Annotated in this window: 53 protein-coding genes, 3 tRNA genes and 1 pseudogene (1 of these 57 running past the window's edge); 30 read left to right on the top strand and 27 right to left on the bottom strand. The window is 31.8% G+C overall.

The window, feature by feature from the left end; translation table 11 throughout:
• The 3 genes from B3M86_RS00555 to B3M86_RS00545 all read left to right on the top strand — a co-directional run.
• Nucleotides 1-1017, top strand: the 3' portion of a protein-coding gene (locus B3M86_RS00555; RefSeq protein WP_291047076.1) for a glycoside hydrolase family 2 TIM barrel-domain containing protein. It extends 3051 nt beyond the left edge of the window; 1017 of the gene's 4068 nt are visible here — the last part of the coding sequence; the start codon falls outside the window, past its left edge; it ends in the stop codon at nucleotides 1015-1017.
• 98 nt (nucleotides 1018-1115) lie between these two features.
• Complete coding sequence (locus B3M86_RS00550) at nucleotides 1116-1907, top strand: cobalamin-binding protein (RefSeq protein WP_286495573.1); 792 nt, start codon at nucleotides 1116-1118, stop codon at nucleotides 1905-1907.
• A 4-nt stretch (nucleotides 1908-1911) separates the two neighbouring features.
• Nucleotides 1912-2223 (top strand): hypothetical protein, encoded by a 312-nt coding sequence (locus B3M86_RS00545; RefSeq protein WP_219034206.1) that lies wholly within the window; start codon nucleotides 1912-1914, stop codon nucleotides 2221-2223.
• 26 nt (nucleotides 2224-2249) lie between these two features.
• Here B3M86_RS00545 and murB read toward each other — a convergent pair whose 3' ends face one another.
• Together murB and B3M86_RS00535 are read right to left on the bottom strand one after the other, a co-directional pair.
• Nucleotides 2250-3269, bottom strand: coding sequence for a UDP-N-acetylmuramate dehydrogenase (gene murB, locus B3M86_RS00540; RefSeq protein WP_219034205.1), 1020 nt, complete (start codon nucleotides 3267-3269; stop codon nucleotides 2250-2252).
• 13 nt (nucleotides 3270-3282) lie between these two features.
• Nucleotides 3283-4485, bottom strand: a complete 1203-nt coding sequence (locus B3M86_RS00535) for a pyridoxal phosphate-dependent aminotransferase (RefSeq protein WP_221854791.1) — start codon at nucleotides 4483-4485, stop codon at nucleotides 3283-3285.
• A gap of 100 nt (nucleotides 4486-4585) precedes the next feature.
• On the opposite strand from B3M86_RS00535, the gene B3M86_RS00530 reads away from it, so the two are divergent.
• From B3M86_RS00530 to B3M86_RS00520, 3 genes are all read left to right on the top strand, one after another.
• Nucleotides 4586-4945, top strand: coding sequence for a YtxH domain-containing protein (locus B3M86_RS00530; protein ID WP_125350224.1), 360 nt, complete (start codon nucleotides 4586-4588; stop codon nucleotides 4943-4945).
• 63 nt (nucleotides 4946-5008) lie between these two features.
• Entirely contained in the window at nucleotides 5009-5353 is a 345-nt protein-coding gene (locus B3M86_RS00525; RefSeq protein ID WP_115000006.1) for a phage holin family protein, read from the top strand.
• On the top strand, nucleotides 5343-5669 hold the full coding sequence (locus B3M86_RS00520) for a hypothetical protein (protein ID WP_115000004.1): 327 nt from the start codon (nucleotides 5343-5345) through the stop codon (nucleotides 5667-5669). Before B3M86_RS00525 ends, B3M86_RS00520 begins: the two co-directional genes overlap by 11 nt.
• A gap of 66 nt (nucleotides 5670-5735) precedes the next feature.
• On the opposite strand, the gene B3M86_RS00515 is transcribed toward B3M86_RS00520, so the two are convergent.
• From B3M86_RS00515 to B3M86_RS00485, 7 genes are all read right to left on the bottom strand, one after another.
• Nucleotides 5736-7433, bottom strand: a complete 1698-nt coding sequence (locus B3M86_RS00515; protein WP_219034202.1) for an AMP-binding protein — start codon at nucleotides 7431-7433, stop codon at nucleotides 5736-5738.
• 115 nt (nucleotides 7434-7548) lie between these two features.
• Nucleotides 7549-9426, bottom strand: a complete 1878-nt coding sequence (locus B3M86_RS00510; RefSeq protein ID WP_125350223.1) for a DEAD/DEAH box helicase — start codon at nucleotides 9424-9426, stop codon at nucleotides 7549-7551.
• Nucleotides 9427-9689: 263 nt separating this feature from the next.
• Complete coding sequence (locus B3M86_RS00505; protein ID WP_291075686.1) at nucleotides 9690-11105, bottom strand: L-serine ammonia-lyase; 1416 nt, start codon at nucleotides 11103-11105, stop codon at nucleotides 9690-9692.
• Between the two features lie 207 nt (nucleotides 11106-11312).
• Entirely contained in the window at nucleotides 11313-11795 is a 483-nt protein-coding gene (locus tag B3M86_RS00500; RefSeq protein ID WP_219034200.1) for a hypothetical protein, read from the bottom strand.
• Nucleotides 11796-11804: 9 nt separating this feature from the next.
• A complete protein-coding gene (locus B3M86_RS00495; protein WP_038336322.1) occupies nucleotides 11805-12506 on the bottom strand; it encodes an NUDIX hydrolase in 702 nt (233 codons plus the stop codon).
• 33 nt (nucleotides 12507-12539) lie between these two features.
• Entirely contained in the window at nucleotides 12540-13010 is a 471-nt protein-coding gene (locus B3M86_RS00490; RefSeq protein WP_038336320.1) for an Lrp/AsnC family transcriptional regulator, read from the bottom strand.
• Nucleotides 13011-13222: 212 nt separating this feature from the next.
• The gene (locus tag B3M86_RS00485) at nucleotides 13223-17818 is read right to left on the bottom strand and encodes a translocation/assembly module TamB domain-containing protein (protein ID WP_291075684.1); all 4596 of its coding nucleotides are present in this window, start codon (nucleotides 17816-17818) and stop codon (nucleotides 13223-13225) included.
• 63 nt (nucleotides 17819-17881) lie between these two features.
• On the opposite strand from B3M86_RS00485, the gene tsaD reads away from it, so the two are divergent.
• The 3 genes from tsaD to B3M86_RS00470 all read left to right on the top strand — a co-directional run bounded on the left by tsaD (nucleotide 17882) and on the right by B3M86_RS00470 (nucleotide 20059).
• Nucleotides 17882-18901 (top strand): tRNA (adenosine(37)-N6)-threonylcarbamoyltransferase complex transferase subunit TsaD, encoded by a 1020-nt coding sequence (gene tsaD / locus B3M86_RS00480; RefSeq protein ID WP_291075682.1) that lies wholly within the window; start codon nucleotides 17882-17884, stop codon nucleotides 18899-18901.
• Nucleotides 18901-19608 (top strand): RsmE family RNA methyltransferase, encoded by a 708-nt coding sequence (locus B3M86_RS00475; RefSeq protein WP_221854794.1) that lies wholly within the window; start codon nucleotides 18901-18903, stop codon nucleotides 19606-19608. Before tsaD ends, B3M86_RS00475 begins: the two co-directional genes overlap by 1 nt.
• Before the next feature lie 97 nt (nucleotides 19609-19705).
• Nucleotides 19706-20059 carry a hypothetical protein gene (locus tag B3M86_RS00470; protein WP_291053520.1) on the top strand — a complete coding sequence of 118 codons (354 nt, stop codon included), beginning with the start codon at nucleotides 19706-19708 and terminating at the stop codon, nucleotides 20057-20059.
• Between the two features lie 359 nt (nucleotides 20060-20418).
• On the opposite strand, the gene B3M86_RS00465 is transcribed toward B3M86_RS00470, so the two are convergent.
• On the bottom strand, nucleotides 20419-22038 hold the full coding sequence (locus B3M86_RS00465) for a glycoside hydrolase family 10 protein (RefSeq protein WP_125350215.1): 1620 nt from the start codon (nucleotides 22036-22038) through the stop codon (nucleotides 20419-20421).
• A gap of 185 nt (nucleotides 22039-22223) precedes the next feature.
• Between B3M86_RS00465 and B3M86_RS00460 the strand changes: the two genes are divergently transcribed.
• Nucleotides 22224-22658 carry a potassium channel family protein gene (locus tag B3M86_RS00460; RefSeq protein ID WP_280049537.1) on the top strand — a complete coding sequence of 145 codons (435 nt, stop codon included), beginning with the start codon at nucleotides 22224-22226 and terminating at the stop codon, nucleotides 22656-22658.
• A gap of 36 nt (nucleotides 22659-22694) precedes the next feature.
• On the opposite strand, the gene B3M86_RS00455 is transcribed toward B3M86_RS00460, so the two are convergent.
• The gene (locus B3M86_RS00455) at nucleotides 22695-23426 is read right to left on the bottom strand and encodes a DUF2911 domain-containing protein (RefSeq protein ID WP_084106931.1); all 732 of its coding nucleotides are present in this window, start codon (nucleotides 23424-23426) and stop codon (nucleotides 22695-22697) included.
• Nucleotides 23427-23430: 4 nt separating this feature from the next.
• Nucleotides 23431-23592 (bottom strand): DUF5522 domain-containing protein, encoded by a 162-nt coding sequence (locus B3M86_RS00450; protein ID WP_160279602.1) that lies wholly within the window; start codon nucleotides 23590-23592, stop codon nucleotides 23431-23433.
• A 161-nt stretch (nucleotides 23593-23753) separates the two neighbouring features.
• Between B3M86_RS00450 and B3M86_RS00445 the strand changes: the two genes are divergently transcribed.
• The 3 genes from B3M86_RS00445 to B3M86_RS00435 are packed head-to-tail and all read left to right on the top strand — an operon-like array spanning nucleotide 23754 to nucleotide 26077.
• Nucleotides 23754-24059: a hypothetical protein gene (locus tag B3M86_RS00445; RefSeq protein WP_291075681.1), complete on the top strand. Its 306-nt coding sequence runs from the start codon at nucleotides 23754-23756 to the stop codon at nucleotides 24057-24059.
• A 21-nt stretch (nucleotides 24060-24080) separates the two neighbouring features.
• The gene (locus tag B3M86_RS00440; protein WP_291075679.1) at nucleotides 24081-24998 is read left to right on the top strand and encodes a 1-aminocyclopropane-1-carboxylate deaminase/D-cysteine desulfhydrase; all 918 of its coding nucleotides are present in this window, start codon (nucleotides 24081-24083) and stop codon (nucleotides 24996-24998) included.
• Complete coding sequence (locus B3M86_RS00435; RefSeq protein ID WP_291067382.1) at nucleotides 24995-26077, top strand: glucosaminidase domain-containing protein; 1083 nt, start codon at nucleotides 24995-24997, stop codon at nucleotides 26075-26077. The genes B3M86_RS00440 and B3M86_RS00435 overlap by 4 nt, the downstream gene beginning before the upstream one ends.
• Before the next feature lie 42 nt (nucleotides 26078-26119).
• On the opposite strand, the gene B3M86_RS00430 is transcribed toward B3M86_RS00435, so the two are convergent.
• A complete protein-coding gene (locus B3M86_RS00430; RefSeq protein WP_291067380.1) occupies nucleotides 26120-26704 on the bottom strand; it encodes a TlpA family protein disulfide reductase in 585 nt (194 codons plus the stop codon).
• A 158-nt stretch (nucleotides 26705-26862) separates the two neighbouring features.
• Here B3M86_RS00430 and queA point away from each other — a divergent pair, with 158 nt between their 5' ends.
• Genes queA through B3M86_RS00410 form a run of 4 tightly spaced genes read left to right on the top strand, consistent with a single transcriptional unit; the run spans nucleotide 26863 to nucleotide 30923 of the window.
• The gene (gene queA, locus B3M86_RS00425; RefSeq protein ID WP_038336356.1) at nucleotides 26863-27912 is read left to right on the top strand and encodes a tRNA preQ1(34) S-adenosylmethionine ribosyltransferase-isomerase QueA; all 1050 of its coding nucleotides are present in this window, start codon (nucleotides 26863-26865) and stop codon (nucleotides 27910-27912) included.
• Nucleotides 27913-27919: 7 nt separating this feature from the next.
• Entirely contained in the window at nucleotides 27920-28969 is a 1050-nt protein-coding gene (gene rlmN, locus B3M86_RS00420; protein WP_038336309.1) for a 23S rRNA (adenine(2503)-C(2))-methyltransferase RlmN, read from the top strand.
• An 11-nt stretch (nucleotides 28970-28980) separates the two neighbouring features.
• Nucleotides 28981-29934 carry a hypothetical protein gene (locus B3M86_RS00415; protein WP_286495588.1) on the top strand — a complete coding sequence of 318 codons (954 nt, stop codon included), beginning with the start codon at nucleotides 28981-28983 and terminating at the stop codon, nucleotides 29932-29934.
• A gap of 56 nt (nucleotides 29935-29990) precedes the next feature.
• Nucleotides 29991-30923 (top strand): polyprenyl synthetase family protein, encoded by a 933-nt coding sequence (locus B3M86_RS00410; RefSeq protein WP_180906365.1) that lies wholly within the window; start codon nucleotides 29991-29993, stop codon nucleotides 30921-30923.
• A gap of 295 nt (nucleotides 30924-31218) precedes the next feature.
• Here the strand turns inward: B3M86_RS00410 and B3M86_RS00405 are convergent, their stop codons facing one another.
• Nucleotides 31219-32130: a GNAT family N-acetyltransferase gene (locus tag B3M86_RS00405; protein ID WP_286495590.1), complete on the bottom strand. Its 912-nt coding sequence runs from the start codon at nucleotides 32128-32130 to the stop codon at nucleotides 31219-31221.
• Between the two features lie 95 nt (nucleotides 32131-32225).
• Between B3M86_RS00405 and kbl the strand changes: the two genes are divergently transcribed.
• From kbl to B3M86_RS00385, 4 genes are all read left to right on the top strand, one after another.
• Nucleotides 32226-33425: a glycine C-acetyltransferase gene (kbl, locus tag B3M86_RS00400; RefSeq protein ID WP_114999975.1), complete on the top strand. Its 1200-nt coding sequence runs from the start codon at nucleotides 32226-32228 to the stop codon at nucleotides 33423-33425.
• 68 nt (nucleotides 33426-33493) lie between these two features.
• A complete protein-coding gene (locus tag B3M86_RS00395; RefSeq protein ID WP_221855776.1) occupies nucleotides 33494-33982 on the top strand; it encodes a hypothetical protein in 489 nt (162 codons plus the stop codon).
• A gap of 67 nt (nucleotides 33983-34049) precedes the next feature.
• Nucleotides 34050-36737: a PD-(D/E)XK nuclease family protein gene (locus B3M86_RS00390; protein WP_291047085.1), complete on the top strand. Its 2688-nt coding sequence runs from the start codon at nucleotides 34050-34052 to the stop codon at nucleotides 36735-36737.
• Between the two features lie 138 nt (nucleotides 36738-36875).
• Nucleotides 36876-38144, top strand: coding sequence for a dicarboxylate/amino acid:cation symporter (locus B3M86_RS00385; protein WP_280037926.1), 1269 nt, complete (start codon nucleotides 36876-36878; stop codon nucleotides 38142-38144).
• A gap of 82 nt (nucleotides 38145-38226) precedes the next feature.
• On the opposite strand, the pseudogene B3M86_RS00380 reads toward B3M86_RS00385, so the two are convergent.
• A pseudogene (locus tag B3M86_RS00380) lies at nucleotides 38227-38543 on the bottom strand (GNAT family N-acetyltransferase).
• 102 nt (nucleotides 38544-38645) lie between these two features.
• On the bottom strand, nucleotides 38646-39767 hold the full coding sequence (locus B3M86_RS00375) for a metallophosphoesterase (protein ID WP_312066987.1): 1122 nt from the start codon (nucleotides 39765-39767) through the stop codon (nucleotides 38646-38648).
• Nucleotides 39768-40033: 266 nt separating this feature from the next.
• Between B3M86_RS00375 and B3M86_RS00370 the strand changes: the two genes are divergently transcribed.
• Complete coding sequence (locus B3M86_RS00370; protein WP_284583857.1) at nucleotides 40034-41281, top strand: GTP-binding protein; 1248 nt, start codon at nucleotides 40034-40036, stop codon at nucleotides 41279-41281.
• A 245-nt stretch (nucleotides 41282-41526) separates the two neighbouring features.
• Here B3M86_RS00370 and B3M86_RS00365 read toward each other — a convergent pair whose 3' ends face one another.
• The 6 genes from B3M86_RS00365 to B3M86_RS00340 all read right to left on the bottom strand — a co-directional run bounded on the left by B3M86_RS00365 (nucleotide 41527) and on the right by B3M86_RS00340 (nucleotide 46568).
• Entirely contained in the window at nucleotides 41527-42534 is a 1008-nt protein-coding gene (locus tag B3M86_RS00365; RefSeq protein WP_284583858.1) for a cytochrome d ubiquinol oxidase subunit II, read from the bottom strand.
• Nucleotides 42535-42536: 2 nt separating this feature from the next.
• Nucleotides 42537-43874, bottom strand: a complete 1338-nt coding sequence (locus B3M86_RS00360; protein ID WP_114999963.1) for a cytochrome ubiquinol oxidase subunit I — start codon at nucleotides 43872-43874, stop codon at nucleotides 42537-42539.
• A 104-nt stretch (nucleotides 43875-43978) separates the two neighbouring features.
• Complete coding sequence (locus tag B3M86_RS00355) at nucleotides 43979-44338, bottom strand: hypothetical protein (protein ID WP_125350396.1); 360 nt, start codon at nucleotides 44336-44338, stop codon at nucleotides 43979-43981.
• Between the two features lie 18 nt (nucleotides 44339-44356).
• Nucleotides 44357-45358 carry an acyl-ACP desaturase gene (locus B3M86_RS00350; RefSeq protein ID WP_291075677.1) on the bottom strand — a complete coding sequence of 334 codons (1002 nt, stop codon included), beginning with the start codon at nucleotides 45356-45358 and terminating at the stop codon, nucleotides 44357-44359.
• A 9-nt stretch (nucleotides 45359-45367) separates the two neighbouring features.
• Nucleotides 45368-46102 carry a lysophospholipid acyltransferase family protein gene (locus B3M86_RS00345; RefSeq protein WP_221855787.1) on the bottom strand — a complete coding sequence of 245 codons (735 nt, stop codon included), beginning with the start codon at nucleotides 46100-46102 and terminating at the stop codon, nucleotides 45368-45370.
• 64 nt (nucleotides 46103-46166) lie between these two features.
• Nucleotides 46167-46568: a hypothetical protein gene (locus B3M86_RS00340; protein ID WP_291075675.1), complete on the bottom strand. Its 402-nt coding sequence runs from the start codon at nucleotides 46566-46568 to the stop codon at nucleotides 46167-46169.
• Nucleotides 46569-46669: 101 nt separating this feature from the next.
• On the opposite strand from B3M86_RS00340, the gene B3M86_RS00335 reads away from it, so the two are divergent.
• The gene (locus tag B3M86_RS00335; RefSeq protein WP_291067372.1) at nucleotides 46670-46921 is read left to right on the top strand and encodes a hypothetical protein; all 252 of its coding nucleotides are present in this window, start codon (nucleotides 46670-46672) and stop codon (nucleotides 46919-46921) included.
• Between the two features lie 976 nt (nucleotides 46922-47897).
• On the opposite strand, the gene B3M86_RS00330 is transcribed toward B3M86_RS00335, so the two are convergent.
• The 3 genes from B3M86_RS00330 to B3M86_RS00320 form a co-directional block, all read right to left on the bottom strand.
• Nucleotides 47898-47971 (bottom strand) — tRNA-Arg (locus tag B3M86_RS00330).
• 27 nt (nucleotides 47972-47998) lie between these two features.
• Nucleotides 47999-48073: transfer RNA gene (locus tag B3M86_RS00325), tRNA-Pro, on the bottom strand.
• A 30-nt stretch (nucleotides 48074-48103) separates the two neighbouring features.
• Nucleotides 48104-48187 (bottom strand) — tRNA-Ser (locus B3M86_RS00320).
• 145 nt (nucleotides 48188-48332) lie between these two features.
• Between B3M86_RS00320 and B3M86_RS00315 the strand changes: the two genes are divergently transcribed.
• The 7 genes from B3M86_RS00315 (at nucleotide 48333) to B3M86_RS00285 (ending at nucleotide 54071) form a co-directional block, all read left to right on the top strand.
• A complete protein-coding gene (locus B3M86_RS00315; RefSeq protein WP_291075674.1) occupies nucleotides 48333-49247 on the top strand; it encodes an N-acetylmuramoyl-L-alanine amidase in 915 nt (304 codons plus the stop codon).
• Nucleotides 49248-49403: 156 nt separating this feature from the next.
• Nucleotides 49404-49778 carry a VOC family protein gene (locus B3M86_RS00310; protein WP_291074561.1) on the top strand — a complete coding sequence of 125 codons (375 nt, stop codon included), beginning with the start codon at nucleotides 49404-49406 and terminating at the stop codon, nucleotides 49776-49778.
• Nucleotides 49779-49780: 2 nt separating this feature from the next.
• On the top strand, nucleotides 49781-50029 hold the full coding sequence (locus B3M86_RS00305) for a hypothetical protein (RefSeq protein ID WP_291075672.1): 249 nt from the start codon (nucleotides 49781-49783) through the stop codon (nucleotides 50027-50029).
• A gap of 3 nt (nucleotides 50030-50032) precedes the next feature.
• The gene (locus B3M86_RS00300; protein ID WP_291075670.1) at nucleotides 50033-50599 is read left to right on the top strand and encodes a pentapeptide repeat-containing protein; all 567 of its coding nucleotides are present in this window, start codon (nucleotides 50033-50035) and stop codon (nucleotides 50597-50599) included.
• Between the two features lie 429 nt (nucleotides 50600-51028).
• A complete protein-coding gene (locus tag B3M86_RS00295) occupies nucleotides 51029-52261 on the top strand; it encodes a hypothetical protein (RefSeq protein ID WP_291075668.1) in 1233 nt (410 codons plus the stop codon).
• A 35-nt stretch (nucleotides 52262-52296) separates the two neighbouring features.
• Entirely contained in the window at nucleotides 52297-53829 is a 1533-nt protein-coding gene (locus B3M86_RS00290; protein ID WP_291075666.1) for an MFS transporter, read from the top strand.
• Nucleotides 53830-53843: 14 nt separating this feature from the next.
• Nucleotides 53844-54071, top strand: coding sequence for a DUF6814 family protein (locus tag B3M86_RS00285; protein ID WP_291075664.1), 228 nt, complete (start codon nucleotides 53844-53846; stop codon nucleotides 54069-54071).
• Between the two features lie 242 nt (nucleotides 54072-54313).
• On the opposite strand, the gene B3M86_RS00280 is transcribed toward B3M86_RS00285, so the two are convergent.
• Nucleotides 54314-55045: an MBL fold metallo-hydrolase gene (locus tag B3M86_RS00280; protein WP_221855799.1), complete on the bottom strand. Its 732-nt coding sequence runs from the start codon at nucleotides 55043-55045 to the stop codon at nucleotides 54314-54316.
• A 96-nt stretch (nucleotides 55046-55141) separates the two neighbouring features.
• Nucleotides 55142-57304, bottom strand: coding sequence for a S46 family peptidase (locus B3M86_RS00275; protein WP_291075661.1), 2163 nt, complete (start codon nucleotides 57302-57304; stop codon nucleotides 55142-55144).
• Nucleotides 57305-57671 lie beyond the last annotated feature (367 nt).

Genomic DNA, 57671 nt, shown 5'->3' with positions numbered 1-57671 from the left:
GAATTTCATAAAAGTACAGTGAAAGATCAGTTTGTACCGTGGCCAAATCCGCAAAGTATGAGTAATAATGAGGAAGTTAGATGGAGTTCTTTAACTGATACTTCTGGAAATGGGGTTGTTTTTGTAAGCAAAGATTTGATGTCAACTTCTGTTTTGCCTTGGAGCGAATTAGAATTAACGCAAACGCCTCATTTCTATCAATTACCAAAAAGTAATGGAACGTATATGCATTTAGATGCTGGTGTTACAGGGCTTGGAGGAAATAGTTGTGGGCAAGGACCACCATTAGAACAAGATCGTGTAAAACCAAACGCAACAACTTTTGGATTTATTATTCGTCCTGTTCAAAGCAATAATTATTCAACGCAAGCAAAAGTAAAAGGAGCAGGAGATTCTCCACTTCTTATTACACGAAACAAAATTGGGGAAGTTACAATTTTGAGCCAAAATCAACATGCAGATTTGTATTACAAAATCGGGAATGGAAAAGAAACGAAGTATACAGAACCTTTCAAATTGAGAGATGCGAATACAATTGTTACTTGGGATAAAAATAATCCGAACATTAAAGTTTCTTCAAAATTTACTAAAATAGAAACGATTCCGTTACAAGTTGTTTTTGCTTCGAGTCAAGAAACTGGAGAAGGAGATGCTGCAAATCTTGTAGATCGTAATCCAAGCTCTATTTGGCATACGATGTATTCTGTCACTGTTGCGCAATATCCTCATTGGGTTGATTTTGATGCAGGAGAATTCAAGATGATTAAAGGATTTACATATTTACCTCGTCAAGATGGAGCTAATGGAAATATAAAAGATTATAGAATTCAGATTAGTTTAGACGGAAAAAATTGGAGTAACCCTATCAAAGAAGGTTCTTTCGAGAAAAACACTAAACTGCAAACAATTTTGTTCGACAAACCAATTCGCGGAAGATATATCCGTTTCACAGCTTTAAGTTCTCAGAATGGACAAGATTACGCTGCTGGATCCGAATTTGGAGTTTTAGTTAACTAACATTTTTACTCATAGTTTTTTCAAAAGGAATTCATATCATACAAAATGGTATGAATTTCTTATTTTTATACCTCACATCAATTTAACATCAAACCAAAATGTCATCAAATCGATATCCTCAACGCATTGTTTGCTTAACCGAAGAAGGAACTGAAATTATGTATAACATTAACGAACAACATCGTTTAGTAGGAATTAGTGGTTTTACCTATCGTCCGCCACAAGCAAGAAAAGAAAAACCTAAAGTTTCAACTTTTTTAGATGCTAAATTTGAAGATATCATCAATTTGAAGCCAGATTTTGTTGTAGGATATTCTGATTTACAAGCTGATATTGCAGCAGAATTAATTAGAAGAGGAATTAATGTTTTTATTTTTAATCACCGAACAGTTGATGAAATTTTAAATATGATTGTGCAATTTACTTCATTGATTGGTTGTCAAGATAAAGGATTAAAATTAGTCGAATTTTACGAAAAGAAACTCGAAGAAGTAAAACAACAAGCAACTCTTCTTCCCTATCGCCCAACAGTATTTTTTGAAGAATGGGACGAACCAATTATTTCGGGAAGCGCTTGGGTTAATGATTTGATAGAAATTGCTGGTGGAAAATTAGCTTTTCCAGAACTCAAAAATAAAGCTTTAGCTAAAGATCGTATTTTGTTGGATGAACAAGTGATTGAACGAAATCCTGATATTATTATCGGTTCGTGGTGTGGTAAAATGTTCAAACCCGAAAAAGTAAAACAACGAATTGGTTTCGAAAACGTAAAAGCTATTCAACAAAATCATTTATACGAAATAAAATCTGAATTGATTTTACAACCTGGTCCTGCTGCTTTAACCGATGGTTTGGATAAAATTGTGGAGATTATTACAAATTATAAATAAATATATGGATCCGGATTTTTTAATTTTGTATACTAAAGTAATTTTAGTCCTTCACTTCGTATTCGATATTTTATTATTAATTATTTCTATTGTTGCTCACGGAAAAAAAATAAGTTTTAGTAATTATCTAATTTTCATAACAATTTCTATATTACTATTATCAATAATAAGATTATCTATAAAAGAATATCTTGGTGTTTCAATTTATGAACTAAATATAGTAACAAATATTCTCGAAAAACTTTTATACATAGCATTCGGAATTATATTAATAATTGGAATTTCTAAATTAAAAATCAATAAAGAAGAAGAATAAAAATCCCGCTGAAAGCGGGATTTAATTTATTGTATAATATTGACTTCTCTAACCAATGTTACGCCATATTTGGCTTTCACATCTTCTATAATTCGTTCAGACAAATCATATATTTCGCGTCCTGTTGCATTTCCATAATTCACCAAGACCAAAGCTTGTTTGTCGTGAACTCCCGCATCTCCAAAACGTTTTCCTTTCCAACCTGCGTGTTCTATTAACCAACCAGCAGCTAATTTTACACCTAAATCAGTTTTGAAATGAGAAATTTCTGGATGAAGTTTTTCAATCTCAGCAAATTCTTCATTCGAAATCACAGGGTTTTTAAAGAAACTTCCCGAATTCCCTATTTGCGAAGGATCTGGTAATTTACTTTGACGAATTTTGATCACAGCTGCACTAATTTCTTGAATCGTTGGATCAAAAATTTGCTCCTTTTCCAATTCAGATTTTATTGCACCATAATCAACATGAAGTTTATGATTTTTCTTTGTCAGTTTAAACGTAACTGCCACCAAGACATATTGACCTCTCAATTCATTTTTAAAAACAGATTCGCGATAACCAAACTGACATTCTTCATTTGTAAAAGTACGTTCATCACCCGTTTCCAGAACTAATGTCTGAACTTCTTCGATATAATCTTTTACCTCTACGCCATACGCACCAATATTTTGCATCGGTGCAGTACCAACATTTCCAGGAATCAACGAAAGATTTTCTAATCCTCCGAAATCATTTTGCAACGTCCATTCAACAAAATTATGCCAATTCTCGCTTCCTTGCGCTTTTACATACACAAAATCATCATCTTCATTGATAATTTCGATTCCTTTCAAATTCAGTTTTAACACAATTCCAGGGAAATCGTCTACAAAAAGCATATTACTTCCTCCTCCTATAAATAAAATAGGTAAATCTTTTTGACGACGAAAAACCAAAACTTTTCGCAAATCTTGAATAGTTGCAACATCAGCAAAATATTTTGCTTTCGCTTCTATTCCAAATGTGTTATATAATTTTAATGAATAATTTTCGATGATTTCCATCTTCGTATTTTTCTTATGATCTAATTGTTCCTGGATATTGTTCTAAAGCTTCTTTCAAGATTTCGACAGAACGAACCAAATCTTCTTCTTTCAAAACATAAGCCAAACGAACTTCTTGAATTCCTGAATTTGGAGTTGAATAAAATCCTGCTCCTGGTGCCAACATTACTGTTTCTCCATTTGATGAGAAAGATTCTAATAACCAGATTGCAAATTTTTCTGCACTATCTACAGGTAATTGAATCATACAATAAAATGCTCCTTTTGGATTTGGACAAACAACACCTGGAATTTGTTGTAAACCTTCTACCAAAGTGTTGCGACGTTTTAAATATTCTGTACGACAATCTTCAAAATAAGTTCCTACGTTTCTGTGTGCTAATGTTGCAATGTACTGAGAAATTTCAACTGGACTTAAACGCGCTTGAGCATATAACATTGCTGCTTTTAAGAATTTCTCGTTACGTGTAATTAAAGCTCCAGAACGAGCTCCACATAAAGAAAAACGTTTCGATTCAGAATCAATTACAATTGCATTATCTTTCAATTCTGGGAAACTTAAAACAGATGTAAATTCTTCTTCTGTATATAAATATTCTGCATAAACTTCGTCCGCAATTAAATATATATCATGCTCTAAAACCAAATCTTTCAATTGATTTAATTCTTCTTTCGAATATACATAACCTGTTGGATTCCCTGGATTACAAATTAATATAGCACGTGTTTTATCTGTAATTTTTTTTGCAAACTCTTCTACTGCAGGTAATGCAAAATTATTTTCAATTGTAGATGGAACTGGAACAATATTTACATCGTTTTCACATGTAAATCCATTATAATTTGCATAAAAAGGTTCTGGAATAATAATTTCATCTCCTGGATTTGCAATAATTCCGAAAATAAATAATAAAGCTTCCGAACCTCCTAATGTTGCAATAAAATTTTCTGGCGTTAATTCAATTCCGCGATTTGTAAAATAATCTGCCAAAGCCTGACGATATTCCAACGTTCCTTCTGAGTGCGTATAAGAAATAATGTTTGAAGGAAAATTTTTCAATCCTTCTAAAACAGCTTTTGGCGACTCAATATCGGGCTGTCCAATATTTAAGTGATAAACTTTCGTTCCTCTTTTTTTCGCTGCATCTGCGTATGGCACCAACTTTCTGATTGGAGAAGCTGGCATATTTTGTGATTTTTCAGATAATATTAACATTTATTGTAATTTTTAAAATTTGATTTGAATTCTTTGGTATTGTTTTTGTAATTTTAAAGTGTAAATATAAAAAACGTTTAATCTCAAAAAAAACTTTATTATGAGTAAATTAAATAATGCAACTAAATTATTAGCAGGTTTAGCAATTGGAACAGCAATCGGAGCAGTAGTAGGTTTATTATATGCGCCAGAATCAGGGAAAGACACTCGCAAAAAATTAAAAAAAGAAGCTGACAAATACAAAAAAGAGTTAGACAAATACGCGAATGATTTTTCTGATAAAGCGAAAAAAACAAAAAAAGAATTAGAAGCTAAATTAGACGAAGTAAAATCAAAATTAGCAGAACAAAAAGACGAGTTTGTAGCAAAAGCGAAAGAAGCTGGAAAAGATTTAAAATCTAAAGCAAACCAAACAAAAGAAGATTTAAAAGACGAATTTCAAGAAAACGTAGGAGTTTAATTTCTTCGAAATACAACATTCCTTAAAATTTATAATTAACTTTGTCTGAAATAAATCAATTTTATGTTTAATGAACTAAAAGTTTATATTAATAATAGAATAACTTTAGCTAAATACGATCTCGTAGATTCGCTGAGTAATATGTTGGCGAGCGGTATTTATGTATTAATTATTGCCGTATTTTCTTTGTTTCTATTATTATTAGGAAGTTTAGCATTAGGATTTATTTTGGGAGGTTATTTTAATGATACAGGATTAGGTTTTCTTGCTGTAACTGGAATTTATTTCTTAATGATGGTTTTTTCTATTCTATTTAGAAAGAAATTAAAACTTTTCTTGACAAATATTGCCGTAGAAAACGCGATGGAAGCTATGTCTAACCAGGAAGATGACGACGATGAAGAATAAAGAACAAATGTCTGCGATAAAAAATTTAGACGATTTGCGAATGGCAAAACGTAAACTAAAATTACAAATGAAAGTTGCTGAAAATAAACATGAAAATTCATTTGTAAATAAAGCAGTTAATCTTGTAACAAACTTAAAATCCGATACAAGTTTTACTTCTTCTAAAGTTGAAAGTGCATTAAATTGGGCTGGAGATAAAGCTTCAAAAAAATATCCAATGAAGGGAATTACAAAAATTTTAATTTCTGGATTGATTATGATAGCGGTTCCAATTATTACGAATAAAATTCAGGAATATATAGAAGAAAAATTATAAAATTATTTGATATTAAAAAACCACTTCGTTTGAAGTGGTTTTTTTGTGTGTTAATTTTAAGCTCGACTAATATTTTTCGTGAAAATATTCGTTTGGTATAATCGTTTTATTCTTTTTATCAACAGCTTCTTGGTTACGCAATTCCACTCGACGTATTTTTCCTGAAATTGTTTTTGGTAAACTCTCCACAAACTGCACAATACGTGGAATTTTGTAACGTGCTAAATGCTCTTCTGTATATCTAAAAATATCTTTTGCTAATTCTTCCGAAGCTTCATTTCCAGGTGCTAAAATAACAAAAGCTTTTACAGCATTACTTCTCAAATCATGCGGACTTGCCACAACAGCAGCTTCCATAATGGCATCATGCTCTAACAAAGCACTTTCTACTTCAAATGGTCCTACACGGAAATCAGACGCTTTTATCACATCATCATCACGCCCAACAAACCAAACATAACCATCTTCGTCTTTATAAGCTTTGTCTCCTGTATAATATAATCCATGCTTGAAAACTTTCGCCATTTTATCTTTCTGAATCAAATAAGTTTTGAAAATTCCATTGATGGTTTCTTCATTATGCACAACACAAATATTTCCTTCTTCGCAATCTTGTACAATATTTCCATCATCATCAGCAATCACAATATCGTATAAAAACGCAGGTTTTCCCATCGATCCATATTTAATCTTCTCATTTGGCAAATTCGCAATCATCGCAGTTGATTCTGATTGTCCATAACCATCACGAATCGTAATTCCTGTACCTTCTTTCCAGACATCTATAATTTCTGGATTAAGCGGTTCACCAGCTGCAACACATTGACGAAGTTTGAAATCATAACTTTTCAAATCTTCTAAAATCAATACACGCAGAGCTGTTGGTGGTGCGCAAAAAGTTGTTACACCCAAATCTTGAATGGTTTGTAATTGTTCTTTCGGAACAAATTTATCTGAATGATAACCCAAAATTGTCGCACCCATATTCCATGGAGCAAAAAAACTACTCCAAAAGAATTTCGCCCAACCTGGTTGAGAAATATTATAATGTAAATCACCTTTTTTCATTCCAACCCAAGAAGAAGTCGTGAAACCTCCAAGCGGATAAGTGTAATGCGTATGCACCACAACTTTCGGCATTCCTGTCGTTCCTGAAGTAAAAAAGTAGAATAAATCATCGTCTGGTTTTGTATCTGCAGCCTCAGCTTGAATAGATTCTTTCCATAACTCATTGATATTTATCCAACCTTCTCGCTCGCCTTCTGTGATTAATTTTACCTTAATCTTTTTATCAAATTTTGCTTCTGCTTCATCTATTTTCGATGCATTTGCTTGATCTGCTAAAGCAACTTCTGGAAAAGAAGACTCGAATCTAAACGTTAAATCCCTTGCTTCTAAAGTTGTTGCGGCTGGAATAATAATTAATCCACCTTTGATAGAAGCCAAATAACCAATCCAAGTAATCGGTAATAATGGAACTTGAGAAAACATTTTGTCTCCTTGTACAATTCCTTTGTTTCTTAAATAGTTTAAAAATTGATTGTATTTATCAGCTAAATTCTGAAAAGTATAATCTTCTCGTTCTTCATTATACTTCCAAATTAAACCTTTTTGAGTTCCTAATTGAGCAACATTATAAGGCTCAAAAATATCCTTCACCCAATTGAATTTCTCTGGTTTGAAAATTTTAATCTGTTTTAATTGCGTATAATTCTCTTCTTCGATGGATAATCGAATAGAGCTAAACAATTCTTGTACTGTCATTTATTTGTGGTTTTGAATAAATATAGAAAAATTATTTATTCAAACAGAAGTTTTATGAATAAAAAAGGATGATTTTATAAAATCATCCTTTTTGTTATTTTTTATTGAGAATATATTAATCTCTACCTCTTCTTGAGTTTCCTGTTCTATTACGGTCTCCTCCACGGTAACCACCACGATCTCCACCTCTAGAATCACGGTCACGATCACCTCCACGGAATCCACCTCTGTCTCCTCCGCGATCACGATCTCCACCACGATAACCTCCACTTCTTTCACGGTCATTATCACGACGGCTATTGAAACCACGTCCGCGAGAATCTCCTCTGTCATTACGACGACGATCTCCACCACGACGCTCACCATCACCACGTCTAGGTTCTGGTTTAGAGATTTGAACATCTAAGTCTACTCCATCACGTTGTGCATCTTTGAAAGATTCTAACACTAATGATTCGAATTGTGTATCAACTTCGAAGAAAGAAAAATTACGTAAAATTTCAATTTTTCCGATTTCGATGTTACGATTACGAGTTTGCTCGTTAATTAAACCAATTAAGTTTGGAACACGTAAATTGTGTTTTTGACCAATATTAATAAAGAAACGAGAGAAATCACGTCCACCACGACGGTTAGAAGAACGATCTCCTCTATCACCACGATCTCCTTCAGAAGAAATATCTTTCGTGTTTTTGTAATATTCTAAGAAAGAATTGAACTCAACTGTCATGAAACGTTTTAATAAATCGTCACGATCTAAGTTCGCCAATTTTTCATTTACAGTTTCCATGTAAGGCTCGATTAATTCTTCATCAACTTCGATATTTTCGATTTTATCGATTAAAGAAATTAAACGTTTTTCACAGATTTCGGCTCCAGTTGGTACATTTTTAGGCTCGATTTTAGAAGCAATTAATTTTTCTAAATCTCTAATTTTACGCGCTTCACGTCCTCCTGAAATAATGATAGAAATTCCTTTGTTACCCGCACGTCCTGTACGTCCTGAACGGTGTACATAAACTTCTGGATCATCTGGTAAATTGAAGTTGATTACGTGAGTCAACTCATTTACGTCAATACCACGAGCAGCAACGTCTGTTGCAACAAGGATTTGAATATTTTGGTTACGGAATTTCTCCATCACGTGATCACGTTGTGATTGTGATAAATCTCCATGTAATGCGTCTGCATTGTAACCATCTTGCATCAATTTATCTGCTACGTCTTTCGCTTCGCGACGAGTTCTACAGAAAACGATACCATAAATATTTGGGTAATAATCGGCCAAACGTTTTAAAGCTAAGTAACGATCAGAAGAACGTACTAAGTAAACGTGATGCTCGATATTTTTTGATGCAGTATTTACTTTACTTACAGCAATCTCAACTGGATTGTGCATATATTCTGAAGCGATACGACGAACCTCTGAAGGCATTGTAGCTGAGAATAATAAAGTTTGTTTTTCTTCTGGAGTTGTTTCTAAGATAGAATCAATTTCGTCACGGAATCCCATGTTCAACATCTCATCAGCCTCATCTAAAACTGTCCAAGTGATGTCATTAATTTTTAATGCGCCACGTTTGATTAAGTCCATTGTACGACCTGGCGTTCCTACAACGATTTGCGGATTATCTTTTAATCCTCTAATTTGTTTAACGATGTCAGCACCACCGTAAACTGCCTGTACACGTACTCCACGCATATCTGCAGAAAAAGATTCTAATTCTTTTGCAATTTGTAAACATAATTCACGAGTAGGACACAAAATAATTGCTTGTACTGATTTTGAATTGCTGTCTAATTGATTTAAAACCGGAAGCCCGAATGCTGCAGTTTTTCCTGTACCTGTTTGCGCCAATGCAATAACATCTTGATCTGATGAAAGGATTTGAGGAATAGCTTTTTCTTGGATTGGAGATGGGTTAACGAAGCCCATTTTCTCAATTGCAGTTAGGATTTCTTCTTGAAGTCCTAATTCTTTGAATGTAATCATGTTAGATACGATACCGAGATAATGAAATTCATTTATATTTCATATCACGGTTTTATTTTAAATTATTTAACCAACAGATATGAAAGAATAAAATTAAATGGCTGAGCAGCCTAAAAAATCCCTAAATGAATATTCTTTAACATCCGTACCTTAACTCTAAAAGGCTGTGCAAATGTAAGGATTATTTTTGAAATACACAACACACATTCATAATCCTTACAATTAATACACATAATATTATTTTACTGATAATAAATAAGTTACTAACAATCTGCAATATTTACAGCAACTGCCAAACCTCCTTCAGAAGTTTCTTTGTATTTATTATTCATATCTTTTGCAGTTTTCCACATCGTATTCACAACTTTATCTAACGGAACTTTCGCAGTCAACGGATCTGTATCCAGTGCTAATTCTGCTGCATTTATCGCTTTAATCGCTCCCATTGTGTTACGCTCGATACAAGGAATTTGTACCAAACCACCAATCGGGTCGCATGTTAAACCTAAATGATGTTCCATTGCAATTTCGGCAGCCATTGTTACTTGCGCAGGAGTTCCTCCCATTAATTCGCATAATGCAGCTGCAGCCATAGCTGAAGATACGCCGATCTCAGCTTGACAACCTCCCATTGCCGCAGAAATAGTTGCTCCTTTCTTAAAAATAGAACCAATAACTCCTGCTGTTGTTAAGAATTGTTCAATCTCTTTTTGACCAGCTTTATGATTTTCGATCACCAAATAATACATCAAAACTGCTGGAATAACTCCTGCACTTCCATTTGTTGGCGCTGTTACAACTCTACCTAACGAAGCATTTACTTCATTAACAGCAAGAGCAAAACAACTCACCCATTTCAAGATTTGACGAAAATATACTTTGGTTTTTCGGATTGATGCAATCCATTCTTGTGAATTAGAATAAGGTGTTGCTCCAACCAAATTTTTGTGCATATCGTAAGCACGACGTTTCACGTTCAATCCGCCTGGTAAAATACCTTCTGTATGACAACCAATGTACATACACTCTAACATAGTATTCCAAACACGCATTAATTCGTGGTGAATTTCATCTTCAGTTCGAATTGTTTTTTCATTCTCGAACATAATTTCAGAAATCGATTTATTTTCTTTCGAACAAAATTCTAATAATTCTGTTGATGTATTAAATAAATATGGAAAAGCACAAGTGACATCTGTATTGGTAGCACTATCATCCTCTTTTGTAATAAATCCTCCCCCTATCGAATAAAACGTAGAAGATAATTCTTCGTTCTCATAGAAAGCTGTAAACATCATTCCATTAGCGTGAAAAGATAAAAACTCACGATTGAAAACGATATCAGTTTCGGGATTAAAATCAATTAAAAATTTATTTCCAAAATTTAATTGTTTATTTGTATTGATTGTATTAATAATATTCGAAATATCATCAACAGGAATATATTCAGGATCAGCACCGCTTAACCCTAACATTACTGCATAATCAGTTGCATGTCCTTTACCCGTAAGCGATAAAGAGCCGTACAAATCTACACGAACTTTTGTAATTTTATTAAAGATAGATGCAGCATCCAATTCTTTCAGAAAAGCTTCTGCAGCGCGCCAAGGACCTAAAGTATGCGAACTTGAAGGACCAACGCCAATTTTGAGCATATCAAATACTGAAATACAATCCATTTTGTACTTTTAATTTATATTTTTTCCACACAAGACAAATATAGCCGTTAAATTCTCATATTCACTTTATTTAAGCAGTTTTTTTATCAACTTAAACAATTAACATGCTTAAAATATTCATATTGAATGATATTAATACAAATAATTCAGCATCAAAAAAAGAGGTCACAACTAATTGTAACCTCTTTTCTAGACTTTATTAAGTTTTTATTTAAACTTGTGCCAATATGGATAGATAATCGCTAAACCATAACCTATAAACACAAATAATGTAAACATGGTAAAAAGTGTTCCATCTGCCATAAATTCGGGCTGCATTGCTGCTGACACAAATAATGATGTCACAACCATATATACACCAATTCTTTTATAAGATTTCACTAAAAAGATACCTATCAATGCAATAACTCCTAAAACAAGAGTCGAAATTGGATACCATTTTGGCATTTCTGGCGCATCTTCGTTCATCATTTGGCGGAACAAATAATCATTTGTCACCAATAATTGATAACCACGATAAAGAATACTCAAAATCAAGAAAACCATTATAAAGATCATTGACTTGAAAAGGAATGATGTTTTGTTTCCTTCGTGTTTCAAATCTTTTGTTTTGGTATTATCCGACATTAAAACTTTTGTGTCAAAAATATCGTCACGTTCTTGATTTTGTTCTACTTTTTGATCTGTCATAGCTTTATTTTAAAATAAGAAATCATATCCTTTCAAACTCAATTTTTCGTATTTTTCTTCATCAAAACGATACAATTTAGATACTTTACGATGTTGTTTAGGATCTGTTGTATTACCTGTTTCGATAATTAAATTTGAGTTAAAGATTTTCTTTCTAAAGTTACGTTTATCCAACTCACGATTCAAGGCTTTTTCATACAAACTTTGCAATTGCGCAATTGTAAACTCATCTCCAAGTAAGTTAAATCCTACTGGACGACGTTTTACACGACGTTTCACACGCTCTTTTGCATATTTTACAATCTCATTGTGATCAAAAGCCAAATCCGGAACACGGTCGTAAGCATACCATTCTCCACCTTGTGTTTTCACTTTTTCCTCTATTTGAGGTGTCAATTTAACCAAAGCGTAATAAGCAACATTTACAACACGTCCTAATGGATTACGAAAAACTTTTGTAAAAGCTTTCAATTGTTCAATATATGTTTGATGCTCATCGTAAGCAATTTTCTCAATCAACAATTCGTGAATTGCTTGATCGTTACTTACCGTTGGCGCAATATATTTTCCTGGCAAAACCAATGCTCCTTTGAAAGGATCGTTTAGTTTTTTATACACCAATATTTTGAGATCTTCTCCATCAAACCCGAAAAGTACGAGACTTGAACATAGAGCGACCTGAAAATATTTTTCTTTTTCTTCGTCTGTCATTTTGTGGGATGATTAATAAATTGAAATTTATTTTTAATGAAAAATTGAATGCATCAATCTATTTTTATCGTTAAAAGATTCTTCTAACGAAATCATAGATTCTGTTCTCAATACATCATCAATTTGATCAATTTTGTAGATAACATCTTTCGCATCAGAAGTATCTCTTGCACGAATTTTACAGAAAATATTATATTTTCCAGACACAACGTGAACCACTGTTACGTTAGGAATTTTATATAATTCATCTATCACTTTCTGAGTTTTGTTTGTTTTTGTAAGTAACAATCCTACATACGCAACAAACTGATAACCCATTTTATCATAATCTGTAATTAGTGTAGTTCCTTTGATGATTCCAGCCTCCTCTAATTTCTTGACACGTACGTGAATAGTACCAGCAGAAACATTCATTTTCTTTGCAATTTCTGTAAATGGCATTCTTGTATTGTCAATCAAATACATCAAAATTTTCTTATCAACATCATCAATTATGTAATTCATTTTCCTAATTTTTGATTATTATTATTATTTTAATAAAAAATCGAATTAATTTTTAGCAAAATTATAAATAAAACAAACAAACTTCAAAATATTTTTTAATGATTTATTTAATATTTTACTTTTGTTATAATAATAGTTCAAAAAAGAAAGAACTAATCACTTTTGTTTGTTTGCGCGAGTTTATTGTCTAACCACAATAAACTCATTTTTTTTTATTTAATTTTGACTAAACCACGACGTTTTTGTTCCACTTTAGGTTGAGTACTTTTTTGATACGTAACTTTGACCGTATCTTTTGTAGTTTGACGAGTAGAATCTATTCTTCTTTCCTCACTTTTAAACTGTTTCGGAAGTACAATCGAATCAAATCTTTCTTGCTGTTGCTCTTCTTTTTTAGCTTTTGCTTTTCGTTTATTTTCATCTAAACCTAAAAATCCTCTAAACGTATCGAAGCTTTTGTTGTACTGAATTCCTACTCCGAAACTTTGATTTAAGTTATTTTCCATTCCTGGCAATAAACCGAAAGTTGTAGGTTTTGTAAATGCTTTTAAGACCAAAGATCCATTGTTTAATTTCGAGATATCATAAGAAACATCAAAATTCCCATCGAAGTTCTCTTGTACATTTCTATTATTTGTAACCGCAATTCCATACGAACCACGTAAACTTAAACGATTATTAACCCGATAAGAAACAGAAGTTCTAATTTTATCATTTGTCTCCGATTGCGCACTACCACCGACATACTCCATTTGTATATCTACATTGTTCGCAATAGAAGACAACATACCCGCAATTGTCGATAAACCAATATCAGCAGCTGTACTTGTTACACCAGATTGAACAGCCGAAGCATCACCAAATTTACCTGTCAATAAGATATAACTAAACTGAAGCATCTGTTCTTCTGTATTTGAACGGAATTTTGATTGTAACTGCGAATTGATATCCGAACCTGCATTAGGAATTGTTAATCCAAAATCGATAATAGGTTTTTTCAACGTTTCAGAAATATTAATTGATAAGAGAGCATCATAAATTTGCGAATATCCTACACCTAAATAGTCTCCAACATTTGACACCGAACGTTGATATTCAGCTGTAATATTAAGCGTTGCATCAAGTGGATTTCCTGCAAATTGTACCGAAGATCCTTTTTTGATTTTAAAATCTTTTGGAATCAGCGGAAATTGTCTAAACTCATATGTTCCACTTTCTATATTATATACCCCTGTAATACTCAATCCTGCTTTATTCATTAAGAATCTAAGATTTTCTGCAGTTCCTCGCGCTGTTGCTTTATCATTTGTAGCTGCATCAAAAATCAAATTCACCATCGCATTTGGATACGCATTGATGTTGACATCTATCGACATTCCTTTTGGTGCGTGAGGCTCGTTATTTTTCGATTTTTCATCTAGATGTTGGTTAGGAACAAAACGTACCAAATTATTTTCTGACTCAATTGTTGTACTTCCTGTATTTATCGTTAACTCAGAATTTCCAACCACTGTCGCATCTCCAGCAATCTCCAATTCCTCTACCGCACCAAACATAGATACATTTCCTTTCGCAAATACTTTTCCATAAAACAATTCATTGTCTTTAATAGACGTGTTCATCACCAATAAATTATCGGTATCAAAATCTAAGTTGAGACCCCATTTAGATAAATTACGAAAAAGAATTAAACCATCAACTTTTCCTTTTGTATTGTACGCAGTATCTTTAAATGCAATATCATTCAATCTAATAACCCCTTGTCCTGCTCCTTCTTTAAAAACAAATAGGTCGTTTTCTCCTTCAAATAAATAATCAGTTCCTAAGAAATTAACTTTTAATCCAAGATCTTTTGCAATCATATTTCCGCTAAGATTTGGTAAATCAATTGGTCCAGTAATTTTTAAATCACCAGATAACGTTCCACGCATATTAGAGAAAACAGATTTTAAGAATCCTTCTAAGAAATCGATATGAAACTCATCAAAATTGGCATCTACATCGACTTCAGGACCTGTTGGTTTATTAATAATATTACCATAAGCAACCAACGATTGAATTTGCTCTTTCTGTAAACTTGTTTCAAAATTAAATTGTTTATCCGCTACATTATAACCTCCTTGTAAAGTCAAATTACCAAGCTCAAAATCATTTAAACCTAACTTATCAATTTTAGCTTCAAGTGTTGGTTCTAACTTTTCTTTTGTTCTAATAATATCTACTTTACCGTTCGCTATACCGACAATTTTTAGATTATTCAATAATGTTTTAGGAATGATTTTTTCTAAATGCAAATCTTTAAAATCAGCATTGAAATTGTAATCTACATTGTTATTAAATAAACCACTTACTTTTAAATATTGTTCTTCCGATTCTAATGACAAATCTTCAACTTTTAATGATTTATTGATTCGATTAAAAATTACCCGATTAGAATTTGCATCATTCAAATGATTAATTGTCCATTGTGTCGAATCTATTTGTATTGTCGAAGGTGAAAATCCAAAAATCAAATCATTATTATTCTGAACTGTGTGAAAAAGATTTAGATTAAATAAAATTGGATTCTTACGACCTATATTAAAGTCTGTTTTGACAATCATTGTATCATTCTTCGGAATCGAATTTACGTTAATTGCATTAATCGTAACTCCACTCACTTTCATACTATCAATTTTCGCATTAAGTGTTGGTAGTTCTGCAATTGTATTTAGATTAACATTCGACTGAAACAATTGAATTCCTGCATATTTTATACCTGGAGTATCCAATGTCGCTTCCAATTGATTTTTCGTACCATCAATATAACCTTTAACATGTGTATCTGGCTCAATAGAAATCGATGGATCGATATATTGTAATAAATTTTCTTGCACATAAACATCAAACGAAAAAGCCTGATTTGGCGAAACTTTTTTATGGCGGAAAGATGGCACTAGATCTACAAGCGAATTATTGATAACATTTGCAACTTCAGTAATATTAAATTTACCATCAACAGTGGCTTTCATATAATCTGGCACATCTAATGTCATGATTTTATGCGAACCATCTATTTGAGAATTCAACATGACATGTGACAATTCTAACGTATCTTTTTTAGAACGGAAATAAAGATTTTTGACATCAATATTTCCCCTAAAATCATTAATATTTGTCAGCTTAAAATTCCCTTCAACATCGCCACGTACTATTGCATTTAGATTTTTTGTAACTCCAAGAAAATCTAAATTAACTTGACGAATGTTTGATGTAAAATCAAAATCATATGGTTTTCCACTGAAGTTAATTTTTCCGTTCAATTGTGCATTCAAATTAGGATCTTTGATATCAAACAAACCATTAAACTGATAATTTTTGACCAAACCATCTACCGTAATATTTTGATATCTTTTTCCAATCAAATCGATGTAACGAAGATTTCCATCTAAATTTAAATTGATATTTTTTAGATCAGTTCCTTTTCCATCAAATCTAAATTTTCCGCTTACATAACCCAAATCTTTTGCATTTGTTAATTGACGAAGATTAAGATTTTTCGCATCTAAAGTTCCCTTATAAATTAACGATTTTACATCTTTGTAATTCCTAATTTGAGCTTTAATATCAGCATCACCAAGTCCAGAAACTGCGTAACCATTCGCATGAATTTCATTTGGATTTAATGAAATATCACCACGATAATTTAAGTTTCCAAAACGAGTCAACATATTCGGAATTTTCTTAGAAACAAAGGTTGGAAGTAACTTTACAATTTTTTGATAGGATGTATTGATTTTTACATTTCTTGTCGAAAAATTTAGCGAAGAACCATGTGTCACATCTTGCAATTGTAAACGAGAAGCACCAACATAATTATCTTCTCCTTTCATTTCGAAATCTGTAAATGTTAAATTATTCAGGGTTCCATTTACTTTTCCATATAAATCAACCGAAGAATTTTTATCAAATAAATCAGTGAAATAGCGAATTTCTTTAAAATTAATTTTAGATCCTCGATCAAAAAAAACGTCCCAACGAACTTTATTATTAAAATCAGACATATCCGAAGGTTGATTGTAACTCAATAATAAATTTCCGTTTAAAACAGACGTATCCGTTCGTAAATTTAAATTCCCAACTCGAATTTCTTTTTTCGAATAATGAACTTTTCCTGTGAAATTTTGTACGTTATACGTTTCTTTATTTTTTGTTGCAACAAAGCAGAAATTTTCTAAATCGGCCGTAATATCAGAATCAACTAATCGAAACTTTTTTACCGTCATGTTCAACTGCTTCGAATCCAACCAAACATTTCCAGAATTTTGATTAACAATTGAAACTTTTCCGTCCTGTAAAATAAAATCTCCATCTAATTTGAAAATCTTTTTCGGATCTTTTGGTTTATCAGAACTAAAACCGTTCACAAATTTGATGAAATTCGAAATCGAATCACCTTTGTAGGTAATCACACGAATTTCAGGTTCAATCAATTTCACTTCACTCAAATTGATATGATCTTTTTTGATTCCTGGAATTAACGACCAAACATTTATTGTTGTTTCTAAAGTCTTCGACTTCAAAAAATCATATTTGTAATCGTCTTTAATGTGTACACCATAGAAATAAATACGCCCAAAAAAATCAATATCAACCGCATCTACATACATTTGTGTGTTCAACGATTTATTTAATTTTTCTAAGGCAAAATGTGCTATTTTTGTCTGTACCGCAGGGATTTGTATTGCGATTGCTACTGTTAAAACAAGGGTTAAAACGAGTATAATCAACGACAATAAAAATCTTCCTATTCGTCTGACTATTTTCAATGGTTTAAATTTACGATATTTGCAGGGTAAAAATAAGTTATAAATTTTATTCTACAAGGAATTATGAGCGATAAAAACTACATTTTAGCCATAGAATCTTCTTGTGATGATACAGGCGCAGCAATTATTGACGGAAATAAAATTATTTCTAATGTTGTGGCAAGCCAAAAAATTCACGAAATATATGGTGGCGTAGTACCAGAATTAGCTTCGAGAGCACATCAACAAAATATTGTTCCCGTCGTAGATCAAGCCCTAAAACAGGCAAATATTAATAAAGAAGAACTTAAAGCAATCGCGTATACACGTGGTCCAGGATTGATGGGTTCGCTTTTGGTTGGCGGAAGTTTTGCGAAATCTTTCAGTCAATCATTGGATATTCCGTTGATTGAGGTTAATCACATGCAAGCACATATTTTGGCAAATTTTATTGAAGATGCCAACGACGAAAAACCAACTTTTCCATTTTTATGTTTGACTGTTTCTGGTGGACATACACAAATCGTGAAAATCAACAGTTATTTTGAGATGGAAATTTTAGGTGAAACAATTGATGATGCAGCTGGTGAAGCTTTTGATAAAGCAGGTAAAATTTTAAATTTACCTTATCCTGCAGGTCCAATTATTGACAAAAAATCTAAGATTGGAGATCCTACAAAATTCAAATTTGCAAAACCAAAAATTGATGGTTTAAACTTTAGTTTTAGCGGTTTCAAAACGTCAATTTTATATTTTATTCAGAAAGAAGTCAAAACGAATCCAAATTTTATTGAAGAAAATATTGACGATTTGTGCGCTTCTATTCAACATTCTATCGTTAATATTTTGATGGAAAAAGTAAAAAAAGCATCGGACGAAACTGGAATTAAACAAATTGCGATTGCAGGTGGAGTTTCGGCTAATTCTGAAATTCGTCAACGATTAAAAGATGGAGAAACAGAATTTGGTTGGAAAACTTTTATTCCAAAATTTGCTTATACAACAGATAATGCAGCGATGATTGCAATGGTTGGAAGTTTAAAATTTGATCAAGAGTTATTTACAAAAAACACAGCGAAATCTGTGGCTAAATACCATATTTAATGAAATTATTTTTTGGAGAAATTCATCACGAAACAGCTATCCTGAACGAAGAAGAAAGTCATCATTTTGCGAAAGTTTTGCGCGGAAATGAAGGCGATTTGGTTCATGTGACGGATGGAAAAGGAAATTTGGCTCAAGTTGAAATTACGTCGATTTCTAAAAAAGCAGTTGAAGGAAAAGTAATTGATTTAAAAACAAATTTCGAGCAGAAAAATTACTATTTACATGTTGCAATTGCACCAACAAAAACAATGGAACGTTTGGAATTTTTCTTGGAAAAAGCAACCGAAATTGGTGTTGATGAAATTACATTTTTGCAAACTTTTCATTCGGAACGAAAAAATATTAAAATTGAACGAATTGAAAAAATTGTTCAGTCTGCAACAAAACAATCGTTGAAAGCGTATTTGCCAAAAGTAAATGATTTGACAAAATTCAACGAATTTATCAAACAGGATTTTGAAGGTTTCACGAAATGTATTGCGCATTGCGAAGCGGATATTGAACGAACACCTTTAAGAACAGTTTTGGAAAATAACCCGCAGAAAATTTTAATTATGATTGGTCCTGAAGGTGATTTTTCGCGAGATGAAATTTTCGCTGCAGAAGATCACAATTTCACAGGAATTAGTCTTGGATATCAACGTTTCCGTACTGAAACTGCAGCTTTACAAGCTGTTTTTGCCGTTGATTGGGGATTGAAATAAATCGAGTAAAACTATTACTTTATACAAAAACCGATTCTGTTGGATCGGTTTTTTTCTTTTATCTGAAAATAAATATCTTTATCAAAATTAAAAACTTATGAAAAAATTAGCACTTATTTTGGGATTATTCATTGGAAGTTTTTCATTTGCACAAACTGTAAATGATGTTCCGATTAAAGATATTAATGTCGACTATGTACAGATTATTGGAACTGGACGAGGTTTGAGTACAAAAATGAATATTCGCTTGGATTTTGGACAAGAAACCAAATCAATTTCTTTTAAAACTGGTTTGAAAATAAAAGATGAACGCGGAATTGCAGTAAAATTTAATTCAATGATTGATGCGTTGAATTTTATGTCTGCGAGTGGATATGAATTTCAGTTTGCGTATACCTCAAAAGAAAATGATGACGATACGCTTTATTATATTTTAAAGAGAAAAAAATAAACAAATCCTCAACTTATGTTGAGGATTTGTGTTTTATATTAAATTCTAATTTTCAACTTTCTTTTTCTTCAACATAAAAAATATGCAGAATATAAACGTTACTGAATAAATAATACCTAATGCTGTATTTTTAAACGTAAAATCTTGAAAATTAAACTCTCTTAACAAAGCTAGTCCTATTGGAAATGCAATAAGCGCAAAAATAATATTGAAACCTATTTTATTTTTCATATAATTATGGTTATTTAAATATGTGTTAAACTATTAATGTATAATCAAATATACAAAAACAACAAAGTTGTAAAAATAAAAAAATCCTCAACTTATGTTGAGGATTTATATTGAGAGAAATTCAATTCTTAATTAATTTTTTGAGCAACGTAATCACTTTCGTTTCCTAAACGATCGACAGCTTTTAGTGCAACTGCTGTTAAACTTTTACCATCTTTGTGTTTCAAAATTGTTTGGTTTGTTTTGGTTTTATCCAAAATAGACGTTTCCCAATCGTTGTTGTAACGTGTGTATAAAATCCATTTCGAAACATTTGAATTCATTTTATAATCATTCCAATTCATCACAACTTCTGACGCTTTCATATTTACAGTCAAACTTGGTTTTACCAAACGATCTGCTTTTATCCAATTCATAGTTGGCACCAAAGCTTTAGCTTTGTATGGACCTTCTTTCAGATAACTCAACATCGAAGGATTTTTCGTTAATCCAGCAATACTCCAGTGAATAACACCCACATTGTTTTGTAAAATTTCTCCAGCCATTTTTACCTGATTTGTAATCTCAGTTGTTCTATCCGAAACTTTCACTTCTACAGTATTCAAACCTGGCCAAAGATGACGATTATGTGTGTTTTCTGATTTCCACCATTCTAATAATTTCGGAAAACTTTGTCCTGTCGAATTAATTGGCCAATACAATTGTGGCGAAAAATAATCAACCCAACCTTTGTTCAACCATAATTTTGCATCTGCATACAATTCATCATATTGCGAAGAACCTGTAATTCCAGCAGGATATCCTGGTTTCCAAATTCCAAAAGGACTAATACCAAATTTTACAAAAGGTTTTTCTGCTTTGATTTCTTTATAAATACGCTCAATAATTGTATTCACATTTTGACGACGCCAATCTGCTCTCGACAACATTCCTCCATTATTCTTGTAAACATTCCAAGTTGAATTATCTGGAAAGTCTGCACCACCATTATACGATGCATATGGATAGAAATAATCATCAAAATGAACACCATCAATATCATAACGCGAAACGATATCACGAACAACTTCCGAAACGTGATCTTGCGTTTTTTTGTCAGCAGGATCAAACCAATACATGCCATTTTTCAATCTCACCACATTACTTGGCGATCTTTTCACCATCGATTCGTTTGTCACTGGACCTCCACTACTGTGATGCGCTCTGTAAGGATTTAACCAAACATGCAACTCAATTCCACGTTTGTGTGCTTCTTCCACCCAAAATTCTAACGGGTCATAATATGGCGAAGGCGCCTTACCTTCTTCTCCAGTTAAAAAGTAAGACCAAGGTTCGAAATTACTTTTATACAAAGCATCTGCCGCTGGGCGAACCTGAAAAATAACAGCATTAAAATTGTTTGCTTCTAACATATCCAACAACTTTATTGCTTCATCTTTTTGTTGCGTTGTCGTTAAATCTTTTTTAGAAGGCCAGTTAATATTTGCAACAGAAGCTACCCAAGCTGCACGAAACTCACGATTTACTTCAGGTAGTTTTACTGTAAAAACTTCATCTTTCTTGTTCGGAATTTCAGTTTTTGGCGTAGTAGCAATGGTTGACTTCGTAGATTCGACAGGTTTTATAGGCTGCTTAGATTCTACTTTTTTATAAACTATTTTTTTCGAATTTTTATTTGAAGCACACGAAGATAAGCCAATTGTAGCTAATCCGAAACACATCAAAATATATTTAAAATTAATTTTCATTCGTTGAAATATGTATTTTTAGCGTTACAAAATTAGTAATAAAGCTTTATTAATCCAGATTTTATCAAATATTTAGGATATCTAGATTTTCCTTCTCTATTAAATTTACAAAATTTTTCGCTTCAAAAAGTGTTCTATAAATTTTATTCTTTACATTTTTGTACTCATCTATAATTGATAAAAATATGTTTCTAATTATATGTTTTGGCGTATTGATTATTTGTGTAAATGTTATTTTACAATCAACTGTTACGGTTTATTCGCTAAAATATCTACATAAATATAATCTCAAAAAACAACGATTAACGTTTAGTGAAGTGCTTTGGCAAATGGCAATTTCAGTATCTTTCTTGACTTTATTGCACGGTGCACAATGTACAATTTGGGCGGCTACTTTTTATTTCAATCCAAATATTGACAATTTATATAGTTTTCAAGAAGCAATCTATTTTTCATTAATCACTTTTACAACCGTTGGTTACGGTGATGTTGTGATTGATAGCGAATGGAAAATTATGGCTGGATTAGAAGCTATAAACGGAATTATGATGGTAGGCTGGTCAACTGCGTTGATGTTTTCTTACCTACAAATTATCTTAAAGAAGAATATTACTCAATAAAAAAATCCCTTCAAAAATTTTTGAAGGGATTTTTAATTAATATTTATTTTTTTCCAAATTAACTTTCAATTCTTTGTAATAATCTGGCGCATTTGCATCTTTTTCTAAAGCTGTATTAACCCATTTCAACGCTTGATTTCGATCCAATTTATTCGAATAATAGAAGTTTGCTGAATTGTAAAAATCTCTTGCAGAAGAATTTTCATTCAATTGATCTCCAATCATTTTTAAAACTTCGTTAATTGTATTCGTTTCAATATCCAAAACAACCGTTGTGTTATCCCAAGCTAATACCAAATTCGCTGATTTTTGCGTCACATTTGTAAAACGAATCTCAAACGTTTCTGTCTTGTTCATCGATTTTGTTGACGGAGCTTTCACTTTCAAAGCGATATTCGACTCCTTCCACTCTTTCGGATTTCCCCAGTTTTTCGTGTCTTTGTAAAAAATTACCTCCCACTCCTCTTTATTCGGAATGCTATACAACGCATATTCGCCAGCAGCCAACTCTTGTCCATTCACTTTGATTGGTTTATCAAATTTGATGACCGTATTTTCATTCGCACCAGTTCGCCAAACTTCTCCATTCGGTACCAATTTTCCAAATACTTTTCTTCCGTTTACATTTGGTCGATTATATTCAACTTCAAATTCTGTTAAACCTACTTTTTGTTCAACTTCAGCATGAGAACTTACCGCGGGAAATTTCATTTGAGCAAAAGCACAACTTCCTATTAACAAAGCTAAAACTGTTGATGTTATTTTCATATAATTATTTCTTATTCTTTATTTTATCTGTTTTTTTATCGTATCCATACGGACAATGTTTGCATCCACTTTTACAACAATACCCTCTTTTTTTTAGATATTGTTCAGTAAATATTCTGAAACCTTCTGGAGATAAATAATAATCTCCTTCTTCAAACTTTTTCATTTCTAACGCTGTGAATTTACAACTTTTATCTATAAACTATCATTAATTTTGGTATGATAATTATTTGCGAAACTTCTTCTAAATTTACGCTTTTTAACGCTTTTTAAATCAATATCTTTTCAGATTGATTAATTTTGCAATAAAATCGAATTACCTAAATCATGTTTGTAGTTGTTTTGCGTCATTTATTCCGAAAGAATTTTATTGGAATTACCATTTTTCCTTTCATTTTTTTGAGAGATAAAAAACTGAAAAATGATGAAGTTTTAATCAATCACGAAACCATTCATATCATTCAACAACTCGAACTTTTGGTCGTTTTTTTCTATCCTTTTTATTTTATTGAATATGCCATTCGATTGATTCAATATCGCGATCAACACAAAGCATATCGCAATATTAGTTTTGAGCGTGAAGCTTATGCAAACGAACACAATTTGAATTATTTAAAAAAACGAAAATTTTAAAATTTTCTAAAATATATCTAAATGATTTGGAACGATTTTAAAGCTCAAATTCAAAACATTGACATCAAACATTTAACTTCTCAAAATATTCAACTTTCTATATTAAGAGAAGATTTGATTCATCCAGAAATCTCTGGAAACAAATACCGAAAACTGAAATATAATTTTATTGAAGCTGAAAAACTTGGTTTCAAGAAATTGATAACATTTGGTGGCGCTTTTTCCAATCATATTGCAGCAACGGCGGCAGCTGGTCAACTTCATCATTTCGAAACTATCGGTATAATTCGTGGAGAAGAATTAAGTGATAAAATCGATGAAAATCCTACGTTACGTTTTGCTCAAAAATGTGGAATGCAATTGCATTTTATTTCCAGAGAAGATTATCGAAAAAAAGATGAAGTAGAATTTATTAATCATTTAAACACTAAATATCCAAACACTTACGTTATTCCAGAAGGAGGCACAAATGATTTTGCTATAAAAGGTTGCGAAGAAATTCTGTACGATGATTGTTTCGAATATGATTTTATTGCTTCGGCAATCGGAACTTGCGGAACAATTGCTGGATTGATTGAAAGTTCGAAACCTCATCAAAAAATTTTAGGTTTTCCGAGTTTAAAGGGAGATTTTATCCAAAATGAAATCGAAAAATTGACAAATAAAACCAATTTTACTATTTTTAATGATTATCATTTTGGCGGATATGGGAAAGTTTCGGATGAATTAATTACTTTTGTAAATGATTTCAAGCGAATTAACCATATTCAATTGGATCCTATTTACACTGGAAAAATGGTTTTTGGTATTTTTCAATTAATTAAAAATCATTATTTTAGTGATAATTCTAAAATTCTTTTGGTTCATACAGGCGGATTGCAAGGAATTGAAGGAATGAACAAACTTTTAAAGAAGAAGAACAAAAATATTATAGAATGAAAAAATTGTTATACGTTTTTAGCTTAGTGTTGACGATTTCGACGCAAGCACAAGAAAGTAGAGACATAACTTACATTCGAAAACATGCTATTTTAGCTGTTGAAGAAATGCAACTTTACAAAGTTCCGGCAAGTATTACGTTAGCACAAGGATTATTGGAAACTGGAGGCGGACAAAGTAAATTAGCCGATCAAGCCAATAATCATTTTGGAATAAAATGTAAAGGTCCTGAAGAATGGTCGTTGGATAAACCTCGTATTTATCACGATGATGATGCGAAAGGTGAATGTTTTAGAAAATATACTTCAGTTGAAGAAAGTTATAGAGATCATTCTAAATTTTTAGCGTTAAGACCATATTACAAAGCTTTGTTTATTTTAGATCCGACAGATTATAATGCTTGGGCAAATGGTCTGAAAAAATCTGGCTATGCAACTGATCCAAAATATGCTTCAAAATTAATTTCGAGAATTGAAAAATATAATTTAGATCAATTTGATAAGATTTCTCCAGAAGAAGTTTATGCAAAATTGTATACCTTATACAACAATCAGGATGATATGATGTTGGCAAATAATTCGTCAAAATCTAAAACGAAAAAAGAATCTAAAACAATCAAAGAAGAAATTGCATTAGCGTCTTATCAACCAAATAATAATAGTATAGAGAAAAATGAGCCTAGTGTAAATAACAAAACAATTGCTTACGAAACTCGTCCTCAAAATCCTACAACTCGCATTAAAAATCACAAGAATAATATTCCTTATATTGTTGCTCAAGCGGGAGAAACAATTGCGACTATTTCTAAAACATACAACAAAGTTCCTTCGGATATTGCGAATTTCAATGAAATACAAATGGGTTCTAAATTGAAAGATGGACAAATTGTATTTTTCGGAAAAAAGAAAACAAAAGGTTCTGATTATTCATACAAAGTACAAGAAGGTGATGATATGTACACGATTTCGCAACGTTTTGGTGTAAAAGTAAACAACCTATATAAACTAAATCGTATGGAACCAGGTGAACAACCTAAAATTGGTCAACGTATTAATTTGAAAACAAAAGTTAGAGCATAATGAGCTCAATAATAAAAAAAAGCTTCCAAATGGAAGCTTTTTTTATTTCATCATTTTGAGAATATCAACCAATTGTTGATTGATTTCTCTTGTTTGATAATCCATCGGTGCAGGCGCGCGATCAATCATAATATTTCCTTCTTTATCTAAAATAATAAAAGTCGGGATGTATTCTATCTTATAATCAAAACCAAAATTATCTTCTCTTCCTGCAAATAACTGTACACCAGACATCTGATTTTCTCTCACCATTTTTTCCCAAATTGGCTTATCTTCTAATTTATCCAAAGAAACACTTACAAAATGAATTGGTGCATTATGAAATTGTTTTTCCAATTCTTTCATAAAAGGAATTTGAACTTTGCAAGGTCCACACCATGTTGCCCAAATATCCATGTAGACATATTTTCCTTTGAAATCTGATAAGTCAAATCGTTTTCCATTGATATCAGCCAAAGAAAAATCTGGTGCTTTTATCAATTCTTTCGGAATTTCTGATTCTGGTGATTCTTTTTTTGCAACAGAATCAATCTTTTCTATTTCAGCAGATTCTTCAATTTTTTGTTCGGATTTATTACAACTAAAAAATGTAAAAAACATTGATAGTAATAGTAGTTTCGTTTTCATTTTATTTTTCAAATAAGTATTAAAAAACTTGATAATATCTATAAGTCTTTCGTCAAAAATAAACATTTAAACGTTAGCAATTTCATAAAATACCTCAATTCACTTGACAAAGGGGTATCTGACATCGTATATTTGCAAAAAATTGTACAATTATGAAAATGAAAACCTCCGATTTCGACTTTACTTTACCTGAAGAACTTTTAGCAGATCGCCCTTCTGAAAACAGAGACGAAGCTCGCTTAATGGTTGTTCACCGTGACACCGGAGAAATTGAACATAGACAATTTAAAGATCTTATCGAGTATTTCGACGAAGGAGATGTAATGATTCGTAACAATACGAAAGTTTTCCCTGCTCGTTTGATGGGTAACAAAGAGAAAACTGGTGCTCAAATCGAAGTTTTCTTGCTAAGAGAATTAGATGCTGAGACTCGTTTATGGGATGTTTTGGTTGATCCAGCGCGTAAAATTCGTATCGGAAATAAATTATTCTTCGATAATGATGATACATTAGTTGCAGAGGTTGTTGACAATACAACTTCTCGTGGACGTACTTTACGTTTCTTATTTGATGGATCTTACGAAGAATTCCGTGCAAAATTGAAAGAATTAGGAGAAACTCCACTTCCAAAATATATTTTACGTGATGTTGAACCAGAAGATGCAGAGCGTTACCAAACAATTTATGCAAAACACGAAGGAGCTGTTGCTGCACCAACAGCTGGTTTACACTTTTCTAAACACTTATTAAAACGTTTAGAAATTAAAGGTGTTGATTTTGCTGAATTAACATTACACATTGGTTTAGGAACTTTTCAAGCTGTAGAGGTTGAAGATTTATCTAAACACAAAATGGAGTCTGAGCAAGTTATTATTCCTCAAGAATCTGCTGATCTTGTAAATCGTGCAATTGACGAGAAGAAAAAAGTTTGTGCTATTGGTACAACTTCTATGCGTTCTATCGAATCTTCTGTTTCTGCAGATGGTCATTTAAATGCATTTGATGGTTGGACGAACAAATTTATTCACCCACCATACGATTTCTCTATTGCAAATTGTATGATTACAAACTTCCACACACCAAAATCTACATTAATCATGATGATTTCTGCGTTTGCTGGACACGATTTAACAATGAAAGCATACAACGAAGCTGTAAAAGAAGGATACAAATTCTACTCTTACGGAGATGCAATGTTAATCTTATAAGACAAGTTTGAGTACAACAAAAAAAGATATACGAAAGCTTTCACAAGCTGAGATTGAAGATTATTTCAAAGAGATTGGAGAAAAATCATTCCGCGCAAAACAAGTGTACGAATGGTTATGGAAAAAGAATGCGCATCAATTTGATGACATGACGAATATCTCAAAAGCTCTACGTGAGCAATTGGGAGAATCTTTCCAAATTCAACCTGTTGAAGTTGATCTTCTACAAAAATCTAACGACGGAACCATCAAGAATGCGGTTAAACTTCATGATGGTAACGTTGTGGAATCTGTTTTAATTCCGACTGATTCTCGCACAACTGCATGCGTTTCTTCGCAAGTTGGTTGTAGCTTGGATTGTACTTTTTGTGCAACAGCGCAATTAAAACGTATGCGTAACTTAACAGCTGCCGAAATCGTCGATCAAGTTGTGATTATCGATGAAGAAAGTAAACGTTATTTCAATCGTCCTTTAAGCAATATCGTATTTATGGGAATGGGAGAACCTTTGTTAAATTATAACGAAGTAATTTCTGCCATCAAAAAAATCACATTGCCAGAAGGACTAGGAATGGCTCCAAGACGAATTACAGTTTCTACTTCGGGAATTCCTAAAATGATTGAAAAACTGGCTGACGAAGATTTACGTGTTAACCTTGCGGTATCTTTACATTCGGCTCGAGAAGAAGTTCGTAATGTGATTATGCCTTTTTCTGTTAAATTTCCGTTGACGGATTTAATGGATAGTCTTCAATATTGGTACCAACAAACAGGTTTACGAATTACGTTCGAATATATTGTTTGGGGCGGTGTTAATGATAAAAAAGAAGATATCGATGCATTGGTAAAATTCTGTCGAAAAATTCCTTCTAAAGTGAATATTATCGAATATAATTCGATTGATGACGGAATCTACAAACAAGCATCAGAAGAAGCAGTTAACAATTATATCAAAGCTTTAGAATCCAACAATATTGTGGTAAATGTACGTCGTAGTCGCGGAAAAGATATTGATGCAGCTTGCGGACAATTAGCCAATAAAACTGGAAATGATTAAAACATAATCAAATGAAATATTTAGCCATATTTTTATTTTTGATTCTGACTAAATTCTCTTTCGCGCAAATAGTAGAAAACATCGATACAATTTCTATTGATGATTATAAAATGGAAAGTATCAACTTACCGCCTACTTTGAACGAAATTTCGACTTTAGAATATGAAAAAGAAGATAAAAATGTGGCTTCTTTTTGGGGTTTAAACGATTCTGATTCCAAACCAGAATTGTATCGTTTTGATGCAAAAACAGGTAAAATTATCAATACTATTTTCATCACAAATGCTCCAAATATCGATTGGGAAGAAATGTCTTCGGATGATAATCGAATTTATTTTGCTGATTTTGGAAATAATTTGGGCAAACGAAAAGATTTAGCCATTTATTTTATCCAGAAATCAAACATCGATTATTCAAAATCTTATCAGCAATTAAAAGCTGAAAAAATAGAATTTTATTATCCAGATCAAGAAACTTTTCAGTTCAAAAATATGACGACAAATTGGGACGCAGAAGCATTTTTTGTCTACCAAAATCAATTGCATATTTTTACAAAAGAATGGTCAAATATGTCAACGTCTCATTATGTTGTTCCTATTGACTCTTCTAAAAAACACGCAGCCAAAAAGTTAGAAACTTTTCCTACAAATTACGCTGTAACTGCTGCTTATATCGATGCTGATGTAAATAGTTCTACCAAAGGAGTTTATCTGTTAGGCTACACAAAAGAAGCGTTAACGTTTATCAGTTGGTTTGATTTGCCAAAAGATAACAATCAGTTATTCTTCACTTCTCAAGTTAAAAAAATAAGTTTACCTTTGGGCTTCACGACACAGTTGGGACAATTGGAAGGTATTTCAGTTTTGCCAACCGAAAACAAAATTTGTTTTAGCGGAGAGGAATTTAATTATAAAGGATTCTATGCAAAACAGGTTGTACATTGCATCAATAATTTTACGAATTAAAAAACTAAATTTTGGGTAACACGGTAGATTTGATTAAAGCTCCGATCGCGGAGGAAATGAAATTGTTTGAACAGAAATTCTTCGAATCGATGAAGAGTAATGTTTCGCTTCTTGACCGTATTTCCAATTATATCGTGCGTAGAAAAGGAAAACAAATGCGTCCGATGTTTGTATTTTTAACTGCAAAATTAAATGGCGAAGTACAAGAACGTACCTATCGTGCAGCTTCTTTTATCGAGCTTATTCACACCGCAACTTTGGTACACGATGATGTAGTGGATGATAGTACATTGCGTCGTGGTTTCTTTTCACTTAATGCGATTTGGAAGAACAAAGTAGCTATTTTGGTGGGAGATTATTTTTTATCAAAGACCTTAATTATTTCGACTAAAAACAAAGATTTCGATTTACTTGAAGTTGTTTCGGTTGCGATACAGGAAATTTCGGAAGGTGAATTATTGCAAATCGAAAAAGCGCGAAAACTTGATATTACAGAAGATGTATACTTCGAGATTATTCGAATGAAAACGGCAACGCTTATCGCAGCTTGTTGTGAAGCTGGTGCGCGTTCTGTTGGTTGTTCGGAAGAAGTAGCGAAGAAAATGCATCGCTTTGGTGAATTGGTTGGAATTGCCTTTCAGATCAAAGATGATTTGTTTGATTATACCACTTCTAATGCAATTGGAAAGCCTGTCGGAATTGACATCAAAGAACAAAAAATGACGTTACCGTTGATTTATTCAATTAACACAGCGAATGAAAAAGACAAAAAATGGTTAATTAATTCGGTAAAACGTTACAACAATGACAAAAAACGTGTACGCGAAATTATTCAGTATGTGAAAGATCACGGCGGAATTGAGTACACGCAAAAAATGATGAAACAATATAGCCAAGAGGCTTTAGATATACTATACGAATTTCCCGAAAGTGAATTTCGAAATTCATTGGAAACAATGGTGAAATACGTAATCGAAAGAGAAAAATAACAAAAGGACTTCTTATTGAAGTCCTTTTTGTTTTATATTAAGAATTAACATTTCTAAACTCTAGATGCGATATTGAAACAAGTTCAATATAACTTCGATAAATTAAGATCTATTTTCAATAATAAATTAAGGGAGAATTTCAAGTTGAATTCAATTCAGCTTCTCATCACTTTAAAAACTAAATCAACCTCACGACATTACGAATTAAGTCAGCTTGGTTCTAGACACTTTGTTTACAACATAAAAAAGCCATTACAAACCGTAATGACTTTATATTTTGATTAAAACCTTATTTTTAAATGGATTTCTGATAAATATAATCATCCATAATATATCCATTTCCAATGTCAAATGTTTTTGATTCCATATTCTTGAAACCATTTTTCTCATAAAAACGAATTGCTTTCGCATTGTGTTTATTCACCGTTAAATGAACAGCTTTTGCTCCTTTTTCTCGCGCATAATCTACAACTCTATTCAACATCAATTGTCCAATTCCTTTGGTTTGATTAGACTCTTTCAAGTAAATTTTGGATAAGAAAACAGTATTATTTTCATCTAATTTGTAATGCAAATAACCAGACGGAACATTATCAATTTTCAGGATTTCCCAAACATCTCCATTTACAATTCCTTCGTTTACTTTATCAGTATTATACATCATATCAATCATATAATTGATTTGATCTTGTGATAACAAATCCTTGTAACATTCGTTCCAAATCTCATTTGCCAAAGGTTGAACTAAATGAATGTTTTTCTCATTAATAGTGTGAAAATGAGGATAAACGTCCAATTTTACTGGATTTATTTTTTGATTAACTTCTAAATTTTGTAGAATTTCATCTTTACGTTTATCAATTTCGACTTCTAACATTTGCAATGTCCATTTACGCTTTAATGAATTGTAATAAAACATTCCGATACCAATGTATAAAAAGACTTGTACAGCAATTGACACATAATTTTCGGCCAAAAATTTATTCATTTTAAGGCTATTTTCCATCAAATTATCCATAGATGAACTATTAAAATTAACACCGATATCAATAATTCCTGAAGCAAACAATAAAACAAATACAAAAGAAAAAGCAATCTCACCCGCTATGTATAATCCTACTGCTGATAAAACCGTTTTTAATTTATCCTTTTTGAAAAATTTTGCTAAGAAATAGAACTGAAAACTAAATATGATGATTAGAAACACTGTTTATTATTTTTTATGTCTCACAAAAATACGAAAAATATGCCCGCAAACATTTATATTTGTATGAAACATATCAAAACAAAAAGTGATTTATTATGTATAGCGATAAATTTCAAAACTACTTACAAACGCAATTGAATGATTTAGAAGAACAAGGATTATTCAAAAAAGAACGCATCATTGCTTCTCCTCAAAGTGCAGAAATTACATTAGAAAATGGTAAAACATTACTTAATTTTTGTGCGAACAACTATTTAGGATTATCTGATAATAAAGACGTTATCTCAGCTTCTCAAAAAATGTTAGATGACCGCGGATACGGAATGTCTTCGGTTCGTTTTATTTGTGGTACGCAAGATGTACACAAACAATTAGAGAAAAAAATCGCTAATTTCTTAGGAATGGAAGATACGATTTTATATGCTGCTGCTTTTGACGCAAATGGTGGTGTTTTTGAGCCTTTGTTTACAGAAGAAGATGCTATTATTTCTGATGAATTAAACCACGCTTCTATTATTGATGGTGTTCGTTTATGTAAAGCTGCTCGTTATCGTTATAAAAACAATAATATGGCTGATTTAGAGGCTCAATTAATTGTAGCTTCAGAAAAAAATCATCGTTTCAAAATTATTGTAACAGACGGAGTTTTCTCTATGGATGGTATCGTTGCAGACTTAAAAGGTGTTTGTGATTTAGCTGATAAATACGATGCTTTGGTAATGGTTGATGATTCTCACGCAACTGGTTTTATTGGAAAAACTGGACGTGGAACACATGAGCACAACGAAGTAATGGGACGTGTAGACATCATTACATCTACTTTAGGAAAAGCTTTAGGTGGTGCAATGGGTGGATTTACTTCTGGTAAAAAAGAAGTAATCGAAATGTTACGTCAAAAATCTCGTCCATATTTATTCTCTAACTCTTTAGCTCCTGGAATCGTTGGCGCTGCTTTGCAAGTGTTAGAAATGTTAGAAAATGACACAACTTTACGTGATAAAGTAATGTGGAATGCTGAATATTTCCGCAAAGAAATGGTTGCTGCTGGTTTTGATATTCCAGAAGGTGATGCTGCAATTGTACCTGTTATGTTGTATGATGCAAAATTATCTCAAGTAATGGCAGACAAATTATTAGATGAAGGTGTTTATGTAATCGGATTCTTTTTCCCTGTTGTTCCTCGCGACAAAGCACGTATTCGTGTACAATTATCAGCTGCACATACAAAAGAGCAATTAGATCATACAATTGCTGCTTTTACAAAAGTTGGTAAAGAATTAGGAGTGATTAAATAAGAATTTGTTTTTTCAATATTATATTAGCGACTAAATATTTTTAGTCGCTTTTTTTATATATTTAACTTATGCTTTTCAAAAATAAAACATATCAAATAACGACAAATCTTTCTGATCAAGAAGTTTTTAAAATACTGAATGATAATACAGAAGAAAAAAGAATTCGTTTTTCTAAAAGTAAATATGAATTTGAAGGGATAGTTTATAAAGATCATTTCAATTTGATGAAAACGATTAGCGGACGAAATAGTTTTAATCCTCAAATTATTGGTCATTTCAATACCAACGACAATAAAACCACTATTGTTTACAATTTAGAATTAAACTCTTTTGTTTCAATATTTTTCATTGTTTGGATAAGTATTGTGACTTTATTTTTTATAATCTCACTTTTTCAAATTATTACTAATGGAATTCATAATTTTTTACCTTTAATTTCTATTCCGATGTTATTTTTTGGATTCATATTATATTTTGTTGCTACAAAAATGTCTGAGGATAAAATCACTGAAACTTTTGAAAAATTATTTCAAGAAAAAGTTCAAGAAGTAAAATAATTCAACGCCACGAATTGTCTCTCAAAATCCTTACTTTTACAACAACTCAACGAAAGAAAATTTCAAAATGGCTCAATTCATAGAAAATGTTGTAAAAGATTTAGTCCAAAATCAAAAAAACTTTATCAACACCACTTTAGTTTTACCAGGAAAACGTCCCATGTTATTCTTCAAACAAGAATTTCAGCGTCAAGCGCAAAATATCATTCTTCCACAAATGAAAAGTATCGAAGAATTGATGAGCGAACTTTCTGGTTTAGAAATTATTTCTGGAATTAATCTATGGTTCAAAGCGTATCAAGCCTATAAAAAAATCGTTGACAAGCCTGATTCTTTCGAAGATTTTATCAAATGGGGACCAACTGTTTTGAAAGATTTCGATGATATCGATGCTTCTTTGCAACCTGCGCATAAAGTTTTAGACTATTTGATTTCGGTAGAACGAATTAGTCAATGGGGAGATGGAAAAATTGAGATTGGGAAAAATGAAATCATTCAAAATCACTTAACGTTTTGGGGAATTGTTTCAAAATTATATTTTCAATTACAACAAGATCTGTTGGATTCGAAAGAAGGTTATGCTGGGATGGTTTTTAGAATCGCAAGTGAAAAGGTTGAAGAGATTGTCGAAAACAGAACTTCACATTATGTTTTTGCTGGTTTTAATGCCTTGACAAAAGCAGAACAAGCACTAATTTTTCGATTAGAAAAAGAAAAATTAGCCACTTTATATTGGGATGCAGATAAATATTATTACGAAAATCCGAATCAAGAAGCTGGTTCTTTTCTAAGAAAATACAAAGAAAAAATAAAACCTATCAATTGGGTGGTTGATGAATTTTCGAGACCAAAAAATTTACAGACAATTGGTGTTGCAAAACAAGTTGGACAAGCAAAATATATTGCAGATTTAATTAGAAATCTCAACGAAGATGAGATAAAAAATACCGCGTTGATTTTGGCTGATGAATCTATTTTACCAGCAATTCTCAATTCGTTGCCCGAAAATATCACACATCTCAACATTTCGATGGGAATTCCGTTACGTTCTGTTCCGTTAGCGCAATTTTTCAAATCAATTTTTGAGTTGCAAATGAATCGGGAGAAGTTAGGAAAAGGAACCATGTTTTATTTCAAAAATGTCTTACAAATTCTTGAAAATAAAACATTATCTCTTTTTAGCACAGAAGAAAGTCGAAGATTAATCGGTGATATTCGTTTACAAAATAGAATATTTAATTCTCAAAATTCGATTCAAAATGCCTTAAGAGAATCAATCTTTAAATCTATTTTTCATATTCCGAAAAGCATCACTGAATTTATTCATCATCTAAAAAATTGGACAGACGAATTACTGCATCATCCTTCGATGAACGATTTGTTGACAAAAGAATATTTGTTCTTTTTCAAAAAAGTTTTCAATCAATTGCACGAAAATTTGTTGAGTGTTGATGATATCAAAGATTACAGAACCTTGTTTTTATTGTACAATAAAATCGTTTCTTCCGAGACAATTTCCTTTATTGGAGAGCCTTTGAAAGGTTTACAATTGATGGGATTATTGGAAACTCGTTTATTGAATTTCGATAATATTATCATGACTTCTGTGAATGACGAAATTTTGCCTTTGGGACGACAAAACAATACATTTATTCCGTATGACATTCGCAAACAAATGAAATTGAATACATTTACCGAAAATGATTCGATTTATGCATATCACTTTTATCGTTTGATTCAGCGTGCGAAAAACGCTTATTTCGTGTACGATACCGAAGCTGACGGAATGGGTTCTGGAGAAAAATCTCGCTTTTTGGCTCAAATCAAATTTGAAAGTAATCACGAAGTGAAAGAAACTTTTGCTGCTCCAAGTTTTGTTACAAAACCTTTGAAAGAAATCATTGTTCCTAAAACTGACGAAACAATGGCTAAACTTCAAAATTGGGCTGAATATGGAATTTCACCTTCTTCACTTTCGACATATTTACGCAATCCGTTAGATTTTTATGAACAACGTGTTTTTAATGTAAATGAAGTCGAAGAAGCCGAAGAAATTGTAAGCGCAAGAACGTTAGGAAACATTGTACACGGAGCTTTAGAGGATTTGTACACGCCTTATATTGGACATATTTTGCATGAAAATGATTTCAAAAATATCGAAAAAATAAAAGATAAAACCTTACAAAAACATTTTAGCAAAGAATATAAAGATGGGCATTTAGATAAAGGACCAAATTATTTGATTTATAAAATTGCAGAGCGAATTGTAGATGGCGTTTTGTCTAAAGATACAACTACTGCAAAAGAAAATGAATTTGTTATTCGAGCTTTGGAGAGCAAGCTCGAAGTTGATTTTACACTTACAAATGGCAAAATTGTAAAACTGAAAGGGGTGATTGATAGAATTGATTCTGTCAATAATCAAACTCGAATTATTGATTACAAAACTGGTTATGCGAAAGATATTTCGGTTAAAACCGAAGAAATAGAAACCGTTTACAAAAAAGAAGATAAAGCCAAACAATTGCAATTAATTTTCTATGCTCATTTATTTTATGCAGACAAAAAAAATCTAAATAAAGACATTGAATTGTGTATTTATCCGATCAAATTTCCAAATAAAGATTTAATTAAACTTTCGGTTGATAAAAATACAACCATCGATTATTCGATTGTCGAGAATTCTAACGCGCCAATGTCAACATTAATTGAAGAGATTTTAAATCAAGAAATTCCGTTCAAACAGCCAGAATAGTACACAATACACTATAAAGAAAACCCTTTATAAATACTACATACAAAGGGTTTTATATTTTATTTGGTGTATAAATTGATTTATATTCTTAATAATTTGCTAAAAAATAGTAGTTTTGGAAAAGTTTAAAATCGCATAATGAAAAACAATAAACTTTTTATAGCTATTATTATTGCCCTTCTTATCGGGGTTGCGCTTGGAGGATATGTACATTATAATACCTCGCCAGAATTTATTAAAACATTTTCGACTAACATAAAACTTCTTGGTACTATTTTTATTCGTCTTATTCAGATGATTATTGCGCCTTTAGTTTTCTCAACATTAGTAGTTGGTATTGCTAAAATGGGTGATATGAAAATGGTTGGACGTGTTGGTGGACGTGCAATGGGTTGGTTTATCACAGCTTCACTTACTTCTTTGGTGATTGGTGCTATTGTTATCAATGTAATGAAACCTGGAGAAGGATTGAATATTGAAATCGATTCAAGTTCTGCTCAAGATTTATTAAAAGGTCAAGCTTCGCTTACATTAGAACATTTCATTACACATATGATTCCTAAATCTGTTTTCGAATCATTTGCAACAAATGAAATCTTACAAATCGTTGTTTTCTCTATTTTCTTTGGTGTCGCAATGGCAGCTTATGGAAAAGAAGGCGAAATGATTACGAAAGCGTTAGATAAAATTTCGCATATCGTTTTAATCATGGTTGGATATGTAATGTGGACTGCGCCATTAGGAGTTTTAGGAACTATTTCTGCTGCTATTGCAACGTACGGATTCGGTATATTCTTACTTTATGTTAAATATTTAATCGCCTTCGTAATTGGTATTTTGCTTCTTTGGGCTGTTTTAATTTTGGTTGGATATTTCATCTTAGGAAAACGAGTAATCGACTTATTAAGACACATCAAAGCGCCATTATTAATCGCTTTCTCTACAACTTCATCAGAAGCTGTATTCCCAAAATTAGTTGAAGAATTAGAAAAATTTGGGGCTCAAAAGAAAATTATTTCGTTTACTTTACCGCTCGGATATTCCTTCAATTTAGATGGATCGATGATGTACATGACGTTCGCGTCGCTATTTATCGCGCAGGTTTATGGAATTCACATGCCGATCGAGAAACAAATTTTGATGTTATTAGTCTTAATGCTTACTTCAAAAGGTGTTGCAGGTGTGCCAAGAGCTTCATTAATTGTAGTGGTTGCAACTTGTTCGATGTTTGGAATTCCACCAGAAGGAATCGCATTGATTTTACCAATCGACCATTTCTGTGATATGGCTCGTTCGATGACGAATGTTCTTGGAAATGCTTTATCGACTGTTGCAGTTGATAAATGGGAAGGACACGTCGCAATTGAGCAAACATATACACACGATGATGATCATCACAAAGCTTAAATAAATTGCTTTTCAAAAATATTACAAGAAATGCGACCTGATTAAGGTCGCATTTCTTGTAATAATCTCATTCGTTAACCGATTACAATTCGTTATAGTTAGAGAATTTAGGATGAACAATTCGTTTCCATTCCGGATGTTTCTTGATGTAGGCATATACATAAGGACAATACGGAAACAAAGGATTTTTATGTTCCTCCAAATAAACCAATGTTTTTTCAACCAAAGCAGCAGCAACGCCTTTTCCTCCTAATTCTTCAGGAACTTCGGTATGAATCAATTGATAATATCATCTTCTTCTTTATAATCTATAAAAGCGATGTATCCGTCTACATTCAGCTCAAAACGAAAAGCTGATTCATTTTTTACAACCTGTAAAGGAATTAATTCTTCATTCATATTATTTCTTTTTTTATGACAATAATCCGATAAAAATCTGTTATCAGAATTGATATACATCAAAAAAGCAATCAAAAACTTTGATTGCTTTTTCCTAATACTTTATACTGATTTCAACTCTATTAATGTTATTTCTGGCCAAACACCTACTCTTCCTGGGTAAAAATGATAACCAAATCCGCGATTTACATTGATAATCTTTCCTTCAAAATCATAAAAACCTGCCCATTGCGGATACACATATTGCGCCGGACTCCAACGCAAACCAATTTTCGGAACTTCAATTCCTAATTGCATTCCATGCGTATGTCCAGACAAAGTCAAGTCAAAATGTTTCGGATGATTTTTCAATATCTCATTCCAATGCGAAGGATCATGAGACATCACAATTTTAAAATCTTCTGTATTTACATAATTCGAAGCTGCATCAATATCACCTAATTTCTTAAATCGTGTTCCCCAATTCTGAACGCCAATCAATGCAATTTTTTCACCATTCTTTGTAATAAATCGGTTTTCATTCAATAATAATTTCATTCCAATCTTAGGGAAAATCGCTTTAATTTTCTCAAAATTATCTTGCTTTTCTTCCTCCGTTTTCCAATCCGAATATTCTCCATAATCATGATTTCCTAGCACTGCAAAATTTCCGTGCGGCGCTTGTTTTATTTTAGAAAAAACATCGTACCATTTGTCCATTTCCCAATGAAAATTATTCACAATATCACCCGTAAACAATAGTATATCAAACTCTTGTTGATTAATTAAATCCACTGCATATTCTATTTTCTCACGATTGTCCAAACTTCCCGAATGAATATCCGTTATATGTAAAATCTTGAAACCATCAAACGATTTTGGTAAACGTTGATATGCCAATTTTTTCTTGATTACCTTGAAATTATATTTTCCTAAAGTCATTCCATAAATCAAACTAAAAAAAGGTATTGAAGCTACTATTAATCCAGAAATCATTACAAATTTTCGACGAGAAGGTAAATAAGAATCTTCTTTTGTTTGATGATTTGTTGCACGATTAAATAGCCACCCAAAGCCTCTAAAAATATCTTGAACCAAGAAAAATAGAACCAAAATAATTCGAGGAAAACCAAACAACATAAACAAACCTGTTGCCCACATTGTCGTTTGCGTTTGACCAACATTACGATCAAAAAAGATTAGATTATATCCAAAATTACCCAAAACAAGTAACCACAAAAGCATATTCCCGAAAAGAATATACTTATTTTGAATGAATTTTTTAAAATTATAATACAGGTAAATTTCAAGTACGATTGAAATAATTATTGACGTGATAACACTATAAACAAACATTATTTTATTTGATTTTGAACAAAAATAAAAGAAATCTTTCTAACAGTGATTTATTATTAAATTCTTAACAGAACATTATAAAATTTATAGATGATTCTACACAAAAATTTGCGTGATAAAAACGTAACTTTGTAGCATATTTTTAAGCATAAATTATGAAAAATAGACTACCTGTAACGGTACTTTCTGGATTTCTTGGAAGCGGAAAAACGACACTTCTTAATCATATATTACACAATAAAAAAGGACTAAAAGTAGCAGTTATCGTGAACGATATGGGCGCAGTAAATATTGATGCGCAAATGGTTTCTCGCGAAAATGATTTAATTCAAACGGATGAAAAATTGGTTGAATTAAGCAACGGTTGCGTTTGTTGTGAATTACGAGAAGATTTGATCGTAGAAATAGAGAAGTTGGCACAATCAGGGAAATATGATTATTTGGTTATCGAAAGTTCTGGTATTTCTGATCCAGGTCCTATTGCGCAGTCATTGGATTTTGTTTCGCCAGATGGTAAAATTGATTTGCCAAAAGTTGCGCGTTTAGATACGTTGGTAACTGTAGTTGACGCTTATAATTTCTTCAAAAATTTAGGAACTGATGAAGATGTTTTTGATCGTGGTTTCACAGAAAATAGAGACGATAATCGTCCGATTGTAAATCTTTTAATCGATCAAATTGAATTTTCGAATGTGATTATTCTAAATAAAATGGATTTGGTTGAAGAAGAAACGTTGATGAATATTGAAGCGTTTGTGACAAAATTAAATCCTTCTGCTAAAATAATTCCTGCAAGTTTTTCTCACGTTGAATTAACTGAAATTTTGAATACCAATCTATTCGATTTCGAAAAAATTCAGGATATAGACGCCTGGGTAAAATTATTAGAAGAGCAAGAAAAAGAGGAACATCACCATCACCATCATCACGACCATGATCAAGAATGTGGCGAACATTGTACACACGAACACCACGATCATTTGGAAGAAAAATATGGAATGACTTCTTTTGTTTACAGACAAAAAATTCCATTTCATGCAGAACGTTTTTTAACCTATTTGAATGATAATTTTCCAGCAACAATTTACCGTTCAAAAGGTTTATTTTGGTTAGCAAATCGTCCTGATGAAGCTATTTTCTTGAGTCAAGCTGGTGGTAGTATCCGAATTGATCCTGCGGGGGCTTGGTGGTGCTCGATGCCATATGACGAAAGAATTCAGTTTGCAGCGTATCAATTTAATCAAAAAACGATTGAAGCCAAATGGTCGAAAGAATGGGGAGATCGAATGATAGAACTTGTTTTCATTGGACAAGGTTTGGATAAAGAAAAAGTTACACAAGAATTAAACTCTTGTTTGCTGAATGAGCAAGAAATTGCTGAATGGCAAGCAAAACATAATTAAAATAAAAGAGCCTTATTTCGAATTGAAATAAGGCTCTTCTCTTATCATCCTTGTTCTAAAGATTTAAATAGATTTATTTCATTTATCAAATTCACTTGTTCTTTTCTAAGGCTCGGTTAATTACAAACAGCTATGTTTATCCTATCCCGAGGACTCAGTTGATTGTAAACAGATGTGTTTGTAATAAAATCTTCTTGACAAACATTACAAACAAGTATGTTTGTAATAAAATTTGGAACGGATATTTATATTTTTTGTTTTTGATTGAATGAATAAATCAAGTAAAACAAGAATGGTAAAATAAATATCGAGCCGAGTAATAATGCCCAAGCTAACATATTTATCGTACTCAACGCACCGTAATCTGTTAATAAAGATAATGTTGAACCATCTTTAAATAATACCAAATTTGGAAAATGCGAATAAGTTGCCGCAAATAAAATCATCATCACAATAATTCCTGCGTAAACTTTCAACAAAGAATCCTTCGCTTTATTTAAGGCTGAAAGTAATAATACAATCGAAATTGAAGCAATTGCAATTGCGATATAACCGTAAATTTCTGATGTTATCCAACTAAATAATGGAATGTTTTTCCAAAGTGAAACTGCAAATACCAATGCACCAGCAACAAAAATTAAAGCTGTATAAAGCTTCGCACGTTTTCTTAAAATCACTTTATCTTCTTCGTTTTTAACAGTTTGAATTGAATAAACCGAAGCCAAGAAAGCACAAATCACAACAGTAAAAATTCCAACTGAAAAATTAAACCAACTTAGCCACGAAAATATATATGCATCTTGAAACGAAAATGCATTATCATCAATACTTCCTGAAACGATAGATCCTGCAATTATTCCCAAAAACAAAGGCGTCACAACACTTGAATAGGTAAAAATGACATCGTACAGATTGTGCCATTTATCATTGATTGCATCATAATTTCTAAACGTAAACGATGTTCCACGCGCTATGATTCCTAACAACATAATCACTAACGGAATATGTAAATAATTAGAAACATCTGCATAAACCTTAGGAAAACCGACAAACAAAATTACAATGGCAATGATTAACCACATATGATTTGCTTCCCAAATAGGTCCAATCGAATTGTACATAATCTTCTGCGTACGTTTTTTGTAACTCTTTTCAGAGAATAATTCGACAATTCCAGCACCGAAATCTGCTCCACCTAAAATTAAATATAAACAGATGGCAACCCACAAAAATGCTATTACTACGTAAATCATACTTAATGTTTTTCTGGTTTATAATTTGGATCTTCTGGATCGTAAAGCTTCGCAACCATTTGTATTTGTCGATTCATTAAGAACACTAAAATAATGGACAATGTAATGAATACAAACGTGAAAATGTAAAACGAATATTGTATTCCTGGCATTGGCGTGATGGAATCTACCGTTCGCATAATTCCGTAAATAATCCACGGTTGACGACCGACTTCTGTTACCGTCCAACCTGCTTCTAAAGCGATGTATCCGAAAGGTGTCGCAATCATAAACAATTTATAAAACCAGCGTTTTGTTCGCCAATCTTTCTTAAAAAATTGCGCAATCAAATAAATAACAGCTATTCCCATCATCAACATTCCGAATGTTATCATAATCTGAAAAGCATAATGTACAACTGCCACAGGCGGCCATTCATCTTTCGGAAATTCTTCTAGACCTTTTACAGGTGTTTTGAAATCTGAATGAACCAAGAAACTCAATACACCCGGAACTTTTATCGCATATTTAATCTCTTCTTTTGATTCGTCCACTATTCCACCCAAAACAAATGAAGCACTTTCTTCTGTTTTGAAATGCGCTTCCATCGCAGCCAATTTAATCGGTTGACGTTTTGCTACATCTTTCGCCGAAATATCACCACTCAAAGGTGCTAACATTGCTGCTGTAATCGCTAAAACAGAACTAATTTTGAATGCTTCGCGATGAAAATTTACATTCTTACCTTTCAAAATAAGATAAGCATGTAAACCCGCAACCGCAAATCCAGTCGCACAAAAAGCTGCAATTGTCATGTGCAACGCTTGTGAAAACCACGCATCGTTGAACATAGCTTTTACAGGATCTATGTTTAAATATTCGCCATTTATAAAATCGAAACCTGACGGAGAATTCATCCAAGCATTTGCAGCAACAACCAAAATCCCTGAAGCTAAACCACTAATCCCTACAATTACACCACAAATCCAATGAAACCATTTATTGAATTTGTCCCAACCATAAAGGAAAAAACCTAAAGCAATGGCTTCAATAAAAAAAGCTGTTCCTTCTAACGAAAATGGCATTCCGAAAATTGGTCCAGCGTGTTCCATAAATTTAGGAAACAATAATCCTAACTCAAACGAAAGCATTGTACCAGAAACTGCTCCCGTAGCAAATAAAATTGCAACTCCCTTACTCCAAGCTTTGGTTAACCCTTTGTAAATTTCGTTTTTAGTTTTGAGGTATTTGTAGTGAGCGATTGCCATCATAAACGGCATCACCATTCCAACACACGAAAAAACAATGTGAAAGGCAAGCGACATCGCCATTTGACTTCTGGCAGCAATAAAATCGTCCATAAGTAGTTGTTTATAATTTGTTTGTTGGTTAAAGTTACTAAATAAAAAGAGGCAATTCGATTTTGAATTGCCTCTTTTTATATGATTTTGATTATATGTGATTTTCAAAAATTATTCAAATAATCTACATTCGGTATTTGATAAACTTTATTACTATCAAAATTTTTAATTTTATTACCCCTTACCATAATTCTTTTAGTTCCAGACTCTGTTGAAAAAATAATTTGAAAATCTTCATCAAAATTTTTAGAATCTATTTGTTTAGCTTTATTTAAAATAACTAAAAGTTGTTTTATCTGATTGTCATTTAATTGTTTTATTTCTGAAAATTTTCCATTTGAATTACTATCAGGTCTTTCTAATATAACTTCTTTAATTTCATTAATATTAGATGGATAATTTAACCTATCAATATTTGAACATGAAATTATAAATAGAAAAAGTAAAACAATCTTGATATACATCTTAATAAAATTGATTTTCTATTTAGCTGTCGCAGGAACTAACCACTTGAATTGTGGTCCTACTTCAGGAATTACAATACGTTGCGAAATTCTATCCATTCTATCTGGGAATTTCATGATATAATCTCTTGCTTTTTCAGCCTCAGCATTCAATCCAGAGATTTTATCTAATTGCCAAGCTTCAATTAATTTTCGCATAATATCGATGTAATCAAACGCTGTGTACACATTAATGCGTTGCGCTGCATCTGAAAACGCATCAAACAAAGTTCCTCTTTCTTCACCAGAAGCTCTTAAGAAATGCGCTGGCATTACAATTTTAAGTTTGAACATATGTTGAACAGCTAACATCATTTCTGAAGGATCTACTTCGAAAATACGACGAACGAATTCTGTGTAAGCTAAATGGTGACGCATTTCATCTCCTGCAATAATTTTACACATGCGCGACAATTTTTTCGCTCCGTATTTTTTTGCAATTGCTGATACATTATTATGCGATACATAAGTTGCTAATTCTTGGAAACTTGTGTAAACAAAGTTTTTGTAAGGATCGTGAGCTGTTCCAATGTCGAAACCGTCATTTATCAAATGTTGCGTTGTTACTTCAACCTCGCGCATATTGATACGTCCTGATAAATACAAAAATTTATTCAAAACATCACCGTGACGATTTTCTTCTCCAGTCCAATGGCGAATCCATTTTGCCCAACCATTTTCTAGGTAATTTCCTTCTTCATCTACTACACCGTCCATTTGCATCAACCAAGATTCGTAGGTTGGCAAAGCTTCCTCGGTAATGGTATCACCAATCAATGTAATCCAGAAATCATCTGGCAAATCTTTCGAAAGCTCTTGTAATTCTTTGATTTCATCAAAAAAAGAATCTGTTTGAGAATTCGGTAAAAAATCTGTTGGTTGCCAAATTTTATCGGCTGGAACTAAGAATTTGTCCATATAAGCATCAATATCTTTCTCAAGAAATTGCATTACTTCCAGGCGAACATTTTTTATTGACATATAATTATTTTATGCGGTTATACTACTTTTTACAGTTTTTTCGGTAAGCTCGAATATTTCATCAAACTTATACTCACTCACTTTTAAGGGTTTATGGTATTGTATCGTTACTTTCGCGCCCAAATACATCGGAAATTTACCCCACTTTTCTATTTCCCACGTATTATTTAGCGTAACGGGAACAACATAAGCGTCTTTAGCATATTTCGTCAAAACTTTCAATCCATTCTCTTTGAAAGCCTTTGGTACTCCATTTTTGCTTCTTGTACCTTCTGGAAAAATAATAGCTGAATAATTATTTTTCTGAATGTATTGCGCTAATTTTTTTATTTCCTCTATTGCTTGTTTTCCGTTCTTACGATCGATTAATGCAGAACCTCCATGCGTTAAATTGTACGATACACTGGGAATTCCTTTTCCCAATTCTATTTTCGAAATAAACTTAGGATGATAATCAGCCAAATCATATTCCAACGGAGAAATATCATACATACTTTGGTGATTACTCACAAAAATCAATGGTACATTTTGTTTCAAATTTTCTCTTCCTTTATAGGTATACGTTGTACCCAAAATTCTTGTCCAAAAAACCAAAAGACCATTCATCACTTTTACACTTTTGTGATGAGCAGCATAACCTCCCAAATTGTAGCACAACCATTGCACAACATGCATTACCAACAACGTTAATCCATAAAAAATATAAAAGATTATAGATAACGGATAACTTAAAATTTTCTTCAACATTAGAAATTTAGACAAATTTAATAAAAAATTATGCTAAGCATAATATATTTTTCTAGGCGATTTACTTTATTAATTTCAAAGTTAGCTTTTCTTGATGAGCTTCATCATAAAAAGTAATTTGATTTGATGATTTTACTTTAAAATATGCAGTTTTTTGCAAATTTTGAATCAAATTTTGAGGAATTTCGCAATCAGAATTCACTTGTTTTAAATGATTAAAAATTATAGCTTGATCTATTTTGGTATAATCAGCCGTAATAATTCCGCAAACCGTTTTCATTACCATTTTTTTCGTTGCATCTTCAAAAATAATGTAATCTCCTCCATCGTCAATATTCCATTTACCCGACAAATCATTAATTTCTGGAGTCACAGTTTTCGATTCAGTAACTGTTTTAGTTGGTAAACAACTTGTTAATCCTAAAAAGAAAAACAAAAGTATTGCTTGAATTGTATATTTCACGTGGTTTTATTTGTAACGAAGGTAGAAATATTTTGAATATTATGGATTGATTTTTTTAATATTCAATATTATTAAGAAATTTGTTTTCTAAATAAGCAACAATGGCAAACACAAAGAAAGGAGAAGTTTTTACGGATCAAAATAACATCAAAAAAGTAAAAATTGAACGAAAACCAAGTTTTCCTAAAATCTATATTTTGACCGATGATTGTCAATTTGTAGAAGATGGTTTGTATGAATTAGATTTTTTTGAAACGCCAAGTGTTACCAATTTCAAGTCTGAATTGAATCCAACTATTCCCGCTATTAACTTTAAGCAGTTGAGTGAAAAAGGGAAAGATGTTTTACAATAATGTGATAAAATAATTTCCCCTAAAAACACAATTAAATAACAATACAATATCCATTGTTGAAAAAATAGAATTCTACATTTTTTCTTCTACTTTCCTTCGAGGTTTCTTCGACCGTTGTTCGACGAAAATGCCGTTTCGTCGAACAACGGTCGAAGGATGGTCGAACAACAGTCGAACAAGCTAAAAAACAACTAAAAATCTATATTGCTCAAAAACATGATAAATAGAGGCGTAGAAAAGAATTTTATTTTTCTTGTTACCTTTATTGAATAAATAATAATAGGACAGATGTGGACAAAACCGGACAAATGTGGACAAATGCGGACACAAAAATGTTTTTTTGTAAGTATTCTAACTTTTTTTAGTATCTTTATAAGTCTTCGTTTTTTGAAAAATCAACAAAATACCAAATAAGTCATTTTATCATTGGTTACGAAAAGATAAAAATTTATAATCAGTTTATGTATGAATACGTTTGAGTATAAAAATGAAAAATCATATTTAGAAAGACGAAATTTTATTAAAAACTTCCTCCGAAATTAGCATGTTCAAATAGTTTTGAAATTCCAAAATAAGGAATAAAACTTAGAAGTAATACAAGATATAATATCCAGTTTTTATAGTTAAAAATAATGGATATTATTGAAAAAAGTGGACACAAAATAAAAGATAAAATTCCTGTAAATGCTATAAAATCAAACAAAAAAATTTGACTTCTTGCTATTTCAGTTCCATTAATACTAAACATAATTATAAAACAGAAAAAAAAGAATATTGTCAATCCTAAAAATATTCTTAATATTTTAATTCTAGTTGGTTGATTCATACAATTTATTTAAAATAAAAATAAGTAAACATTACATAAAGCATCTCACTGAAAATAGTGATTTACAATTCACTTGAAAATTAAACTATAATAAATCAGAAATAAATAAAAAACCCACACTGATAACCAGTGTGGGTTTTCTTTAGATTGTGATCCAGTCAGGATTCGAACCTGAGACCTACTGCTTAGAAGGCAGTTGCTCTATCCAGCTGAGCTACTGGACCAATCCAAAATTTTATTGCTAAAATTCGTCGGGGTGGCAGGATTCGAACCTGCGACCTCCTGCTCCCAAAGCAGGCGCGATGACCGGGCTACGCTACACCCCGAGTGGTGTTTTATTTCTAGCTTTAAAAAAGCGGAGAGACAGGGACTCGAACCCTGGCATCGGTTTCCCGATGACAGATTAGCAATCTGCTCCATTACCGCTCTGGCACCTCTCCTAACTTTTAAAAATAAGACTGATTAGTCTCATAAAGCGGTTGCAAATATATATTGACTTTTATTGCAAAACAAGTCTTTTTAGAAAAAAAATTAAATTATTTGGCTTAATTTTGGCTATTCAAAAGACTATTTAGAACTAAAAGAATGAATTTTAAAGGATTAGTATTTTCGGCAATTTCTTGTTTTTTTATTTTGGCTAGTTGTGCAACTAAAACAGTTCCACCAAAAACAATTACAAAAGTAATTCGTGACACAGTCATTATCAATTCAAAAACAGATCAACCGGAAATGACTCGAGCTGCAAAACTCGACAAGTACAAGGTAACAACAGATTATTATCCATCTATCTCGCAAGATGAACGTGTACGATTTTTGGTGTTACACTACACAGCAATCAACACAGAGTTATCGTTAAAAGTATTGACTCAGAAAGATGTAAGTGCGCATTATTTGGTAAATGATTATGATGACAAAACAATTAATCTTTTAGTTGACGAAACAAAACGTGCATGGCATGCAGGTGTTAGTAGTTGGAAAGGATTGGATAATATAAACTTTTCTTCTATTGGTATCGAAATCGTTAATCTTGGAAACAAAGGAACGGATGCTTATCCAAATTACATGCCTTATCCAGAATATCAAATCAAAAAAGTAGGTGAATTGACACAAGATATTGTAAAACGTTATAATATTTCTCCTTTTAATGTAATTGGGCATTCTGATGTTGCGCCAGGAAGAAAACCAGATCCGGGTCCACTTTTCCCTTGGAAAAAATTATATACAGATTACGGTGTTGGTGCCTGGTACGATGATACAGACAAGTATGTATTTATGCAACAATATCCTTGGGATACAACAAGTTCCGTTTTTATCACACAAGTGCAAACTGATCTTAAGAAATATGGGTACAACGTTCCTACAAATGGAATGATAGACGCGCAAACAAAAAATGCAATTGTGGCATTTCAGATGCATTTCCGTCCAGAAAAATACGATGGAGTTGTAGATGCTGAAACTTGGGCAATCTTGAAAGCATTAAACAAAAAATATAATCCATAAATCAATTTTGATTTATAGTATGAAACTCCTACGTGTTAGGAGTTTTTTATGGAATAAACTTTCAGTAAAATAATATGAATAAATAGCTTAATTTTCATTAAAAATGGAATTGAGAGTTAAGAAAAATTGAAGTAATTTTATCCAAAATAATATAACATGGCTTTTAAAAGTTTGCGCCCAATTATTTGGACGAAAGATTTACAAAAAACAACAAAATTCTATAAAAAATTAGGATTTAAAATTGCTGATCAAAATGAAGATTGGATTTGGGCTTGCTTGCAAAAAGACGATGTAGAAATTATGTTGGCTTATCCAAATGAAGGTGCTGATTTTGAACGAGCTAATTTCACAGGTTCTTTTTATTTTGTTGTAGACAATATAGACGAGTTGTGGAATCAAGTAAAAGATGATTGCGAAGTTGTGTATGAAATTGAAGCCTTTGAATGGGATATGCGCGAATTTGCAATCTACGACAACAATGGTTATATCTTACAATTTGGACAAGAAATAGAAGTTACATTCGAAGATTAATTATGATCTCAAAACGATATTACAACATTATTTTAGCAATAATTATTCTGATTATTCCAATTGTTTTTTACATGATTATTAACACTATGGTTCATATAAAATATGAAACCGACGGAGTTGACATTTGTATTTCTACTATAACAGGAAAAAATCTTTGTTCGCAAATCGATCAATTAAAAGTTACTATTTACATTGACATGATTGTGATGATTTTCTGGTTAGCCCTAAGAAATTTGATCGTAAAAAAATAGCTTATGGATTATCATTTCGAAGAAAAATTTGAACAAATTAATTTCTCAGAAAATCAAAATATATCTGGTGAATATGAGAATTGTGAGTTTATAAATTGTGATTTGAATGGATTAGATTTAAGCGACATCAAATTTATTCAATGTCAATTTATCGAATGTAATTTGAGTAATTCGACTTTAGAAAACACAAGCTTTCAGCAAGTTGAATTTATCAATTGTAAAATGATTGGTTTTAATCTCGAAAATTCGAATAAATTTGGATTAAGCATTTCATTTGAAAATTGTACGTTAAACGATTCATCTTTTTATGAACTACCGCTAGAAAAGACGAAGTTTAGCAATTGTTCTTTACAAAATGTAGAATTTTCTTTTGCAGATCTTAGTCAAGCCTATTTTATGAACTGCAATTTGGCTCACTCCATTTTCTATCAGACCAATTTAAAACAAGCCAATTTCAAAACGGCTTATAACTTCACGATAAATCCGAATGATAATCAATTAAAAGGCGCGCAATTTTCCAAAGAGAATTGTATCGCATTGTTAGATTATCTTAGAATTACAATAAATTAAAAAAAGGTTTCGAATAAAATCGAAACCTTTTTTATGCTTTCTACTTATACTATTCTAATCAGAATAAATAATTTCAGATTATATTTTACTAAATCATAACATTTTAGAATAAATTACTTCTATATTTTATCAATTAGTCAATAATTATTTCTTGATTTAATAAATAATAAGATTATTATTGCATCTTTTTTTGATAAATTTTCTGAAATAAATCCAACTCAGATTATCAACTTAAAACTTTTCTTGACATTTTTTTAAGAAATTAAAAAAAATATTAGCGTATTATTTACACTAATAAAATAAAAAAGAAATTCTTTATCAAAAAAAGCATTATTATTATTCAATACATTATTTTAGACAAACTTAAGTCTATTAATTAAGTCAATACAAAATCACAAATAATGTACAACTAACACCATTTATTAAAAAATGAAAAAAATTTTTGTCGCACTTGCTCTACTATCCACTTTTGGAGCCACGGAATTGAAGGCTCAATACGCTTCTGAATATGATGGCGGTTTGGTTGTTAAATTAAATCCAGAAGGAAGTAAATATGTCCGATTTATTCTTTGGGGACAAACTTGGTTTCAGGATTACGAAGGAAAACACGCCAATGATGGATTTTCTATCAAACGAGCGCGCGTTCTTGCTTATTCACAAATCAATGATCGATTCATGATTTTAACGCATTTTGGTGCAAATGGAATTTATGATAATAATCTTTCTCCGATGGGGAAAAGTACAGATGTATCGTTTTTCATGCACGAAATGTTTTTACAATATAAAGTAACGAACAATTTAGCAATTGGTGCTGGAGTTCACAATTTTGGTGGAATTTCTCGTGGAAATGGTCAAGGTTCTATCAATATGTTGACACTAGATAATAACAGAGCTGACTGGTCTACACTTGGTTTGTCTGATCAATTTTCAAATCATTTGGGAATGTTTGCTAAAGGGCGAATTGGAAAACTAAATTATCGTTTAGCATTAAGTGATGCTATTACGAATACTTTGGATGGAAACTCTTCGACAGTTTTACAAAACGGACAAGAAAAATATTTGGGAAAAGCGATACTTGGAGAAGGTAAATATGCAGTTTCAGGATATTTTGATTATCAATTCTTAGATCAAGAATCAAATGCTTTGCCTTATCGTGTTGGAACTTATTTAGGAACTAAAAAAGTATTCAATATCGGAGCTGGATTTTTTAATCAAAGCAATGCAATTGTCAAAAAAGAAAATGATAATTTGATTGGAGAAAATGTAACTCATCTTGCTGTTGATGCTTTCTACGATGCACCAATTGGAAAATCATCTTCGATAACAGCTTATGCGAAATATCAAAATTCGGACATGGGCGAAAATTATGTACAAGGAAATGTTGTAGGAGATGGAAACCAATTTTCTGGATATGTTGGTTATTTATTACCTAAAAACATCAAAGAAGGCGAAGGGAAATTCCGTAATAGAATTCAGCCATATGTTGGGTATTCTTACAGAGATTTCAAAGGTCTAGTAAAGCCTGCAAACGAATTAAAATTAGGTGGAAACTGGTACATTGATGGTCAGAATGCTAAAATTTCTATAGAATATCAAAAATCTTTCGATCAACCAAAACACATGGACGACATGATAACAATACAAGCAATGATATTATTATAAAAACACACAAGAATTAACACAAAAACACATTATTTATGAGCGAAACTGCTAACAAAAAAACAATCTGGAAAGTGATTGGTGCTTCCTCGATGGGAACGCTAATTGAATGGTATGACTTCTTTATTTTTGGAAGTTTAGCTGTTGTAATTTCTACTAAATTTTTCCCAGCTGACAATCCTACAGCTGCCTTTTTATCAACCTTAGCAACATTTGCTGCTGGATTTGTTGTACGTCCATTTGGTGCATTATTCTTTGGTCGATTAGGAGACATTATTGGTCGTAAATATACGTTTATGGCAACTTTAGTATTAATGGGAGGAGCAACTTTTTTGATCGGATGTATTCCATCTTATGAATCAATTGGTTTTATCGCACCTTTATTAGTATTAATCTTACGTTTATTACAAGGTTTAGCACTTGGAGGCGAATATGGAGGTGCTGCAACATACGTAGCAGAACACGCACCAGACGGAGAAAGAGGATATTGGACGTCTTGGATACAAACCACTGCAACAGTCGGTTTATTTGTTTCCTTACTGGTTATTTTATTGACAAAAACATTATTATCAGAAGAACAATTTGACCTTTGGGGATGGCGAGTTCCATTTATTTTATCAATTTTGATGGTTTACGTTTCATACTTGATTCGTAAAAATATGGACGAATCGCCAGCTTTCAAAAAAGCAAAAGATGAAGGAACAACTTCTAAAAATCCTTTGAAAGAATCTTTCGGGAATCGTTACAACATGAAATTCGTTTTATTAGCACTTTTTGGAGCTGTAATGGGACAAGGAGTCGTGTGGTATACAGGTCAGTTTTACTCGATGAGCTACATGAAAACGGTGATGAATGTAGAATCTGATCAAGTAGATTCTTTGTTAGGAATTGCTTTATTATTTGGTACACCTTTCTTTGTGTTCTTTGGATGGTTGAGTGATAAAGTTGGTCGAAAATGGGTGATGTTAATCGGAATGATTGTCGCAGTATTCTCGTATCGACCAATTTACGAATCAATGTATCAAACAACAAATCTTGAAAACAAGGAAGTGATTGCAGCACAAACAATTGAAAAAACTGAAATCAAAAATATTGACGAAAAATCTGATTCTATTTATACAATTCAAAAATCATTTACAGATGGTACAACTTACAAACAAGTTACGACTCGTCATTTAGAAAATGGTCAAGCAAAAATTGTAGATGGAAAAGTAAGTGAAATTGTAAAAAAATCGACACATATTAATAGTGGTGATAAATGGAAATTAGTTGGATTAATTTGGATTCAAATTATTTTTATCACAATGGTTTATGGTCCAATTGCTGCGTTCTTAGTAGAGATGTTCCCTGTTAAAATTAGATATACATCGATGTCCTTACCTTACCACGTAGGAAACGGAATTTTTGGAGGTCTTTTACCTGCTGTTTCTACTTATTTGGTAACAAATGCCAAAAACAACGGAGATCCGAAGTTTTACTTAGAAGGTCTTTGGTATCCTATCGGAATTGCGGCTGTTTGTTTTATCATCGGAGCAATTTATATCAGTAATAAAGACAGAAATGTTAATTAAAAAAACTATTAAAAATGGAAGCAATTAAAAAAATATTAGGAATCGTTTGGATCGCATTATCACTTGTTATAGCCTACTTTTGTGTTATGGAATTTGGAATTCCAAAATTATCATCAGGTTCGCAAGATGATTTAGTATTCGGAATTATTATTCTATTTGTCCTTACACCAATTATTGTTATTGGAATGGCTCTCTTTGGCTATTATGCATTACTTGGTGAATACAGTGAAGAAAAAATGTAAAAAACTATACACGAAATCCTCAACACATGTTGAGGATTTTTTTATATAAATGTATTTTCAATAAACCTTTTTATTAAATCCATAAAAAACAAATCATAAAACGTTAATATCTTTTTAAGAGTTTTAGCATAGTTTATGTCAATTAATTTTAAAATCAACAAAGGTACTCGAAGTTAAACTGAAATATAATTCAAATACAAAAAGCCTTGCAAATACAAAGCTTTTCATTTATAATATAATTTCTAAAATTGTTTTATATCTGTTCTTTTTCCGTGATAGAAAAGTATTTTCCAATGTTCTTTTTTCGCATCAACTTCCCAACGCAAACGATCTTCCATCGCTTTTACACCATCTGCATCATTCTTGAAAGCGGCATGATATTTAAAATAATTTAATTGAGGTAGATTGTCAGCTCCATAAAATACAATTTCATCATTTTCTTTGATCCAAAAAACTTGTTGAAAAGGAACGTGTCCTCCTGTAACTTCGAATTTGATATTATCCGTTATATTTCCACTATCATCATTCATCCATACAATATTTTTGAATGATTTTAACTTTTCTAAACGTTCATAATTATAAGAATTATCTGTTTGAGCAACCGCATAATCATATTCGCGTTGTTGAATATAGATTTTTGCATCAGGAAAATTACATACAAACTGCTCTCCTACCCAACTTCCTATACTGTTGATATGATCTTTATGTAAATGCGAAATTAATACTTTCGTAATTTGATTTGGATTAATATTATGTTCGCGTAACTTTCTTAAAATAATTGGTTCGCAATCTATTTCAGTTCCGAAACCACAATCAATCAAAATATTTTCTTCTCCAACTTTTACCAAAAATGGACGAACAATCAAATTATATCCGTCAGCGGGATTCTTTATTTCAATATTATCACCTAAATAATGAAACTCTTTTTTTGCATCAACATGAAAAACACCTTCTAAAAGAGGAATAACTTTCATTTACTTTTATTTTTTACAAAGGTAATTCGTTTAGATTCTCTCTACAAAAAAAGGCTTCCAAAATAGGAAGCCTTAAAAATTATTATGATTCAAATCTTATTTTACAATTGTCATTTCATCAACAATATGTTTTGCTCCAGCGAATTTGTCAACAACCCATAAAACATAACGAATATCTACAGAAATCGTACGTTGTAATTTAGGATCAAAGATTACATCACCAGCCATTGCTTCAATGTTTCCGTCGAATGCAATACCGATTAATTCACCTTTACCATTCATTACTGGAGAACCAGAGTTACCACCTGTAATGTCGTTATTTGATAAGAAGTTTACGTGTAAATATCCATCTTTATCTCCATATTGTCCATAATCTTTTGCTTTCGCTAAATCTAATAAACGTTGTGGATTTTCGAATTCTTCGTCACCTGCAATGTGTTTTGCAACTGTACCTTCTAATGTTGTGAAATAGTTAGAAGCAACATCTGGTTGGCGTTTTGGATTTGTACTTATTGGTAAATTTTGAATAGAACCGTAAGTTAAACGTAACGTAGAGTTAGCATCTGGATATAAAATATTTCCGATTTTAGACTCACGTAAACCTTTTACCAATAAACGGAAGTTTTTAGAATAAACATCATTCAATTTTGCTTGTTCATCTGTTTGCTTAGAAGCTCTTTCTACTAAAGCATTTGACAAAACATATAAAGGATCTTTTTTCAACACTTCAACATCTGGAGAAATCAAGAAATTCTCAACTTGTTTTTGATCAGCGAAGAAACTTCTTTCAACTGCATCATTTACATAAGCTGTAAAGTTCTTGTTATTTTGCTTCGCTAAATCAGCAACATAAGGTGCTAAACCAGCTTCGTTCGCTTTAGATGCATAAAGATTTAATTGAGCAGCCAATAAATCTTTTTCTAAAGGCAAGTACATTTTTTCGTAGTATGCATTGATTGCATTCTGAATTTTTGGACGCATTTCATCACGTTTTGCATCATTTGCAGCTGCATAATTTTCTAATGCTTTTCCAATAGAATATGGCGCACTTGCTAAAGTTGAGTAACGTAATAAAATGTTGATGTAATTATTATGACGAGCATCTAAATTTGTTTTCGCATAATAATTATTCAAATTCGAAACAACATAACCATATTCAGCTTTGTTTGCTCCTTTTTGAGCCCATTTATTGAATTTTTCTTCTTCTTTTGTTTTCTTAGCAACAGTTCCATGAAGTTTTAATGCTTCAATCATTCCATCACGATTTTTCCAATAGTTCGCAACTCCAGCATATTTAGAAGCATAATCAATATTTACTTTTTGATTTTGCTCCATATATTTTTTCATTTGATCCATTGTCACTTTAGAAGCTTCAACCCATGCAGGATAAGCGTACTCTACATTTTGAGCAACACCTTGTGCTGGCATCCAACGATTTGTACGACCTGGATAACCCAAAATCATAGCGAAATCATTTGGTTTATATCCTTTTAAAGAAACTGGTAAATGATGTTTTGGTTGCAACGGAACATTGCTTGTAGAATAAGCTGCAGGATTTCCATCTTTATCACCATAAACACGGAACATAGAGAAATCTCCTGTGTGACGTGGCCATTCCCAGTTATCTGTATCTCCACCATATTTTCCAATAGAACTTGGAGGTGTTCCTACTAAACGTACATCTTCATAATCTTGGTATACAAAGTAATAATATTCATTTCCTTGGAAGAATGAACGAACAGAAACTACATATTTTCCGTTTTCGCTGTTTTCTTTCTCAATTTTGGCAATCTCTTGGTTAATCGCTTTTTCACGATCCAACTCAGACATTTTATCATTTACAACACCTAAAATACGTTTAGAAACATCATCCATACGAACGAAGAAACGTACTTTTAAACTTTTTGGTTTTAACTCAGCAGCTTTATCTTTTGCCCAAAAACCATCTTTTAAATAATCATGTTCTGGAGCAGATAATTCAGCAATCGCACCATAACCACAGTGGTGATTTGTCAAAACTAAACCTTGACCAGAAACCATTTCAGCAGTACATCCACCACCAAATTGTACAATAGCATCTTTTAAAGAGTTATTGTTGATACTATAAATTTCTTCAGAAGTTAATTGTAAACCTTGTTTTTGCATATCACGGTGATTCAGACGTTCGATGAACATCAAAAACCACATTCCTTCGTCAGCTTTCACTTTAAAAGGAAAAAGCATAACCACTAAAAGCGTGGATAATAATTTTTTTTTCATTATTTGTTTGTCTTCAATTTTACGAATTGCTAAAATAATTGATTATCTGAAGTTCTCCTAATCTTTAAGTATTTAATAAAGTTTAATTGAGATTTTATTGTAAAAAAACGATTACTTTTATTTAATTAACACAAAATTTGAATAATGAAAATTAAAATCAATAATCTACTTTGCTTTCTAATTGGTTTTATTGGAATGGTTGGTTTCATTATTATTTTGAATAATCAAACTAAATCAAAACCTGAATATTTTTTTTTGATGAAACTAATTTATCATTTGAATATATAGATGAAATTAGAAAATATAATTTTGAAAAAAATCAATTCGAACAATATTATATTGAAGATGTACTCTTCCCTTTGTTAGG

The organism is Empedobacter sp. UBA6305, assembly GCF_002440405.1.
Lineage (GTDB): Bacteria > Bacteroidota > Bacteroidia > Flavobacteriales > Weeksellaceae > Empedobacter > Empedobacter falsenii_B.
Note: the sequence above shows the minus strand (reverse complement) of the source record. Positions and strands in the feature narration are given on the sequence as shown.

Coding starts and splice junctions, on each gene's coding strand:
- B3M86_RS00550 (WP_286495573.1), top strand. CDS start 1,116: ATGTCATCAAATCGATATCCTCAACGCATTGTTTGCTTAACCGAAGAA.
- B3M86_RS00545 (WP_219034206.1), top strand. CDS start 1,912: ATGGATCCGGATTTTTTAATTTTGTATACTAAAGTAATTTTAGTCCTT.
- murB (WP_219034205.1), bottom strand. CDS start 3,269: ATGGAAATCATCGAAAATTATTCATTAAAATTATATAACACATTTGGA.
- B3M86_RS00535 (WP_221854791.1), bottom strand. CDS start 4,485: ATGTTAATATTATCTGAAAAATCACAAAATATGCCAGCTTCTCCAATC.
- B3M86_RS00530 (WP_125350224.1), top strand. CDS start 4,586: ATGAGTAAATTAAATAATGCAACTAAATTATTAGCAGGTTTAGCAATT.
- B3M86_RS00525 (WP_115000006.1), top strand. CDS start 5,009: ATGTTTAATGAACTAAAAGTTTATATTAATAATAGAATAACTTTAGCT.
- B3M86_RS00520 (WP_115000004.1), top strand. CDS start 5,343: ATGAAGAATAAAGAACAAATGTCTGCGATAAAAAATTTAGACGATTTG.
- B3M86_RS00515 (WP_219034202.1), bottom strand. CDS start 7,433: ATGACAGTACAAGAATTGTTTAGCTCTATTCGATTATCCATCGAAGAA.
- B3M86_RS00510 (WP_125350223.1), bottom strand. CDS start 9,426: ATGATTACATTCAAAGAATTAGGACTTCAAGAAGAAATCCTAACTGCA.
- B3M86_RS00505 (WP_291075686.1), bottom strand. CDS start 11,105: ATGGATTGTATTTCAGTATTTGATATGCTCAAAATTGGCGTTGGTCCT.
- B3M86_RS00500 (WP_219034200.1), bottom strand. CDS start 11,795: ATGACAGATCAAAAAGTAGAACAAAATCAAGAACGTGACGATATTTTT.
- B3M86_RS00495 (WP_038336322.1), bottom strand. CDS start 12,506: ATGACAGACGAAGAAAAAGAAAAATATTTTCAGGTCGCTCTATGTTCA.
- B3M86_RS00490 (WP_038336320.1), bottom strand. CDS start 13,010: ATGAATTACATAATTGATGATGTTGATAAGAAAATTTTGATGTATTTG.
- tsaD (WP_291075682.1), top strand. CDS start 17,882: ATGAGCGATAAAAACTACATTTTAGCCATAGAATCTTCTTGTGATGAT.
- B3M86_RS00475 (WP_221854794.1), top strand. CDS start 18,901: ATGAAATTATTTTTTGGAGAAATTCATCACGAAACAGCTATCCTGAAC.
- B3M86_RS00470 (WP_291053520.1), top strand. CDS start 19,706: ATGAAAAAATTAGCACTTATTTTGGGATTATTCATTGGAAGTTTTTCA.
- B3M86_RS00465 (WP_125350215.1), bottom strand. CDS start 22,038: ATGAAAATTAATTTTAAATATATTTTGATGTGTTTCGGATTAGCTACA.
- B3M86_RS00460 (WP_280049537.1), top strand. CDS start 22,224: ATGTTTCTAATTATATGTTTTGGCGTATTGATTATTTGTGTAAATGTT.
- B3M86_RS00455 (WP_084106931.1), bottom strand. CDS start 23,426: ATGAAAATAACATCAACAGTTTTAGCTTTGTTAATAGGAAGTTGTGCT.
- B3M86_RS00450 (WP_160279602.1), bottom strand. CDS start 23,592: ATGAAAAAGTTTGAAGAAGGAGATTATTATTTATCTCCAGAAGGTTTC.
- B3M86_RS00445 (WP_291075681.1), top strand. CDS start 23,754: ATGTTTGTAGTTGTTTTGCGTCATTTATTCCGAAAGAATTTTATTGGA.
- B3M86_RS00440 (WP_291075679.1), top strand. CDS start 24,081: ATGATTTGGAACGATTTTAAAGCTCAAATTCAAAACATTGACATCAAA.
- B3M86_RS00435 (WP_291067382.1), top strand. CDS start 24,995: ATGAAAAAATTGTTATACGTTTTTAGCTTAGTGTTGACGATTTCGACG.
- B3M86_RS00430 (WP_291067380.1), bottom strand. CDS start 26,704: ATGAAAACGAAACTACTATTACTATCAATGTTTTTTACATTTTTTAGT.
- queA (WP_038336356.1), top strand. CDS start 26,863: ATGAAAACCTCCGATTTCGACTTTACTTTACCTGAAGAACTTTTAGCA.
- B3M86_RS00415 (WP_286495588.1), top strand. CDS start 28,981: ATGAAATATTTAGCCATATTTTTATTTTTGATTCTGACTAAATTCTCT.
- B3M86_RS00410 (WP_180906365.1), top strand. CDS start 29,991: ATGAAATTGTTTGAACAGAAATTCTTCGAATCGATGAAGAGTAATGTT.
- kbl (WP_114999975.1), top strand. CDS start 32,226: ATGTATAGCGATAAATTTCAAAACTACTTACAAACGCAATTGAATGAT.
- B3M86_RS00395 (WP_221855776.1), top strand. CDS start 33,494: ATGCTTTTCAAAAATAAAACATATCAAATAACGACAAATCTTTCTGAT.
- B3M86_RS00390 (WP_291047085.1), top strand. CDS start 34,050: ATGGCTCAATTCATAGAAAATGTTGTAAAAGATTTAGTCCAAAATCAA.
- B3M86_RS00385 (WP_280037926.1), top strand. CDS start 36,876: ATGAAAAACAATAAACTTTTTATAGCTATTATTATTGCCCTTCTTATC.
- B3M86_RS00375 (WP_312066987.1), bottom strand. CDS start 39,767: ATGCTTTTGTGGTTACTTGTTTTGGGTAATTTTGGATATAATCTAATC.
- B3M86_RS00370 (WP_284583857.1), top strand. CDS start 40,034: ATGAAAAATAGACTACCTGTAACGGTACTTTCTGGATTTCTTGGAAGC.
- B3M86_RS00365 (WP_284583858.1), bottom strand. CDS start 42,534: ATGATTTACGTAGTAATAGCATTTTTGTGGGTTGCCATCTGTTTATAT.
- B3M86_RS00360 (WP_114999963.1), bottom strand. CDS start 43,874: ATGGACGATTTTATTGCTGCCAGAAGTCAAATGGCGATGTCGCTTGCC.
- B3M86_RS00355 (WP_125350396.1), bottom strand. CDS start 44,338: ATGTATATCAAGATTGTTTTACTTTTTCTATTTATAATTTCATGTTCA.
- B3M86_RS00350 (WP_291075677.1), bottom strand. CDS start 45,358: ATGTCAATAAAAAATGTTCGCCTGGAAGTAATGCAATTTCTTGAGAAA.
- B3M86_RS00335 (WP_291067372.1), top strand. CDS start 46,670: ATGGCAAACACAAAGAAAGGAGAAGTTTTTACGGATCAAAATAACATC.
- B3M86_RS00315 (WP_291075674.1), top strand. CDS start 48,333: ATGAATTTTAAAGGATTAGTATTTTCGGCAATTTCTTGTTTTTTTATT.
- B3M86_RS00310 (WP_291074561.1), top strand. CDS start 49,404: ATGGCTTTTAAAAGTTTGCGCCCAATTATTTGGACGAAAGATTTACAA.
- B3M86_RS00305 (WP_291075672.1), top strand. CDS start 49,781: ATGATCTCAAAACGATATTACAACATTATTTTAGCAATAATTATTCTG.
- B3M86_RS00300 (WP_291075670.1), top strand. CDS start 50,033: ATGGATTATCATTTCGAAGAAAAATTTGAACAAATTAATTTCTCAGAA.
- B3M86_RS00295 (WP_291075668.1), top strand. CDS start 51,029: ATGAAAAAAATTTTTGTCGCACTTGCTCTACTATCCACTTTTGGAGCC.
- B3M86_RS00290 (WP_291075666.1), top strand. CDS start 52,297: ATGAGCGAAACTGCTAACAAAAAAACAATCTGGAAAGTGATTGGTGCT.
- B3M86_RS00285 (WP_291075664.1), top strand. CDS start 53,844: ATGGAAGCAATTAAAAAAATATTAGGAATCGTTTGGATCGCATTATCA.
- B3M86_RS00280 (WP_221855799.1), bottom strand. CDS start 55,045: ATGAAAGTTATTCCTCTTTTAGAAGGTGTTTTTCATGTTGATGCAAAA.
- B3M86_RS00275 (WP_291075661.1), bottom strand. CDS start 57,304: ATGAAAAAAAAATTATTATCCACGCTTTTAGTGGTTATGCTTTTTCCT.